The organism is Rugamonas sp. FW305-51, from assembly GCF_058786935.1.
On the sequence record NZ_JBYSZG010000040.1, the window covers coordinates 1 to 53,182 of the forward strand.

The 53,182-nt window shown below is 65.1% G+C and carries 45 protein-coding genes and 2 tRNA genes; 26 read left to right on the forward strand and 21 right to left on the reverse strand.

Going from position 1 to position 53,182, the window contains the following annotated elements:
• Positions 1 to 184 precede the first annotated feature (184 nt).
• From nirK to AC3WOS_RS22120, 3 genes are read left to right on the forward strand one after another with little or no spacing between them, the layout of a single operon-like run.
• On the forward strand, positions 185 to 1,684 hold the full coding sequence (gene nirK, locus AC3WOS_RS22110; protein ID WP_492718588.1) for a copper-containing nitrite reductase: 1,500 nt from the start codon (positions 185 to 187) through the stop codon (positions 1,682 to 1,684).
• A gap of 13 nt (positions 1,685 to 1,697) precedes the next feature.
• On the forward strand, positions 1,698 to 2,504 hold the full coding sequence (locus AC3WOS_RS22115) for a formylglycine-generating enzyme family protein (RefSeq protein WP_492718590.1): 807 nt from the start codon (positions 1,698 to 1,700) through the stop codon (positions 2,502 to 2,504).
• Entirely contained in the window at positions 2,501 to 3,130 is a 630-nt protein-coding gene (locus AC3WOS_RS22120) for an SCO family protein (RefSeq protein WP_492718592.1), read from the forward strand. Before AC3WOS_RS22115 ends, AC3WOS_RS22120 begins: the two co-directional genes overlap by 4 nt.
• On the opposite strand, the gene AC3WOS_RS22125 is transcribed toward AC3WOS_RS22120, so the two are convergent.
• The 3 genes from AC3WOS_RS22125 to AC3WOS_RS22135 are packed head-to-tail and all read right to left on the reverse strand — an operon-like array spanning position 3,127 to position 7,033.
• Positions 3,127 to 4,746: a GMC family oxidoreductase gene (locus AC3WOS_RS22125; protein ID WP_492718594.1), complete on the reverse strand. Its 1,620-nt coding sequence runs from the start codon at positions 4,744 to 4,746 to the stop codon at positions 3,127 to 3,129. The genes AC3WOS_RS22120 and AC3WOS_RS22125 overlap by 4 nt on opposite strands.
• Before the next feature lie 27 nt (positions 4,747 to 4,773).
• Entirely contained in the window at positions 4,774 to 5,946 is a 1,173-nt protein-coding gene (locus AC3WOS_RS22130; RefSeq protein ID WP_492718595.1) for an alkane 1-monooxygenase, read from the reverse strand.
• Positions 5,947 to 5,998: 52 nt separating this feature from the next.
• A complete protein-coding gene (locus tag AC3WOS_RS22135) occupies positions 5,999 to 7,033 on the reverse strand; it encodes a 2Fe-2S iron-sulfur cluster-binding protein (RefSeq protein WP_492718596.1) in 1,035 nt (344 codons plus the stop codon).
• Positions 7,034 to 7,165: 132 nt separating this feature from the next.
• Here AC3WOS_RS22135 and AC3WOS_RS22140 point away from each other — a divergent pair, with 132 nt between their 5' ends.
• The 4 genes from AC3WOS_RS22140 to AC3WOS_RS22155 all read left to right on the forward strand — a co-directional run bounded on the left by AC3WOS_RS22140 (position 7,166) and on the right by AC3WOS_RS22155 (position 14,310).
• Positions 7,166 to 8,212 carry an AraC family transcriptional regulator gene (locus tag AC3WOS_RS22140; RefSeq protein ID WP_492718598.1) on the forward strand — a complete coding sequence of 349 codons (1,047 nt, stop codon included), beginning with the start codon at positions 7,166 to 7,168 and terminating at the stop codon, positions 8,210 to 8,212.
• A 361-nt stretch (positions 8,213 to 8,573) separates the two neighbouring features.
• A complete protein-coding gene (locus tag AC3WOS_RS22145; protein ID WP_492718599.1) occupies positions 8,574 to 9,158 on the forward strand; it encodes a hypothetical protein in 585 nt (194 codons plus the stop codon).
• 754 nt (positions 9,159 to 9,912) lie between these two features.
• Positions 9,913 to 10,587: a methyl-accepting chemotaxis protein gene (locus tag AC3WOS_RS22150; protein ID WP_492718601.1), complete on the forward strand. Its 675-nt coding sequence runs from the start codon at positions 9,913 to 9,915 to the stop codon at positions 10,585 to 10,587.
• Positions 10,588 to 10,596: 9 nt separating this feature from the next.
• Positions 10,597 to 14,310, forward strand: coding sequence for an EAL domain-containing protein (locus AC3WOS_RS22155; protein WP_492718602.1), 3,714 nt, complete (start codon positions 10,597 to 10,599; stop codon positions 14,308 to 14,310).
• Here the strand turns inward: AC3WOS_RS22155 and rsgA are convergent.
• Together rsgA and AC3WOS_RS22165 are read right to left on the reverse strand one after the other, a co-directional pair.
• Positions 14,291 to 15,340 (reverse strand): ribosome small subunit-dependent GTPase A, encoded by a 1,050-nt coding sequence (rsgA, locus tag AC3WOS_RS22160; RefSeq protein WP_492718604.1) that lies wholly within the window; start codon positions 15,338 to 15,340, stop codon positions 14,291 to 14,293. The genes AC3WOS_RS22155 and rsgA overlap by 20 nt on opposite strands.
• Positions 15,341 to 15,660: 320 nt before the next feature.
• Positions 15,661 to 17,097 carry an SRPBCC family protein gene (locus AC3WOS_RS22165; protein WP_492718606.1) on the reverse strand — a complete coding sequence of 479 codons (1,437 nt, stop codon included), beginning with the start codon at positions 17,095 to 17,097 and terminating at the stop codon, positions 15,661 to 15,663.
• A 204-nt stretch (positions 17,098 to 17,301) separates the two neighbouring features.
• Here AC3WOS_RS22165 and AC3WOS_RS22170 point away from each other — a divergent pair, with 204 nt between their 5' ends.
• Positions 17,302 to 18,327, forward strand: a complete 1,026-nt coding sequence (locus AC3WOS_RS22170) for a helix-turn-helix transcriptional regulator (RefSeq protein ID WP_492718608.1) — start codon at positions 17,302 to 17,304, stop codon at positions 18,325 to 18,327.
• Positions 18,328 to 18,584: 257 nt separating this feature from the next.
• Positions 18,585 to 19,433: an SDR family NAD(P)-dependent oxidoreductase gene (locus tag AC3WOS_RS22175; protein ID WP_492718610.1), complete on the forward strand. Its 849-nt coding sequence runs from the start codon at positions 18,585 to 18,587 to the stop codon at positions 19,431 to 19,433.
• A gap of 88 nt (positions 19,434 to 19,521) precedes the next feature.
• Here AC3WOS_RS22175 and AC3WOS_RS22180 read toward each other — a convergent pair.
• The 6 genes from AC3WOS_RS22180 to AC3WOS_RS22205 form a co-directional block, all read right to left on the reverse strand.
• Positions 19,522 to 19,596 (reverse strand) — tRNA-Val (locus AC3WOS_RS22180).
• A gap of 83 nt (positions 19,597 to 19,679) precedes the next feature.
• Entirely contained in the window at positions 19,680 to 21,278 is a 1,599-nt protein-coding gene (locus tag AC3WOS_RS22185) for a hypothetical protein (RefSeq protein WP_492718612.1), read from the reverse strand.
• A 152-nt stretch (positions 21,279 to 21,430) separates the two neighbouring features.
• Positions 21,431 to 21,505 (reverse strand) — tRNA-Val (locus AC3WOS_RS22190).
• A 73-nt stretch (positions 21,506 to 21,578) separates the two neighbouring features.
• Positions 21,579 to 22,292, reverse strand: coding sequence for a DNA polymerase III subunit epsilon (gene dnaQ / locus AC3WOS_RS22195; protein WP_492718614.1), 714 nt, complete (start codon positions 22,290 to 22,292; stop codon positions 21,579 to 21,581).
• Positions 22,293 to 22,461: 169 nt separating this feature from the next.
• Positions 22,462 to 22,902, reverse strand: coding sequence for a ribonuclease HI (gene rnhA, locus AC3WOS_RS22200; RefSeq protein WP_182153623.1), 441 nt, complete (start codon positions 22,900 to 22,902; stop codon positions 22,462 to 22,464).
• A complete protein-coding gene (locus tag AC3WOS_RS22205; RefSeq protein WP_492718616.1) occupies positions 22,895 to 23,689 on the reverse strand; it encodes a class I SAM-dependent methyltransferase in 795 nt (264 codons plus the stop codon). The genes rnhA and AC3WOS_RS22205 overlap by 8 nt, the downstream gene beginning before the upstream one ends.
• A gap of 20 nt (positions 23,690 to 23,709) precedes the next feature.
• Here AC3WOS_RS22205 and gloB point away from each other — a divergent pair, with 20 nt between their 5' ends.
• Positions 23,710 to 24,516 carry a hydroxyacylglutathione hydrolase gene (gene gloB / locus AC3WOS_RS22210; protein WP_492718618.1) on the forward strand — a complete coding sequence of 269 codons (807 nt, stop codon included), beginning with the start codon at positions 23,710 to 23,712 and terminating at the stop codon, positions 24,514 to 24,516.
• 252 nt (positions 24,517 to 24,768) lie between these two features.
• Here gloB and aceB read toward each other — a convergent pair whose 3' ends face one another.
• Positions 24,769 to 26,367 (reverse strand): malate synthase A, encoded by a 1,599-nt coding sequence (gene aceB / locus AC3WOS_RS22215; protein WP_492718620.1) that lies wholly within the window; start codon positions 26,365 to 26,367, stop codon positions 24,769 to 24,771.
• A gap of 204 nt (positions 26,368 to 26,571) precedes the next feature.
• On the opposite strand from aceB, the gene AC3WOS_RS22220 reads away from it, so the two are divergent.
• Positions 26,572 to 27,483, forward strand: a complete 912-nt coding sequence (locus AC3WOS_RS22220) for a LysR family transcriptional regulator (protein WP_492718622.1) — start codon at positions 26,572 to 26,574, stop codon at positions 27,481 to 27,483.
• Between the two features lie 121 nt (positions 27,484 to 27,604).
• Here AC3WOS_RS22220 and AC3WOS_RS22225 read toward each other — a convergent pair whose 3' ends face one another.
• The 5 genes from AC3WOS_RS22225 to AC3WOS_RS22245 all read right to left on the reverse strand — a co-directional run bounded on the left by AC3WOS_RS22225 (position 27,605) and on the right by AC3WOS_RS22245 (position 31,101).
• Positions 27,605 to 27,808 carry a cold-shock protein gene (locus AC3WOS_RS22225; RefSeq protein WP_134383344.1) on the reverse strand — a complete coding sequence of 68 codons (204 nt, stop codon included), beginning with the start codon at positions 27,806 to 27,808 and terminating at the stop codon, positions 27,605 to 27,607.
• A 298-nt stretch (positions 27,809 to 28,106) separates the two neighbouring features.
• Positions 28,107 to 28,460 carry an Hpt domain-containing protein gene (locus tag AC3WOS_RS22230; protein ID WP_492718624.1) on the reverse strand — a complete coding sequence of 118 codons (354 nt, stop codon included), beginning with the start codon at positions 28,458 to 28,460 and terminating at the stop codon, positions 28,107 to 28,109.
• Positions 28,461 to 28,472: 12 nt separating this feature from the next.
• Positions 28,473 to 29,126 (reverse strand): uracil phosphoribosyltransferase, encoded by a 654-nt coding sequence (gene upp / locus AC3WOS_RS22235; RefSeq protein ID WP_492718626.1) that lies wholly within the window; start codon positions 29,124 to 29,126, stop codon positions 28,473 to 28,475.
• A gap of 164 nt (positions 29,127 to 29,290) precedes the next feature.
• The gene (locus AC3WOS_RS22240) at positions 29,291 to 29,419 is read right to left on the reverse strand and encodes a hypothetical protein (RefSeq protein WP_492718628.1); all 129 of its coding nucleotides are present in this window, start codon (positions 29,417 to 29,419) and stop codon (positions 29,291 to 29,293) included.
• Complete coding sequence (locus tag AC3WOS_RS22245; protein WP_492718630.1) at positions 29,416 to 31,101, reverse strand: isovaleryl-CoA dehydrogenase; 1,686 nt, start codon at positions 31,099 to 31,101, stop codon at positions 29,416 to 29,418. The genes AC3WOS_RS22240 and AC3WOS_RS22245 overlap by 4 nt, the downstream gene beginning before the upstream one ends.
• 469 nt (positions 31,102 to 31,570) lie before the next feature.
• Between AC3WOS_RS22245 and AC3WOS_RS22250 the strand changes: the two genes are divergently transcribed.
• Both AC3WOS_RS22250 and AC3WOS_RS22255 read left to right on the forward strand, forming a co-directional pair.
• Positions 31,571 to 33,244, forward strand: coding sequence for a putative bifunctional diguanylate cyclase/phosphodiesterase (locus AC3WOS_RS22250; RefSeq protein WP_492718632.1), 1,674 nt, complete (start codon positions 31,571 to 31,573; stop codon positions 33,242 to 33,244).
• The gene (locus AC3WOS_RS22255) at positions 33,241 to 34,743 is read left to right on the forward strand and encodes an HDOD domain-containing protein (RefSeq protein WP_492718634.1); all 1,503 of its coding nucleotides are present in this window, start codon (positions 33,241 to 33,243) and stop codon (positions 34,741 to 34,743) included. Before AC3WOS_RS22250 ends, AC3WOS_RS22255 begins: the two co-directional genes overlap by 4 nt.
• 29 nt (positions 34,744 to 34,772) lie before the next feature.
• Here the strand turns inward: AC3WOS_RS22255 and AC3WOS_RS22260 are convergent, their stop codons facing one another.
• Together AC3WOS_RS22260 and aroC are read right to left on the reverse strand one after the other, a co-directional pair.
• Positions 34,773 to 35,927 carry an MFS transporter gene (locus tag AC3WOS_RS22260; RefSeq protein ID WP_492718636.1) on the reverse strand — a complete coding sequence of 385 codons (1,155 nt, stop codon included), beginning with the start codon at positions 35,925 to 35,927 and terminating at the stop codon, positions 34,773 to 34,775.
• Positions 35,928 to 36,005: 78 nt separating this feature from the next.
• Positions 36,006 to 37,133 (reverse strand): chorismate synthase, encoded by a 1,128-nt coding sequence (gene aroC / locus AC3WOS_RS22265; protein ID WP_492718638.1) that lies wholly within the window; start codon positions 37,131 to 37,133, stop codon positions 36,006 to 36,008.
• 252 nt (positions 37,134 to 37,385) lie between these two features.
• Here aroC and AC3WOS_RS22270 point away from each other — a divergent pair, with 252 nt between their 5' ends.
• From AC3WOS_RS22270 to AC3WOS_RS22295, 6 genes are all read left to right on the forward strand, one after another.
• A complete protein-coding gene (locus tag AC3WOS_RS22270) occupies positions 37,386 to 39,647 on the forward strand; it encodes a putative bifunctional diguanylate cyclase/phosphodiesterase (protein ID WP_492718640.1) in 2,262 nt (753 codons plus the stop codon).
• Positions 39,648 to 39,792: 145 nt separating this feature from the next.
• Positions 39,793 to 40,347: an iron transporter gene (locus AC3WOS_RS22275; RefSeq protein WP_492718642.1), complete on the forward strand. Its 555-nt coding sequence runs from the start codon at positions 39,793 to 39,795 to the stop codon at positions 40,345 to 40,347.
• Between the two features lie 3 nt (positions 40,348 to 40,350).
• Positions 40,351 to 41,838, forward strand: coding sequence for a carbohydrate porin (locus AC3WOS_RS22280; RefSeq protein WP_492718644.1), 1,488 nt, complete (start codon positions 40,351 to 40,353; stop codon positions 41,836 to 41,838).
• Positions 41,839 to 41,846: 8 nt separating this feature from the next.
• The gene (locus AC3WOS_RS22285) at positions 41,847 to 42,212 is read left to right on the forward strand and encodes a cupredoxin domain-containing protein (protein WP_492718646.1); all 366 of its coding nucleotides are present in this window, start codon (positions 41,847 to 41,849) and stop codon (positions 42,210 to 42,212) included.
• Between the two features lie 12 nt (positions 42,213 to 42,224).
• Positions 42,225 to 43,025 (forward strand): FTR1 family iron permease, encoded by an 801-nt coding sequence (locus tag AC3WOS_RS22290; protein ID WP_492718648.1) that lies wholly within the window; start codon positions 42,225 to 42,227, stop codon positions 43,023 to 43,025.
• A 157-nt stretch (positions 43,026 to 43,182) separates the two neighbouring features.
• On the forward strand, positions 43,183 to 44,487 hold the full coding sequence (locus AC3WOS_RS22295; RefSeq protein WP_492718664.1) for a 4Fe-4S binding protein: 1,305 nt from the start codon (positions 43,183 to 43,185) through the stop codon (positions 44,485 to 44,487).
• 114 nt (positions 44,488 to 44,601) lie between these two features.
• Here AC3WOS_RS22295 and AC3WOS_RS22300 read toward each other — a convergent pair whose 3' ends face one another.
• On the reverse strand, positions 44,602 to 45,048 hold the full coding sequence (locus AC3WOS_RS22300; RefSeq protein WP_492718650.1) for a CBS domain-containing protein: 447 nt from the start codon (positions 45,046 to 45,048) through the stop codon (positions 44,602 to 44,604).
• A 203-nt stretch (positions 45,049 to 45,251) separates the two neighbouring features.
• Here AC3WOS_RS22300 and AC3WOS_RS22305 point away from each other — a divergent pair, with 203 nt between their 5' ends.
• Together AC3WOS_RS22305 and AC3WOS_RS22310 are read left to right on the forward strand one after the other, a co-directional pair.
• The gene (locus AC3WOS_RS22305) at positions 45,252 to 46,562 is read left to right on the forward strand and encodes an O-acetylhomoserine aminocarboxypropyltransferase (protein ID WP_492718652.1); all 1,311 of its coding nucleotides are present in this window, start codon (positions 45,252 to 45,254) and stop codon (positions 46,560 to 46,562) included.
• Position 46,563: 1 nt separating this feature from the next.
• The gene (locus AC3WOS_RS22310; RefSeq protein WP_492718654.1) at positions 46,564 to 47,367 is read left to right on the forward strand and encodes an alpha/beta fold hydrolase; all 804 of its coding nucleotides are present in this window, start codon (positions 46,564 to 46,566) and stop codon (positions 47,365 to 47,367) included.
• Positions 47,368 to 47,402: 35 nt separating this feature from the next.
• On the opposite strand, the gene AC3WOS_RS22315 is transcribed toward AC3WOS_RS22310, so the two are convergent.
• On the reverse strand, positions 47,403 to 48,779 hold the full coding sequence (locus AC3WOS_RS22315; protein WP_492718656.1) for a YihY family inner membrane protein: 1,377 nt from the start codon (positions 48,777 to 48,779) through the stop codon (positions 47,403 to 47,405).
• Positions 48,780 to 48,845: 66 nt separating this feature from the next.
• Between AC3WOS_RS22315 and wrbA the strand changes: the two genes are divergently transcribed.
• The 5 genes from wrbA to AC3WOS_RS22340 form a co-directional block, all read left to right on the forward strand.
• Positions 48,846 to 49,454: an NAD(P)H:quinone oxidoreductase gene (gene wrbA, locus AC3WOS_RS22320; RefSeq protein WP_492718657.1), complete on the forward strand. Its 609-nt coding sequence runs from the start codon at positions 48,846 to 48,848 to the stop codon at positions 49,452 to 49,454.
• Positions 49,451 to 49,858, forward strand: a complete 408-nt coding sequence (locus AC3WOS_RS22325) for a DUF2069 domain-containing protein (RefSeq protein ID WP_492718659.1) — start codon at positions 49,451 to 49,453, stop codon at positions 49,856 to 49,858. Before wrbA ends, AC3WOS_RS22325 begins: the two co-directional genes overlap by 4 nt.
• Complete coding sequence (locus tag AC3WOS_RS22330; RefSeq protein WP_492718660.1) at positions 49,855 to 51,279, forward strand: FAD-binding oxidoreductase; 1,425 nt, start codon at positions 49,855 to 49,857, stop codon at positions 51,277 to 51,279. The genes AC3WOS_RS22325 and AC3WOS_RS22330 overlap by 4 nt, the downstream gene beginning before the upstream one ends.
• Positions 51,276 to 51,761, forward strand: coding sequence for a DUF4124 domain-containing protein (locus AC3WOS_RS22335; protein WP_492718661.1), 486 nt, complete (start codon positions 51,276 to 51,278; stop codon positions 51,759 to 51,761). Before AC3WOS_RS22330 ends, AC3WOS_RS22335 begins: the two co-directional genes overlap by 4 nt.
• Positions 51,746 to 53,182: ABC transporter permease (locus AC3WOS_RS22340; protein WP_492718662.1), on the forward strand; the 1,437-nt coding region annotated here is incomplete at its 3' end. The genes AC3WOS_RS22335 and AC3WOS_RS22340, both read left to right, overlap by 16 nt.

Here is a 53,182-nt window from a genome sequence, read left to right on the forward strand (position 1 = left end):
CGTCCGTATCGCGCAAACTGAACCCGATTTGATCTGGGTCAACTTTTTTTCACATGCTCTGCGGTATACCTGTTGCAGTCTTTGATACGCATCAAGACCCGTGTTGTCGTATTGTCATAAGAACGTTTCCCCGTCAAAGCCGGCGCCGTCAGGCAGGCCATATAAAAAAGAAAAGGGTACCGCCATGCATACTTCCACCTTGAACATTTCCACCCTGCTACGTGCCGCCGGACTGGCCTGCGCCCTGCTGGCAGGCCTGCCCCCGGCCCACGCGGCCGACGCCAAGAGCAAGGCCACGGGCGACTTCGGCCCGCCGCAAGGGGCGCCCATCAACGCTGTGCTGACCAGCCCGCCCATGGTGCCGCCGCCCACCAACCGCAACTATCCGGCCAAGGTGATCGTCAGCCTGGAAGTGGTGGAAAAGCAGATGCCCATCTCGGAAGGGGTCAGCTACACGTTCTGGACGTTCGGCGGCACCGTTCCCGGCAGCTTCATCCGCGTGCGCCAGGGCGACACGGTGGAATTCCACCTGAAGAACCATCCCGACAGCAAGATGCCGCACAATATAGACCTGCACGGGGTGACGGGTCCGGGCGGCGGCGCCGCCTCCAGCTTCACGGCGCCCGGCCATGAATCGCAATTCACCTTCAAGGCGCTCAACGAAGGCATCTACGTCTACCACTGCGCCACGGCGCCGGTCGGCATGCACGTGGCCAACGGCATGTACGGCCTGATCCTGGTGGAACCCCCTGAAGGCTTGCCGCCCGTGGACCACGAATACTACGTGATGCAGGGTGACTTCTACACGGCCGGCAAGTACCGCGAAAAAGGCTTGCAAGCGTTCGACATGGAAAAGGCCATCGAAGAGAAGCCCACCTATGTGCTGTTCAACGGCGCCGAAGGCGCGCTCACGGGCGACAACGCCATCAAGGCCAAGACCAACGAATCGGTGCGCCTGTTCATCGGCAACGGCGGTCCCAACCTCGTATCGAGCTTCCACGTGATCGGCGCCATCTTCGACCGGGTGCGTTTCGAAGGCGGCACCAACAGCCAGACCAACGTCCAGACCACCCTGATTCCGGCCGGCGGCGCCGCCATCGCGGAATTCAACACCAAGGTGCCGGGCAGCTACATCATGGTGGACCACTCCATCTTCCGCGCCTTCAACAAAGGCGCGCTGGCCATCCTCAAGGTGGACGGGCCGGAAGACAAGACCATCTATTCCGGCAAGGAAGTCGATTCCGTCTACCTGGGCGACCGCGCCGCGCCGGACATGAAGTCCGTCACCAAGGCCACGGCGGCCGCCGCCAGCGGCAACCTGACCGTGCAGGACCAGATCAACGCCGGCAAATCGCTGTTCGCCGGCACCTGCTCGGTCTGCCACCAGGCCAACGGCGCCGGCCTGGCCGGCGTGTTCCCGCCGCTGGCCAAGTCCGACTTCCTGAACGCCGATCCCAAGCGCGCCATCGGCGTCGTGCTGCACGGCCTGACGGGCAAGGTACAGGTCAATGGCAAGCCCTACGACTCCGTCATGCCGCCGATGAACCAGCTGAACGACGACGAAGTGGCCAACATCCTCACCTATGTGCTCAACAGCTGGGATAACAAGGGCGGCCAGGTCAAAGCCAGCGACGTCAAGGCCATCCGGGCCAAGCCGGTAGCCAAGGCCCCGGCCGCGCACTGATGCGGATGGCGCCGTGAACCTGCGATCGACCTGGACCCTGCCCCTGCCGCTGGCGCTGGCGGCCCTGCTGCTGGCGCCGGGCAGCTGGTGCGCCGCGGCCGACTATGTGGCCGTGCCGGCCGGCCGCCTGGTCACCGTACTCTCGGGCGGCAACGCGGGCAACCCGCCCGTCAAGGTGGGGCGCTTCGCCATGCGCAGGGAACCGGTGACCAACCGCGAGTTCCAGGCCTTCGTCGCCAGCCACCCGGAGTGGCAACGGGGCGCGGCGCCGCCCATCTTCGTCGATGCGAACTACCTGCGCCAGTACGACCAGGCCGACGTCGCCGCCGGCCTGGACCAACAGCCCATCACCAACGTCAGCTGGTTCGCGGCCCAGGCCTATTGCGAGAGCGAGCAGGCCCGCCTGCCCAGCTGGTACGAATGGGAATACGTGGCGGCGGCCGACGAGCACCGCCGCGACGCCCGCAAGGATCCGGCCTGGCGGGCTCGCATCCTGGCCTGGTACTCGCAGGCGTCGAACGGCAGCCATGCTGCCATCGGCGGCGCACCGAACTTTTACGGCGTGCGCGACATGCATGGCCTGATCTGGGAGTGGGTGGACGATTTCAACGCGCTGCTGGTGAGCGCCGACAGCCGCGACCAGGGCGATCCGGAAAAGCTGCAGTATTGCGGCGCGGGCGCCATCAGCCTGCAGGACCGCGACAATTTCGCCATCCTGATGCGGGTGGCCCTGCTGTCCTCGCTCAAAGGCGCCGACAGCACCAACGACCTGGGTTTCCGCTGCGCGCGCAGCCTGACCAAGAACAAGGACAAGAAATGAAGCCCTCCTTCCTCACCGGCCTGTCCGCCCTGCTGCTGTCGTCCCTGTGCGCGCTGGCCCTGCCCACCGCGGCCACGGAGACGCCGGCCGCGCCGGCAACGGCCCTGCCATCGACCTCGCTCTACCAGCTGCCCGCCGCGCTGAGCAACCAGGACGGCAAGGCATTCAAGCTGCGCGAACTGCGGGGCCGTCCTGTCCTGGTGAGCATGTTCTACAACTCCTGCGAATTCGTCTGCCCCATGCTGATCGACACCATGCGGCTGACGCAGCAAGCGCTGGACCAGGACAGCCGCGAGCGCCTGTCCATGCTGCTGATCACCTTCGACCCCGCGCGCGACGACATCAAGACCCTGAAGACAGTGGCCCGCCAGCGCGAGCTGGACCCGGCCCGCTGGACCCTGGCCCGCACGGATGCGGCCAGCGTGCGCAAGATCGCCGCCACGCTCGACATCCAGTACCGCCGGCTCGAGAGCGGCGAATACAACCACACCACGGTGCTGGTGCTGCTCGATGCGGATGGCCGCGTGCTGGGCCGCACCCGCAAGATGGGCGCCGTCGATCCCGAGTTCGTCAAACTGGTCCACGACACCATCGCCGCCACGCCGGCCGGTCCGGCGTCACGCTAGACAGGGGTCCGGCACGTGCCCCGCAGCCATTCCGCCGCCCGCTCGGCGAGCATGATGGTCGGTGCGTTCGTATTACCGCTAATGAGCGTCGGGAAGACGGAGGCATCGACCACCCGCAGGCCAGTCAGCCCATGCACGCGCAATTGCGGGTCGACCACGGCCATGGCGTCCGTCCCCATCTTGCAGGTGCCCACCGGATGGTAAATGGTGTCCGCCCTGGCCCGTATGCTCTCGATCAGTTTGCCGTCGTCGTCCGTATGTAGGGGATGTACTTCGCGCGGAGCATATTTCGCCAGCGACGGCGCATTCATGATCGCGTGCGTCTGTCTGATGCCCTGTGTCAGCAATGCAAGGTCGTCCGGGTGGGACAGAAAGCGGGGATCGATGCGCGGAGCCGATAGCGGATCGGCGTCCAGCAACCCCACCTCCCCGCGCGACTTGGGCCGCAGCACGCAGACGTGGCACGAATAGCCGTACCCAAATCGCAGCTTGCGGGCGTGGTCCTCGACGATGCTGATGACGAAGTGCAGCTGCAGGTCCGGGCGCTCCAGCTCCGGATGGGATTTAATGAAGCCCGCCCCTTCGGCAAACGGCGTCGCAATCATGCCCGTGCCGGAGTGCCGCCATTGCGCCATCGCCTTGAGAGCGCGTACCGCGCCGACGGCACCGATGCCGACCAGATCGGTCTCGTCGCATCGGTACGACAGGATGAAGTCCAGATGATCCTGCAGGTTCTTGCCCACGCCCGGCAGCGCATGGCGCACTGGAATGCCGTGCCGCGCGAGCTCCTGCGGATCGCCGACCCCGGACAACATCAGCAGTTGCGGCGAGTTGAACGCGCCGCCGGCCAGGATCACCTCGCGCCGCGCACGAATGACGGAAGTGGCGCGGCCCCGCAGGACCTCGACGCCCACGGCGCGTTTGCCATCGAACACGAGCCTCAGTGCGCGCGTATGGGTCAGCACCGCCAGGTTGGCACGGTGCATGGCCGGGTGCAGGTAAGCGGCGGCCGCCGAGCAGCGCTCGCCGTTGCGGGCGCCGCCATAAAACTGCGTCACCTGGTAGTAGCCAACGCCCTCCTGCTCCGGGCCGTTGAAATCGGCGTTCAGGCGGTAGCCGCATTCGAGGCCGGCCTGGATGAAGTCGCCCGTGATGCCGCGCGGCGACTGCTGGTTCGCCACCTGGAGCGGGCCGTCCGCGCCGTGCCATGCGTTCGCACCGCGCTGATTGCCTTCGGCCCGCTTAAAATACGGCAGCACGTCGTCATAAGACCATCCGGCGCAGCCCAGCCGCTGCCAGTCGTCGTAATCCTGGCGCTGGCCGCGCACATACAGCATCGCGTTGATGGCGCTGGATCCGCCCAGGCACTTGCCGCGCGGTTGATAGCCGCGCCGGCCATTCAACTCCGCTTGCGGCACGGTCTCGTAGGCGTAGTTGTTGATCCGGGGCCGGCCGGGCACCATCGCGATCACCCCGGCCGGAGCGCGCACCAGCAGGCCGCGACCGTCGCCGCCCGCCTCCAGCAGGCATATCGTGCATTGCGGATCTTCGCTCAGGCGGCCAGCCAGCGCGGCGCCGCCGGAACCACCGCCGACGATGACGTAATCAAATTCCATACTTTTTCCTTTGTTGGCAAGGCGGGTTCAAGAGGCACGATTGGCCTGGACAAAGGCGGCAATGCCGCTGCGCGCGTTGGCCTGCGCGGCCAGCTTGCGTTCGTCCGGCACGGCGTGGTCGCGGTCCCAGGCCAACACCTTGGGTATCATCAGCTTGTGCCACAGCGGCGGTATCAAGGCCACGACGATGGTGGTGAGGTAGCCGCTGATCATCATCGGCGCGCCGGGGAAGGGCTTGAGATCCTGGTATGGCACTTCGCCCTGGGCGTGGTGATGGGAGTGGCGGGTCAGGTTGAACATGGTCCAGGAGCTGATGCGCTTGTTGGTGTTCCACGAATGGCGCGGCTGCACCGGCGTTGCCGGGTCGCGCACGATGCCGTAATGCTCCATGTAGTTGACGATCTCCAGCAGCGCCTTGCCCCACAGCGCGCACAGCGTGAAATAGCCGGCCGCTTGCCAGCCACCCGCCAGCCACGCCAATGCCACCAGCGTTGCACTCATCAGGTGGCCGCGGATGACGGCGTTGTGCAGCGACAGCGCGCCATGCCCTTCCCGCTTCAAGCGCTTTTTCTCGATATGCCAGGCGCTGACATTGCCCTTGATGGTGGAGATAACAACGTGGGCATACACGTTGCGGCCACGCGGCGCCGTTGCCGGGTCTTCCACCGTGGAGACGTAGCGGTGGTGGCCGTACACGTGCTCGATGGCGAACACGGTGTCGAAACTGAAGGCCAGCAGCCAGCGGCCGATCAGCATGGAGACCGGGTCCCACGTACGGTGCGTCAGTTCATGGCCGGTGATGGTGCCTATCATGCCGATCATGAGGCCCGTCAGCACGATGCCGGAAACATGATGGCCGGGTGCCGTGGCATCGCGCGCCGCCAGCAGGTCTATTCCCGTCCAGCGTGCCAGCCATGCGCCCAGGCCAAGCACGTCGCCTGGGCTCACGCTCCAGACGGCGGCGAACACGATGGCCGCCAGCAGCGGCAATGCCAGCCACAATTGGAACGTCAGGATGCCGGGATGGCCAAAGGCGGGCACGCTCGTATCGTCGCCGCAAACGCCGTCACCGACGATGTAAATGGCCAGCACCAGCGCGAGGCCAGCCGTAATGTAGCCGCCGCCGGCCAGGATCGCCGCCAGCGCGATCAGGCCGATGACGTGAAACAGAAAGTACTTCAGGTAATGCAGTGTCTTCATCTTGTCTCCTTCTTTTTTATTGAAATGGGTGTAATTCTTATCGCGCGGGGGCTTACGCCGAGGCGCGTTGCGGCTCGCGCAAAGTGGTGAACCGGTCGGCGTGGATGTGTTCGGGCGCGATGCCGCACCGTTCAAGCGTGGCGGCGCAGGCATCCACCATGGGCGGCGGCCCGCACAGATAAGCGTGCGATCCATGCTCAAGGACGCCGGCGATCCGGTCGGCGACCATGCCCCGTTTCCCCGGCCACGGCGCACCGTCCGGGACGGCGGACAATACGGGGATGAAGGTGAACTTGCCGCGCCAGCGTTGCGCCAGCGCCGCGATTTCGTCCAACGCGTAGAGGTCGGCCTCCCGCTGCGCGCCGAACAGCAGCGTAACGGCGCGCTCGACGCCCTTGTCCGCCGCATCCATGAGCAAGGCCAGCACGGGCGCCAGGCCGCTGCCGCCGGCGACCAGGATCATGGGCGCATAGTCCGGCCGCAGCCAGAAGTCGCCGAGGGGACCGTCGATAGTCACCTGCTCGCCCACCAGGGTTTGCTCGTTGAGCAGCGTGGACAGCGCGCCGCCCGGCACCTTCTTGACGAAAAAGCGCAGCTGCGAGTCCGGCTGGACCGGCGAGGCAAAGGAATAGCTGCGCGACAGCTGGCCCAGGCGCGCCACGCTGACATTGGCGAACTGCCCTGCCTTGTAGTCCAGCGATGCATCGAGCTGGATGCGCACCATGGCGATATCGTGCGTGAGCCGCTCCTGCGCCACGATGCGTCCCGTGACCTGCTTGCGGGCCTGCTGGCCGGCCATGTCCACCTCGACGGCGATGTCCGTCTGCGGCACGGCCTGGCAAGCCAGGATGTAGCCCCGGTCCAGGTCCTGGTCCGACAGTACATAGCCGGTCCTGGTCAGTTCCTTGACGCGCCCTTCCAGCAGCCGGCATTTACAGGTGGCGCAGCCGCCCACCCGGCAGCTGTGAGGGAAGTCGATTCCCTGCCGCAGCGCGGCCTGCAACAGCGTTTCCCTGGGGCTGACGGTAATCGGCACGCCATTGATGCGGGCCGTTGTTGCGTGTTTTTTGGACAGGAATGAGAACATATTTTTGCACCGATGTAGCCGTTCAAGAGGACTTCATCGTAAGGGGAGCGTCGTTTTGTTGCGAGGTTGGCCATTGACATTCATGGGTCATTTTTTGACAATGTGTGCATCTCAGCCGCCGGATCCACCCACATGAACTCACCAGAATTCGCACTGCCAGTCCAATATGTACGCCAGATCGCGGACCAGGTGAGCCGGATGGGGGCGCCCATGCCCGCCTCGTTCGCGCGCCACAAGTGGACGGAAATTGACGTCAACGACCTCTCCTACACCCTGTCGTTCGCCGACTTTCAGCAGATGCTGCTCGATGCGATGGCGGCGACGGGGGAGCCGGCGTTCGGGCTGCTGGTGGGGGAACGCATGCTGGTCAGCAGCCACGGCATCCTGGGTTATGCCGTCATGAACAGCGGCACGCTGCGCCAGGCCATCGCGGTGATGACGGACTATCTGCAGATCCGCACTCGCCTGGTCTATGCGCGGCAGACCGTCGTGGGCGACGAAGTCCGTTTCATGCTGGAGGAATCATTCGCGCTGGGCGCAGTGGAGCGCCCCGTGCTGGAAACGATAGTCCTGACGATCAAGAACCTGTTCGACTACGTCACGACGGGGCCCTCACCGGTCAAATACGTGTCGTTCCCGTTCACGGCCCCTGACTACCAGGACCTGGTGCAGGACGTGTTCCACTGCGATGTGCGCTATGCCGAACCTTGGACCGGCTTCGCTTTCCCGCAAAGCATTGTGGACGCCCCGCTGGCCATGGCCAATCCGACTACCCTGCGCGAAACCATCCTGATCTGCCAGAAGGAACTGGAGAAGATCGCGCAGCAGCAATCCTGGCAGATGAAGCTGCGGCGCGCGCTGTTGGAGCAGCAGAGCGGCTTTCCATCGCTGAACGTGGCGGCACGCCTGTTCAACCTGACACCCCGCACCTTGCACCGGCGCCTGACTGTAGAGGGCACTTCATACAGCGCGGTGGTGGACGAGGTGCGCCACCAGCTGGCCATCGAACACCTGAAGGCGGACAAGCTTTCGTTCCAGGAGATCGCCTATGCGCTGGGCTACACGGACCTGTCCAATTTCCGCCGCGCGTTCAAGCGCTGGGAGTCCGTGTCGCCATCGGCCTTTCAGGCCAGTCGCAAGGTGGCGGGGCATGGCGCTCGCGCGCATATCGACGAGTAGATGGTGCTTCCGCCAACGGTTCTCCGCTGCCAGACGTAAAGCACCAGGCGGCGGTCAAGTTTCGATACGCTGAACGGAATGCGCGACACCTCCATGGTCAGCAGGTCGATCAGGTCGGCCGCTTCCGCTTGCGGCAGAAAGCCGGCCGGTGTCGCGTCGCGGCAGGCCCGCCAGGCGGCCCAGGCGTTCTCGCATTGACGCCTTGTTCGGGCGCGATGCCAGACGATGCTGGTTTTACGCTTACTATTCGCCTGGCGTCTTGCAACCACATTCAGTAGCTCTTGCAATAAGCTTAACAGACGTGTACCTTTCCAAAGAGGCGTTTGATCGCACCGACGCTATCGTCCATTGGGAGTACGCCATGACCACCTTGCAATTCGCCACGCTCGACTCTTCCGGGGTAAAAAACTTGCCTGTTCCGGTCTCGGATGTAGATATAGACCAATGGGTTTTTGCGCAAGGCTCGACACTGTACACGTGGGGCGCCGGTCCTTGCATGAACGTCGTGATTCACGATGCCGAGCATAACCGTGGTTGTCTGGCTCACATCTCAAATATAGTCGACATTGGCGACATGGGTAACGACTCATTCGTAAGGAGTAGTCTTTATCACAAAGCCTGTTTCTCGATCTGGTCAATGATTCGTAAGGCCATGCCGGGCACCACATCGTTTGAAATCTGGCTGGGTGGAGGACAGGCGTTTAGTCCCGGAAGCAAGTTTGTCAAGACTGACGATGTCAACTACGACTTCCCGGAATACCTGATTAAATTTATGGGTGAGGCAGGGGTGAGCGTCAAAGTACTCGATAAAAGGCTGCAAGGTAGCGACATCGCTTATGTTCCCGCCTGCAACCAAGTCTACGATATCAGCAAGGTCCTTATGGACGTTCATGATGTGAAAACAAAGGAAGCTTTATCAGCTCGCATCGAGGGGAAGTGTCTCTAACATTTCCGCATGGGCAAGCAGTCAGGTTGAGGCACGCGGTTGTTCGATACTTGGTCAACACGCGGTGAGCTGCACAAGCTTGCTTGCCCGGATCGCTACAGGTAAGTGTAGCGCAGCACAGTGCACACCCGATGACGCAGCGTTTGCGAGACCTCGACCTGCATAACGCCTAGGCTATGTTGGCATTTCACAGCCATACCTTGCAGCTCCGTTCCAACGTCGGTGCAATCGTGCGCCAATGGCCAGACCTGCCGCACCCCGGTTGGACGGGATGAGCGCGCCATACCCGAAGCTGATCGCCACCATGCCGCCGACACGACAACTGGCCGTTGCCAACCGGCTTGCCGTCGCGCGCACGCCTGATGCGGTGCGGTGCCAGCCGCGCCCGTTCATGGTGCAGCGCCCGCCCACGGATCACCGTGCAGGCCACTATTGGGCAAAAATGGTGCGGTGCCACATTTCCCGCGACGCAATAATCAGGCACGAGTCTTGCTTGATATGTAAATTGGAATCAATGGCGATTCCATCATTTACGCGCCGGTCTAACGATGGACCGGCAGGACAACGGCGTCCACTCAGCATGGTCGAGCGCCAGGCGGGGTGGACGCTTTTTTGTTTTCTGAAGGCACATAGACATGACACTCCAGCTAACTCGCGTCAAGCTCTACTCCAACTGCACGCCTGCGACCATCATGCAGCCGCCATCGGCGCAAGCGGCGCGGCAATCGTCCATGTTCGTCCCGGGAGAGCGCGCATGCTGACTTCAGAAATGGTGACCACCAAGGCACGAACGGACGACGCGTCTACCCCGCTGTCGGGCGAAGTATTTGGCGCGCTGATTAATCTGTCCGGACGGCGTCGTTTCACCTCGCAGCGCCTGGCATTGTTCGCAATGCTGGCGGCGCAAGGCGACCAGCAGGCCGCCCCCATCGCGCGCGAGGCGCTGACGCTGTTCCGCAACGCCCACACGGTGTTGGTGCAAGGCGACCAGAAACTGCCGGGGATATTTTGTCCTGAGCTGCACGAGGCCTACTTCGGCCGGCTGGCCGGCGATCGCAAGATCCTGCAATTCATCGACCTGGCCGAGCGCACGCTGCACGCGATCGAGCAAGGCAAAGCGGACGCGCCGGCCCTGCTGCAGCAGCTGACGCGCGACGTCACACCGATCCTTGATGTGCTGAACCAGATCACCACGGTCTATGAGGAACAGGCGAAGCGCCACGCGCTGCTGATGCGCAAGCAGCTGCGCGGCATCATCACCGATATCGAATCGTTCGCCAAGCAGGCGAAGATGGTGGCCTTCAATGCGCGCGTGGTGGCGGCGCGCGCCGGCCATGCCGGCAAGGAGTTCGCGGTCGTGGCCGGCGTACTGTCGTCGATCACCACCGAGATCGACGATATGGTGAGAATGGCGCTCAACGCTGCCTGAGAGATGCCTATGCCTTCCTTACCCGACACCGGCACCGCGCCGGCGCCCACAACCAACACGCCGCCTCCGGCGCCCGCCCTGCACGCGGTGCTGTCGGCCGCCGCGCGGGCCGGCGACCTGGAACAGCTTGCCGGATACGGCCGCTGGTGGTTCGATCCGGCCAGCGCACGGGTGGCGCTGTCGCCTGCGGCCGCGCAACTGCTCGAAGTCGAATCCGGCATCTATGCCGCCCTCGAGGACGCGCTGGTCCACGTGGTGCCGGACGACGTGCTGACGCTGATGGCGCACCTGACGCAAGGCGCCGGCCAGGGCGCCGACTGCGAATTCCGGCTGGTCCATGCCCTGACGGGCTTGCGCTGGCTACGCTTGCGCATGCCACCGGTAGCGGCCGACGGCGCCGGCCTGCGCTCGGGCGTACTGCTCGACATTACCGCCGCCAAGCACGCAGCCCTGCGCGAGCGCCTCGGTGTCGAATCGACCCGCATCCTGATCGGCACCCGGACCCTGGACACTGCCCTGGTCAACCTGATCGCCCTCGTGTGCGAACACCTGGGCTGGGAATGGGGCGCGCTGTGGGCCGTCGACGCGCAAGCCGGGCACGCGCCCACCCTGATGTGCCGCCATCACTGGCACGTGCCGCACACCCAGCTGGCCGCCTTCACCACCGACAGCGAGACGGTGCGCATGGGCGCCGGCGAGGGCCTGGTCGGACAGGTGTGGGCCAGCGGGCGGGCCGCGTGGGTGGAGGATATCGCGGCCGACATGGGCTTCCTGCGCCGCGCCAGCGCCATCGAGTGCGGCCTGCGCTCCGGCTATGCCTTTCCCGTCGCGCTGCTGGGCGCCGACGGCCAGCGCCACTGTCTCGGGGTGCTGGAGTTCTTCAGCCCCCTGTCGCGCCAGCGCGAAGCCCAACTGCCCAACATGGCCGAGGGCATCGGCAGCGCCGTCGCGCACACCCTCGAGCGTTTCAGGCAACAGGAACACCTGCTGCAGCTGGCCCGCATCGACACCCTCAAGGAGCTGACCCACCATGGCCAGATCGACGCGCTGCGGCGCGCGGCGACCACTCGCCCGACAACGGCGCCCGGCGGCGACGCCCCCGCCGCGGGCCGCAATTCGCCACTGGCCGACCTGATCGCCTCGATCGACGAAGTCTTGTGGACGCTCGACGTGGGCGACTGGTCGGTGGTCTATGTCAGTCCGGTGGTGGAGCGGGTGTATGGCGTTGCCCGCCATGCTTTCTATGCCGACCCCAATCTCTGGCTCAAGTGCGTGCACCGGGCCGACCGCAGGCATGTCCTGACCCAGGCGCGCCGCGTGGTCGCCGAAGGGCGCGCCGCCTTTGTCTACCGCATCCTGCGGCCGGACCAGGAAGTGCGCTGGATGCGCTACGAAGCGAACTTCGTGGCCGGCAACGGCGCGGGCGGCCGCATCGAACTGGTCGGCATGGACGTTACCGAGCAATACCGTTTGCAGCAATCGCTGCATCGCTGCCACCACGCCTTACGCATCATCAACGATTGCGAAACGCTGATCGCGCGCAGCAACGACGAGCGCGCCCTGCTGCGCGGCGTGTGCGACGTGCTGGCGCAGACCTACCGCATGGCCTGGGTCGGCGTGCTGCACGGGGACGGCAGCCTGGCGCTGGCCGCCGCCACCGGCGCCCACCAGGATTATCTCGACCAGCTGGGCTCCTCGCTGGCGGCCGGCGCCGCCGGCCTGGGCACGGTCGGCGCCGCCTTGCGCAGCAATGCACCCGTGGTGGCCAACCGGATCGACAGCGACCGGCTGCTGGCGCCATGGTCGGTCGCGGCCATGCGGCGCGGGCTGCACGCCAAGCTGGCCTTGCCGCTGCATTGGCAGAACGACGTACTCGGTGTAATGAACATCTATTCCCAGGACCGCGACGCCTTCGACGTCGATGAAGTGCGCCTGCTGGCCGGCCTGGCCGGCCGGGTCAGCGCCACCATGCAATCGTACCGCCACCGCCAGGCGCAACAGGAGGCTGAATCGGCCTTGCGCCTGCGCGAACGCGCGCTCGAAGCGAGCGCCAATCCGATCCTGATTTCGAGCGCGGTGGCGCCGCGTTACGCGATCGAGTACGTCAACCCCGCCTTCGAGCGCGTGACCGGCTATGCGCGCGCCGAAGTGGTGGGCCGCCACCCCGATTTCCTGCTCGGCGCGGACCGCGAACAGGACGGGCTGGCGGAGGTGCTGGCCGCGTTTCGCGACAAGCGCGAGGGGCGCGCCATGTTGCGCAACTACCGCAAGGATGGCGACTTGTACTGGAACGACGTGCATATCGCACCGGTCAAGGACGACGACGGCGAGGTGCGCCACTTCGTCCTGATCCAGTACGATGTCACGGCGATGAAACGCTCGGAGTCGGCCCTGCACCGGCTGGCCCATTACGACGCGCTGACCGGGCTGCCCAACCGCGTGCTGCTGCATGAGCGCCTGCTGACGGCGATCGGCGCCGCGGACAGCGGCTTGTGGCTGGTCTACCTCGACCTGGACCGCTTCAAGCTGGTCAACGACACCCTGGGCCACCGCGCCGGCGACGTCCTGCTCAAGGAGATCGCGCGGCGCCTGCGGCGCGCCGTGCGGCCGACCGACACCGTAGCCCGGCTGGGCGGCGATGAATTCGTGCTGATGTTCCCCGACATGCCCGACGAAGCGCACATGGTGCAGGCGACGCAACGGGTGCTCGACGTGATCGCGCAGCCGCTGCTGATCGATGGCCACGAGTTCTTCCCCACCTGTAGCATGGGCGCGGCCAGCTACCCGCAGGACGGCGCCGATCAGGATGCCCTGATGCGGCACGCCGACATCGCCATGTACCGGGCCAAGGAGGCCGGGCGCAACAACTGCCAGTTCTACGCCAGCTCCATGAACCAGCGCATGCTCGAGCGCCTGCACCTGGAAGGCGAGCTGCGTCACGCCCTCGAACGCGACGAATTCGTGCTGCACTACCAGCCCCAGGTGGAACTGGCCAGCGGCCGGACGGTGGGACTGGAAGCGCTGATACGCTGGAACCACCCCAAGCTGGGCATGGTGCCGCCGGACCGCTTCATCGGCCTGGCCGAAGAGACGGGATTGATCGTCGCCATCGGCGCCTGGGTCATGCGCAGCGCCTGCGCGCAGAACATGGCATGGCAGCGGGCCGGCCTGCCGCGGCTGCGGGTGGCCGTCAACCTGTCGGCGCGCCAGTTCAACGACCGGCAGTTGATCGACACCGTCAAGGCGGTGCTGGCCGAAACCGGCCTGCCGGCCGGCGACCTCGATATCGAACTGACCGAGAGTTCGCTGATGGCCGACGTCGACGGCGCCGTCGCCACCATGCATGAACTGAAGGCGCTGGGCGTGCAGCTGTCGATCGACGACTTCGGCACCGGCTATTCCAGCCTCGCCTACCTGAAGCGCTTTCCGATCGACGTGCTCAAGATCGACAAATCCTTCGTGCGCGACATCGTCGCCAGCCCGGACGACGCCGCCATTGCCGTCTCCATCATCCTGCTGGCCCATACGCTGAAGCTGCACGTGATCGCGGAAGGGGTTGAAACCGCCGAGCAGCTGGACTTCCTGCGCGAACATGGCTGCGACGATGTGCAGGGCTATTATTTGAGCCGGCCGCTGCCGGCCGGAGCGGTCGAGGCGCTGCTCGGCGCCACGGCTGCAACACCAGCGCCCGCCGTCCGCCGCGCTACCACTGATCCTTGTTAGCGCTATGGATCTTCTTGAAATAGTCGCGGTAGTAATGCTTGACCGCGTGGGCCCCTTCGGCGCGCCGTTGCTGCGACGCCTCCTCTTTCAATAGCTTGCGGTAATTATCGAAGTGGGCCTGCGTGATGCGCTCGCCGGCAATCGCGGCCTGGATCGCACAACCCGGCTCGTCGGCATGGGTGCAATTGTGGTAGCGGCATTGCCCGCTCAATTCCACGATGGAATGGAACGCCCGCTCCAGGCCCTGCCCGGCATCGTAGAGCTGCAGCTCGCGCATGCCGGGGGTGTCGATGATCGCCACGCCGTTGTCGCAGAAGAACAGCTCGCGGTGGGTGGTGGTGTGCTTGCCGTGGGCATCGTCGGCGCGGATTTCCCGGGTCGCCAGAACGGTGTGGAACATGGCGTTGATCAGGGTCGACTTGCCCACGCCGGAAGAGCCCATCAGCGCGATGGTACTGCCTTCGCTCATATAGGCCGACAGCGCATCCAGCGAACCGGGCGTGTTGACGCTGATCGGATGCACATGGTCCGCGTCCAGGCCGTCGAGCTGGCTCAGGTAGTATTCGGGATCGTCGCAGATATCGGTCTTGGTCAGGAGCACCACCGGGGTGATGTCGAACTCGTAGGCCAGCGCCAGGTAGCGCTCCAGCCGCTTCGCATTGAATTCCTCGTTGGCGCTGGTAACGATCCACAGATAGTCCAGATTGGCCGCGATCACCTGCGGCAAGCCGTTCGAGATGCGCCGCACCCGGTTCTGCGGTTCGAAGATGCGCAGCAGGCGGTGGTGCTCATTGGCCGCTTCGGCCATGACCCAGTCACCGACCGCCAGATGCTGGCTCAGCGGCTGGAATTCCGGGCCACAGATGATCGAGCTTTCGCCACGGGCGCCCATGGCCACCACACGGCTGCGGTGGATCGCCGTGATGCGGAAGATCTGCTCCAGCGTCTCCTCGGCGCAGATTTCGTCGAACGACAGCTGCTGGAAGAAAATGTTGGACCAGCCGAATTTCTGCAATGATGAATACGCCATATGCACTCCATGATTAAATCGGCCTGGGCCACTCCGCCAGTTCCGCTCGATAGCGTGGCCCTCTTTGTCAACGCTCGGCTGAGCGGCCTTCGCACAGGTTACCGATCCGCCGGGAGGCATGAGATGGTGATCAAGGTGGCGGTGCCGTGCTGGCTAGACACGGAGATGTGGCTAAATGGATAATTTTACAATTATAGCCATTTTTAGCCGATGGACTAATGTAATTAGTCCATCGGCCAAAAGCAAAAAGGGATTTGCGCTCTCTCGCAAATCCTTTTTCTGCCATTCTTAAAGCGCGGCGCCACACGACCAGGCGGTACTCAGGCCATCTGGGTGGCTGACTTCAAACGGCAAATATAGGGGCCAAGTGCGCCTTCCATCATCGATACCAGCTTGGCGGCCATGATGCGCCGGAGTAACCATCCGGTGCCCGGCAGCTTGGGGCGGAACCGGATCGTCCAGGTCAGTTCCGTCTGCGCGCCCCGTGGACGCAGCTGCATCTCGCCCTGGTGACAAACGAAGGGCGAGCCGCCAATCACCCGGTAGCGCAGGTTCTCCAGCGGCCGCCAGCCCGTCACCTGTTCCCGTACCAGGCCAACGCCAGGCGGACCCTGCAAGTCACGCTCGGCGCCCAGGCCGTTGGCATCGCCCATCCCCGGGCGGGTCAGGCGCACCGGACTGAAGCCGCTCCAGTGCGCCATCCCCTCGTGGTCGGCGATCACCCGCCACACCTGCTCCGGCGTGGCGTTGATTTGGACCGTATGGCTTACCGAGTGCGTGTCCGCAGGTGGCCGCTTCGCCAAGTTAGCAGGCAGGAAGCCCCACATGCGGTCGCCGAGCGTCGGGGTGGTCCACAGTATTTCGAACGAAAAGTCCTGGGCGTCGTTGACGTAGACGACGCCGGCGCCCAGCGGCGGCAAATGGACAGGCCGGCAATTCGGCCGGCCGCCGGCCGCGACGGCACGACGGTAGACCTCCATGTGGTCGCGCTTGTTATGCGCGCCAAACGCGATGTTCAGGATGCCCTGGTCGCAAATGCGGTAGTCGGACGGGCGCGGCTGGCCCACAGGGTCCAGGTACTGCACCACCTCCACCAGCACATCGCCGGCCAGGAACACCTTGCCGCGCGTGCACGCGCCAGGCAGCCCCCAGATCGCCTCATGTTCGGGCGCATGCAACGGCGCGGAAAATTCAGCCAGTCCCAGGCCGTCGCGCAGGAAGTCTGCCGTCTTGTCCAGCTCAGGCACCGACAGCGTGACCGACCGCACCGCGGCGGGGCAATCCGCCCTTGCGGCATCGCCGGACAAGTTCAGGGGATCATCCTCCATCAATTCCACATACACGCCGTCCGGGCTGCGCACGCAGGCGCGCCGCGCGCCGGGTGCGCCGACGGCGGCACTGAGTGCGGGCGACTCGAGTGCCGCCAGGCGCGCCAGGGTCGCGTCGAAATCGCGGACCCAGATACCGATCCGCGTATAGCCGATGTCACATGGCCGGAAGTCCACCGGCATCAGTTTGGCGAGCGGGCGTTCGAACTGGAACAGCTCGAACTGGAACCAGGGATTGCGGGCCATCATCCACCAGCAGGTCGATGCGGCGCCGGGCAGGCCTTGTATTGCCGCCGCCAGCGGGCCCCGCATCATGTGACGTCCGCCGCCGGAAGGCAACAGCCCTATCCCTGCGCGGAACCATCGCTCGGTACGCGGCAAGTCGACAACGGATAAAGCAATCTGATTGAGCGGTGGAATATAGGGCATGTAAAAACTCGACGAAAAAGACTACGATGGAAAATTTAATTCAGGCCTGACCCGGCCGACGCCAGCACATTCATGCAGGCGTTGCTGTACGATTCGGACGCACCGCCCATCCGGAACGGCGGCGCCAATGCGTTCATTGTGGGTTGATGCCAAGATGATCCTGTTATCATATGTCGCCAACCCGTTGAACCTCGACACCCACCCATGCCCCTATATGAAGCGCTAATCCCGTCCCGCTACGCGCAACCGCTGCTGGCGCTGATAACGGAAGCGAGCCCGGAAGCGCTGCGCGACATCCTGACCGAGACCGGGCTGCACGACCTGGTGCAGCCGGGCGCCGCCACCTGGACGGAAGAGACGGCATTGTCCATCCGGCAGTTTGGCGACTTGCTGATTGCCGCTGCCCGGTATTTGCAGCGCAGCGACCTCGGCTTTGAGCTGGGCAAGCGCATCACGATTGAGCACCACGGCTCGCTCGGGACCGTATTGGCAGGCTGCGCCACGATGGAACAATTGCTGATGGTCGCGGAGCGTTACTACAATCTGATCACACCGTGCTTCCGCGCACACTATGTGCATGGCAAGGCGCTTAGCCAGTTCGTTATCCGCGTCATGGCGCCGCTGGAACAGGAAGTCCTGCACATGCTGCTGGAGCTGCATGCCGTTTCCACGCACTGCGACTTGCAACGTCTGCTGGGCAGCACAGCCGGCGTCACGATCGAGTTGTCATGCCCCGCCCCGGCCCATATAGAACGCTACGCGGCGTTGCGGGCGACGCGCTTCCAGTTTTCTTCAGGCGCGCTGCCCGAAGTGCACACACTGCTGCCGGCCAGCCTGGTCCACAAGGCGCTGCCGCGCAGCGGCGGCGAACAGGCCCCGGCCGAGGCTTTGCCCAGGGCCACATTGCGTGAAGCGAAGGACTATGGACGCTGGGTCGAATTGATGTTGCGCGAAGCAGAAGCGGTGCAGCCCACGCTGGAGCAACTGGCCGCGCTGCTGTCGATCTCGCCGCGCAGCTTGACGCGCAAGCTGGGCAACGAGGGCATCGACTTGCGCCAGCTGGCGATGCGCGTGCGGCACGAACGGGCTTGCCGCATGCTCTCCGGTACGACGCAGACCCAGTCGCACATCGCGTACCGGCTCGGCTACGCGGACGAATCAGGCTTCGTGCGGGCATTCCAGAAAATGGAAGGCATCCCGCCCGGCAAATGGCGCAGCGAACGGCGATAGTGCCGGGCCACCTTGGCCTTCGCCTCCTCCAGTCTGTCATGTTGACGCTGGTGTCCTGCAGCCATACTCCCTCCGGCGCGATGACGACGGGGACCACGGCGGCGCGCTGTACACCCAATGCCAGCCGTTGGGAACGACTTCGCGCGACGCGATGCGATCCACCCCGAATTGGCTACAAATGGTAAGTTGAATATGACTTTATCCATCGACAATCAGGACCATTTCCACGTCGATGCGAAGCGTAAGGGTTGTTTGACATGAATACATTCGACGGCAATACCATCTTTGTCACGGGCGGCACCAGCGGCCTCGGGCTGGCGTCAGCGATCGCCCTTGCCGCACGCGGCGCGCATCTCGCCATTTTCAGCAGCAGTGAAAAACTGGCGGAAGCGGCGCTGGAAGCGGTGCGCGGCGCGTGCAAGCATGGCGGACAGCGTGTCGCCTGGTTGCGCGTCGACGTCGCTCAGCGCGACCAGGTGCTGGCCGCGTTCGCCGCCGCGCGCCGGCAAGTGGGCGAGCCCGATATCGTGCTGCACATGGCGGGCATCGGCGGCTTGGCGCCCATGGCGGAAATGCCGCTCGCCACCTTCGACCGCATCATGCAGATCAACGTCTATGGCACGCGGCACGTGGCGGAAGCGGCGTTGATGTCGATGCGCCCGCGCGGTCGCGGAAAGATCGTGCTGGCCGGATCGCTGGGCGGCCTGGTGCCCGTGTTCGGCTATACCGCCTACGGCACCTCGAAGTTCGCGGTGCTCGGCTTCGCCCAATGCCTGCGTTACGAATTGAAGCCGCTCGGCATCGACGTCGCCTGCTTCTGCCCAGGAGAGGTCGAGACACCCGGCCTGGCGGCCGAGCGCGAGCACACCCATCCCGCCGCAGTCGTACTCAAGCAGATTGGCGGGACGCTGCCACTGGAACGCGCGGTGCTGGGCCTGTTGCGCGGCATCGAAAAGAACCGCTTCCTGATCGTGCCGGGGCTGCGTCCCAAGCTGATCTGCCTGGCGTTGCGGCTGACGCCGCTGGCGCTGTGGCAAGCCATTACCGACCGACTTGTCGGCTACGCGCTGCGCAAACCCCGACCGTTGACCATCCGGAGTGAATAATGACCGATCGCACCACAGAGCGGGTCCATGCTGGACGCACAAAGCAAAATGGCCCGCGATTACACGCAGGCCATTTTGCCGATATTCTTGGTGGGAAGTGCAAGTTTCGAACTTGCGACCCCTGCAGTGTGAATGCAGTGCTCTACCCCTGAGCTAACCTCCCGAAGCGGGCCGAATTATGGCATAAAACCCGGCCGGATGGGAAGAGGCTTTTTACTGCCGCGCCGAAAAATATTAACAGTATGGTTAATTTCCCCCTCCGGCGCGATAAGCCTGCAGCGGCACCAGATCGCTCACCTCGCGCAACGCCTGCTGGCGCTGATAGATCTCGTCCAGCGAGCGCTGGCGTTCGCCCTTCAAATCGGGCGCCAGCGCTGCCACCAGGTCGCGCTGCAGCGAGCTGTGGCCGGGCGTCGTGAGGTCCGATTTCAGGTGGCCGAACGCATACTTCATCTCGCGCGACGATTGCGTGGACGACTGCCTGAGCGACGCCTTCGTCAGCCGCCCCTGGTCGTAGGCCATGAGGGCGTCGCTGCTGGCGCTGTCTTCGATCTGATAATAGCTGTAGTTCTGATCTTCCGGCCCGCCATCGAGGCGCAGCGGCGCGCCGGCCACGGCCGGCATGTGGTAGCTGGCCGTCAGCTGCAATTTCTGATGCTGGGTAATGGAGCGGTCGCCCTGGTAGTGGCCATTGATGCTGGTGCTTTGCGAGGCCCGGTAGGAGAACGCATCCTTTTCGTTCGGCCGCATGTGGTTGACCGCCTTGGCCGTCTGCGTGATGGCGGCGTCGAAGTCGGCCAGCCCGGTCAGCAAGGCATGGTCTTCCCCGCTCAGCGTCAACCGGCCGGGCTGCTCGCCGGTAGCCGCCGGCAGGTTGGCCGCGTCGTTGTTGCCGTTCAGTTCGGCGAACGCATCCTTGAACAAGGTGACGAGGGCGGCATCGCCATGCCCGCGCGTGGCGGCCAGGTCGAACTGGTTCAGGTAGCTGGCCACGGCCTTGGCCTGCTGCGCCTTGGTGCCCAGGCCGGCAAGCTGGCTCAGGTCGACGCTCACATCCAATTTGCCGGTGGCGCCGCTCAGGCTGACCTTTCTCTGCGTGGCATCGGCATGCAAGTCCAGCGTTTGCGTACTGTCCGGGTCCATCGGCGATTTGACGACGGTGTGCAGATCCACCGATGCCAGCAAGGACGGATCGAACTGCATCAGGCCGGCCAGCTTGAGCTGCGGCGGCTCGTGCGTCATGCCGTCGATGGCTTCCTGGAACGCGGTGGCAAGCTTGGCCACGGCACCGCGCTCGGCCTCGTTCAACGTGCCGCTGGTCTTCAGTTGCACGCCCAGGCCGTCCTCGGTACTGTCGAACACCAGTTTGACTTCCGCCCCGCCCTTGGTGCTGATGGTCAGGGCAACCTGGTTGTCGCCCTGTCCGTGCAGCACCGGCTTGGACATGGTGAGCACCGGCGCGGACGAATACAGCTGAATGCCGGCCGGCAGCTGCCGCACGGACTGGGATACATCGGCGCCGTCGCTCTGGAATTTTTCCAGCATGGCACTGCCCAGGCCGTGGAAGCGCCCGGCGACGGAAGGCGCGAAAAAATTGCGGGCAACGAGCGAGGTGATCTTGTCGCGCACGGGCGACTCCCACAACAGGGGCGAGCCGGCGATCGCTTCCACGCCCTGCCCGTCCTGCGTGGCCGCCGCCACACTGGCCGGGCTCAACGTTACGATGGTCGATGGCATGGCCACCGGAGCGACGGGGGCAGCGGCCGCGTCCTCCCGGGATGCCGGCGCGCCGGACGAAGTCGTTGGCCGCAGGCCGGCTGCAGGCAGGGATGAGATGGTGGTCATGGTGGCGATGCCGTGCGGCGAGGCACGGCGCAATGGCAAAATGTGCAATCTTTAAATTATAGCCATTATTAAGCCATGCGCCAGCGCAATTTTTCCTGCGCCCAATGCAAAAAAGGATTTGCGATCTCTCGCAAATCCTTTTTCTGTATTCTTGGTGGGAAGTGCAAGTTTCGAACTTGCGACCCCTGCAGTGTGAATGCAGTGCTCTACCCCTGAGCTAACCTCCCGAAGCGGGGCGAATTATCGCATACAACTTTATGAAAATGGAAGGGCTGCGGCGAAAATTCTCCCAAATTTCCCTTAGCCGCCCTGCGGCGCGGCCAGGGCACGCCAGATGCAGCTGCCCTTGACGGCCTTGTCCAGCCCGTTCAAGGTGTCTTCGTGGGCCGCCAGCTCAGCGTCCGAGGCGGGCATGACGATGATGTCGGCCAGCGGCACCGGCTCCAGGCTGGCGCCGCCTTCGTTCACCTCCTCTTCCACGTCCATGCCCAGGCTGTTCTGGCCGCGCGTCATGGCCAGGTAGACATCGGCCAGCAGTTCCGCGTCCAGCAGCGCGCCGTGCAGCTTGCGGTGCGAGTTCGACACGCCATAGCGGTCGCACAGCGCATCGAGTGAATTGCGCTTGCCCGGGTGTAGCTCCTTGGCCTGTACCAGGGTGTCGATCACCTTGCCGATGTGGTCGGAAAAATCGGGCAGGTTCAGCCGTTTGAATTCATGGTTCAGGAAACCGAGGTCGAACGGCGCGTTATGGATGATCACTTCCGCACCGCTGATATAGGCGCGCAGTTCCTCGACGATTTCATGGAACTTGGGCTTGTCGCTCAAAAATTCCGTCGTCAGGCCGTGGACGTTCAGCGCGCCCTCTTCCGATTCGCGCTCCGGGTTGATGTAGACGTGAAAATTATTGCCCGTCAACATGCGGTTGTGCAGTTCGACACAGCCGATTTCGATGATGCGGTTGCCCAGTTTGGGGTTGATACCGGTAGTTTCGGTATCGAGTACGATTTGGCGCATGGTGTCTGTCTGAATGGTCGGTTGCTGAAGCGAGCCGCGCAGTATAACAAAGCGCGGCGCCGGGCTGCGTGATTACGCCTGGCCGCGGCCGGGCGTGGCGGGCGTGGCGGGCGCGCCATGCGCCGGCACCACGCGCCGCTCCACCGCCGGGCTCGGTTGCCCAGGGGGTCTAGCGTTTGCGGACGGAATCCACGCCGCGGTTGGCCAGCATGTCGGCCCGCTCGTTGCCGGGGTGGCCGTTGTGGCCACGCACCCAGCGCCATTCAACCTGGTGCACGGCCTGGGCCGCGTCCAGCGCCTTCCACAAGTCCTCGTTCTTGACCGGCTCCTTGGCCGCCGTCTTCCAGCCGCGCGCCTTCCAGCCATGAATCCACTCGCTGATGCCCTTTTGCACGTACTGGCTGTCCGTGTACAGCGTCACGGCGCAGGGACGCTTGAGCGCGTTGAGGGCCTCGATCACGGCCTGCAATTCCATCCGGTTGTTGGTGGTGTTCAGTGCGCCGCCGAAAATTTCCTTTTCTGCCCCATCAGCCACCATCAGTGCTCCCCAGCCGCCCGTGCCGGGATTGCCCTTGCATGCGCCATCGGCAAAAATATCGACTTTATCCATCCTGCTGTTCCCGCCTCTTGTTAGTTGCCGGCACGGCCACCGGGGCCGCCGCCGTCCGTTTGGTCCATGCCGGACCGATTAAATGCATGCCCTTGACGCGCTTGATGGCATGCACGATATACACTCCGCCCAGATAAGGCCACCAGCGCGCGCCCGCATTATCCATGAAGGCGTAGCGGTGCAGCCACTTTTCTGTACGGCACGCGGGCGCGTAGCAGCCGAAATGGCTCTGGCTGGCGCCCAGGTTCAGCAATTTTAACCAGTCGCGCATGCGTGGCATAGAGATCAGTTCCTGGGCCCGCGGCAGGAAATAGGAACCCGTGACCCGCCCCATGGCCTGGCGCGCGCCCCACAGGCTGGCCGGATTGAAACCGCAGATGATCACCTGTCCCTCCGGGATCAGCACCCGCTCCACTTCGCGCAACACCTGGTGCGGCTCGGCGGAAAATTCCAGCACATGGGGCAGCACCACCAGGTCTATGCTTTGGGAAGCGAACGGCAGTTCCGTGTAGTCGAGTGTGACGGCCACCTGGCGCGCCGTCTCCGCCCCCTGCGGACCGGTGTTGCGGGGCCGCACGCGGTTGTCGGCCAGCCACTGGTAAGGCATGCGGTTGGCCGCCAGTGCATTAATTTGCGGCATGCCGATCTGCAAGGCATTGAAACCGAAGATATCGGCCGTCAGATTATCGAGGCAGGTTTGTTCCCACTCACACAAGTACCTGCCTGCCGGTGTTTGCAGCCAGCCGTCCAGCGCTATAATGGATTGGTCGGATGCAGCGTTATCCATGTCTAGCCTTTCGTGACCCAATGACCATCTCATCTCCCCACACTTTACACGTCCTCACGGTACCTGCTTTTCATGACAATTATCTGTGGCTGATACATGATGGCACGCATGCCGCCGTGGTCGATCCGGGTGACGCCAAGCCCATCATGGCGGCACTGAAGGAAAACGGCCTCAAGCTTACCGCCATTCTACTCACCCACCACCACGCTGACCATATCGGGGGCGTGCCTGCATTATTACAGCATTATCCGGTTCCTGTTTTCGGGCCGCGCAACGAACGCATCGCGGGCGTCACGCTGCCGGTGGGCGAAGGCAAGCGCATCGACGTGCCCGGCCTGCCGCTGCGCCTGTCGGTGCTGGACGTGCCGGGCCACACCATGGGCCACATCGCCTACGTGCGCGAAGCGGCCGATGGCGAACCCACGTGGCTGTTCTGCGGCGACACCTTGTTCGCCGGCGGCTGCGGCCGCCTGTTCGAAGGCACGCCGGCGCAGATGATCAGCTCGCTCGGCAAGCTGGCCGCCCTGCCCGACGACACCAAGGTCTATTGCGCCCACGAATACACGCTGTCCAACCTGCGTTTCGCGCGCGTGGTGGACCCGGACAACCAGGCCCTGCGCGAGCGCGTGGTGCTGGAGACGGACCGGCGCGAGCACAACATCGCCACCGTGCCAAGTACGATTGGTGTGGAAAAGGCCACCAACCCCTTCCTGCGCTACCGCGACCCGGCCATCGCCGCCCAGCTGGTCAAAGCCGACCGGCTGTCGCCGGGCGACACGCCGCTGGCCACCTTCACCGCCCTGCGCCTGTGGAAGAACGACTTCTGACACCTTCCAAAGAAAAATAGGGACGTACCCCATTTCCGCCCCCCCTGACGCCGGACAAAGGGGAAGAAAAAAGGGGTACGTCCCCATTTTTTCGGAAATAGGGACGTACCCCTTTTTTTCCACTCGGCTGTTACGCTGCGGCCCGTTCGAAAAGGGGAACGAAAACGGGGACGTAGCACGGTTTTTCGAAAACCGTGTTGCGTCCCCATTTTTTCATGCCACCCCGGCAAAGGGGCGGCATGTTCAGTTACATCAGATTTCTTCGTACAGCGGCAGGGTCAGGAACTCTGCGAACGACTCCGAAGTGGACATCTCTTCGAAGATCTGGCCGGCGCGCACGTAGGTCGGACCTTCGCCGCCTGGCGCATCGCGTTGTACCTTGGCCAACTCTTCCGGAATCATGGCGCGCACCATCTCGGCCGTGACCTTGCGGCCGTCTTCCAGCACGCCCTTGTCGGAACGGATCCACTGCCACACTTGCGAGCGGCTGATCTCTGCCGTGGCCGCATCTTCCATCAGGTTGTGGATGGGGACGCAACCGTTGCCGGCCAGCCAGCTGCCCAGGTAGTGGATGCCGACGTTGATGTTGTAACGCAGGCCCGCTTCCGTGATCGGCGCTTCCGGCTTGAAGTCCAGCAGTTCGGCACTGGTCACCTGCACGTCGGGACGCTGCTTGTCGATCTGGTTAGGCTTGTCGCCCAGTACTTTCTTGAACTCCGTCATGGCCAGCTCGACCAGGCCAGGGTGAGCCACCCAGCCGCCGTCGTAGCCGTCGGTGGCGTCGCGCGCCTTGTCGTTGCGCACGCCGCCCATGGCCACTTCGTTCTTTTCCGGATCATTCTTGATCGGGATCAGGGCCGCCATGCCGCCGATGGCCGGCGCGTTGCGCTTGTGGCACGTCTTCAGCAGCAGCAGGGCGTAGGCGCGCATGAACGGGGCCGTCATCGTCACCTTGGCGCGGTCGGCCAGGCAGAAGTCCTTGTCCAGCTTGAACTTCTTGATGCAGGAGAAGATGTAGTCCCAGCGGCCGGCGTTCAGGCCCGAGCTGTGCTCGCGCAGTTCGTACAGGATCTCGTCCATCTCGAAGGCGGCCAGGATGGTCTCGATCAGCACGGTGGCCTTGATGGTGCCTTGCGCCAGGCCCAGTTCGTTCTGGGTCATGACAAAGATGTCGTTCCACAGGCGCGCTTCCAGGTGCGATTCCATCTTCGGCAGGTAGAAGTAAGGACCGGCGCCGCGGGCCAGCTGTTCCTTGGCGTTGTGCACCATGAACAGGGCGAAGTCGAAGATGCCGCCCGAGATGCGCTTGCCGTCGACCAGCACGTGCTTCTCATCGAGGTGCCAGCCGCGCGGACGCACGACCAGGGTGGCGATCTTGTCGTTCAGTTTGTACGACTTGCCGTTCTGCTCCATCGAAATGGTGCGGCGCACGGCGTCGAACATATTGATCTGGCCGGTGATCTGGTTGTCCCAGTTCGGGGTGTTCGAATCCTCGAAGTCCGTCATGTAGCTGTCGGCGCCCGAGTTGAAGGCGTTGATCACCATCTTGCGCTCGACCGGACCGGTGATTTCCACGCGGCGGCATTCCAGCGCCTTGGGGATAGGCGCGATCTTCCAGTCGCCGTTGCGGATGTGGGCCGTCTCGGGCAGGAAGTCGGGACGTTCGCCGGCGTCCAGGCGCTTGGCGCGCTCCACGCGCACGGCCAGCAGTTCCTGGCGGCGTGGTTCGAAGGCGCGGGTCAGCTTGACCACCAGGGCAAGCGCTTCCGGCGTCAAAATCTGTTCAAAGCCGGGCTTGATCTCGCCCGTAATTTCCATACCTGCCGGCACGTTGATGGTGGACTGCGTCATGGATGTCTCTCCGTATAAGGTAAAGTGAACTGCTATCCCAAAGTATAAGCACTGCTAATCTTGTTGCCACCTGAATCTTTTAGTATGACGACTCAGTTACACCGCGATCTGTTTTCAAGTATATTCACTATTTAGTTATGCAAACAAGACTAAAAATCACTTCATCTTTGCGTTTTACACACAAGTGACAGGCAACCGGTATCCATGGGTCAGTTCAGGCAAATTTCCACCTTCGTCGAAGTCGTTTCCAAGGGCAGCCTGTCGGCCGCCGCCCGCGCCGAGGGCATCGCCCCGGCCATGATAGGGCGACGGCTCGACGCGCTGGAAGCACGCCTGGGCGTCAAGCTGCTGCAACGCACCACACGCAAGCTGGCCCTGACCAATGAAGGCGCCGCCTTCCTGGAAGATTGCCAGCGCATCCTGGCCGAGCTCGAGGATGCGGAATCGGCCGTGGCCGAGCGCAGCGCCCGCGCCAGCGGCCACCTGATGATCTCCGCCCCGGCCGGCTTCGGCCGGCAACACGTGGCGCCGCTGCTGCCCTCCTTCCTGGCCGAGCACCGCGACGTGCAATGCACGCTGAACCTGAATGACCGCGTGGTGGACCTGATCGGCGAAGGGGTGGACGTGGCGATCCGCATCGCCAGCCTGTCCGATTCCAACCTGGTCAGCGTCAAGCTGGCCGACAACGAACGGGTACTGGTGGCCGCGCCCGCCTACCTGAAGCGCTACGGCGAACCGAAGACCTTGGCCGAACTGTCCAAGCACAACTGCCTGGCCATCAGCAGCGAAGGCAGCCAGCGCGGCTGGACCTTTCGCGACGGCGGCAAGATCGTCACGCTGAAGGTAACGGGCAATATGGGCTGCAACGACGGCCAGGTGCTGCACGACTGGGCGCTGGCCGGCAAGGGCCTGGCCTGGCGTTCGATGTGGGAAGTGGGCAGCGAGATCGAGGAAGGCAAGCTGCAGACGGTGCTGGAACAATACTCCGCCCCGGGCAACGACATCTACGCCGTGTTCGCCCAGCGCCGCCATTTGCCGCTGCGCATACGGGCCTTTGTGGACTTCCTGCGCCACACCTATGCCCAACCCGATTATTGGCGCAAGGCTTGGAAATAAATACCGGAAAATAACTTGCCTAGAAGCATTCAAATACATGCTTTAAAGGCAAGTAAAAACCATCAGACGAAAAAAAATCCCCGGATACCGAGGATTTCTTTATGTCGTTTGACTCAGCGTATTACAGTGGCTGAATGTTCGAAGCTTGCTTGCCCTTAGGGCCAGCGGTCACTTCAAAAGAAACACGTTGGTTCTCTTGCAGCGACTTGAAGCCGGTCGACTGAATCGCCGAGAAGTGAGCGAACAGATCTTCGCCGCCTTCGTCAGGGGTGATAAAGCCGAAACCCTTCGAGTCATTGAACCATTTTACGATACCAGTTGCCATTACAATTCCTATTTCAGTTAAGTTGGGCTTGCGCCCGTGATATCGTTTGAGGCAAGAAAGAAATGACAGACAAACTGCACTACTCTTGAATCTAAACGATGCCGCATTATACCCAATTACCAGAGAAAAGCACGTTTTCGCAAAAATAAATGCGAAGGCCTGAAAACAGTAGAAGAAACCGCCACTTACCGGCCTCAGCATTGCTCTTTTAACAGGGTAGTAGTGCCACTATAGCTCGAAAATCAGCATCAGGTTTGCGCTGTATCAAAAAGAAATGCGTCCCACGCCACACCTGAGCTCACCAGGACGGTGCGCGCGGGTCGCGGGCGGCCCATTGCAGCAGCGCTTCCACCTGCGCCGCGACGCCGTCCCACTCGGCCTGCCCCGCCATCACGGCCCGCATCTGCTGCTCCACGCTGCGGCAGTACTGGCCCAGCGTGCCGTAGCCGAAAGTGCCGGCGGAACCGGCCACGCCGTGCAGCAGTTCGTGCAGCTGGTGCATGTGCTCGGCGCCGGGCGTGCCGCCGTCGTCGGCCCGGCAGGCGGCCAGCGCTTGCGTGATCTTGTCCATCGTCACGGGCACGGTGGCGGCGAACTTGTCGCTCAGCGCCTGCAGCCTGGCACGGAATTCCTGGTCGACGAGGGTAGCCATGGCGCGTTCCGCTTAACCTTTGGTGCCGAAGATGCGGTCGCCCGCGTCGCCCAGGCCGGGCACGATGTAGGCATGGTCGTTCAGGTGCGAATCGAGCGAAGCGCAGTAGATCTTCACGCCGGGATGGGCGTTCTGGAACACGGTGATGCCTTCCGGCGCCGCCACCAGGGCCAGGAAGATGATCTGGTCGTCCTTCACGCCGCGCGACTTGAGCACGTCCACCGCATGCACGGCCGAATTGCCGGTCGCCACCATCGGGTCGCACAGGATGAAGGTGCGCTCGGCCAGGTCGGGCAGGCGCACCAGGTATTCCACCGGCTGGTGGGTTTCCGGGTCGCGGTAGACGCCGATGTGGCCCACGCGGGCCGACGGGATCAGGTTCAGCAAGCCGTCGCTCATGCCGATGCCGGCGCGCAGCACGGGCACGATGGCCAGCTTCTTGCCGGCGATGACAGGGGCGTCCAGCGTCATCAGCGGCGTTTCGATGGTGCGGGTGGTCAGCGGCAGGTCGCGCGTGATTTCATAACCCATCAACAGCGTGATTTCCTTCAACAGCTCACGGAAGGTGCGCGTGGACGTATCCTTGGCGCGCATGTGGCTCAGTTTGTGCTGGATCAGGGGATGGTTGGTGATATACAGGTTGGGGAAACGCGGATCTTGTTTCATTATGGTGGGCTCTTAGTCTCTCGACGGGTGCCGCCCATCCCCGGGTACGGGACGGGGCGCGGTGCCGTCATCGGTTGGTATGGCGCATTATCCCAGCCATCGAGGCACGATGGAACTGTTTCACGAAAATTAATTCGGCGCATATATGAACCGGTCAGGACCGATCAAATGCTGCAACAGGACGCCGTCAACCCCTCTTCCATAACGAAGCCGCGCTCGCGGAACAGCCGCGCCGACACCCGTATCAGTTCCGCGCGCCGGTTGCCATCGGCCGCCGGCGGCGCCTGGCTCATGCCGGCTCCACCAGCGCCCGCGCCAGGATGGCGGTGCAGTCAACGCCATCCGGCAGGCGGCCGTATGCCCCGCCCACGTCGCGCGCCAGGCGCGAGGCGACGAAAGCCTGCGACACATAAGCGGGCGCGTGCCGCAGCAGCAGCCCGGCCTGCACCGCCAGCACGATCCGCTCGGCCAGCCGGCGGGCGCCGTATTCATCCGTTTGCGGCTGCTCCAGGTCGGCCAGCAGGGCCTGCGTGTAGCGCACATAATCGGCGTGGGCGTCGCCGGCCAGGGCCAGTTCAGCCGCCAGCGCATCGCGCGCGGCCGGTGTCTTGCCCAGCGCCCGCAGCAGATCGAGGCACATCACGTTGCCCGAGCCTTCCCAGATCGAGTTGACGGGCAGTTCACGGTACAGCCGCGCCAGCGGACTGTCTTCTACATAGCCGCTGCCGCCTATCACTTCCATCGCCTCCGCCCCGAAGGCGGGGCCGCGCTTGCAGATCCAGTATTTGCCGGCCGGCGTCAGCACCCGCGCCAGCAGCGCCTGGACCGGATCGGTGCCTTCGTCATAGCAGCGCGCCAGGCGCAGCGCGAAGGCGGTGGCAGCCTCCGATTCCAGCGCCAGGTCGGCCAGCACGTTCTGCATCAGCGGCTGCTCGGCCAGCGCCTTGCCGAAGGCGTGGCGGCGGCGCGCGTGGTGCAGCGCGTGGGTCAGCGCGGCGCGCATGGTGCCGGCGCTGCCCAGCACGCAGTCGAGCCGGGTGTGGCTGCCCATTTCCAGGATGGTGGGAATGCCGCGCCCCAGCTTGCCTACCAGCCAGCCGTAGGCGCCCGTGAATTCCACCTCGGACGAGGCGTTGGAGCGGTTGCCCAGCTTGTCCTTCAGGCGCTGCACGCGGATGGCATTGCGCTGCCCGTCGGGCAGGAAACGGGGCACGAAGAAGCAGCTCAGGCCCGCGCTGCCCTGCGCCTCCGTCTGCGCCAGGATCAGGTGGGCATCGCTTTGCGGCGCCGAGAAGAACCATTTGTGGCCAACGATGCGCCACACATCCTCGCCCTCGTCGCCGAACAGGCGCCGGCCTTCTTCGGGCGCCAGGGCCTCGGCCATCGTGGTGTTGGCGCGCACGTCCGAGCCGCCCTGCTTTTCCGTCATCCCCATGCCCACCAGGGCGCCCCGCTTCTGCTCGATGGGCAGCGAGCGGGGATCGTACTCGCGCGACAGGATCTTGGGCAACCATTTGGCGGCGATCTTCGGCGCCTGGCGCAGGGCCGGCACGGACGCGTAGGTCATCGTCACGGGGCACTGGGAACCGTTTTCCAGCTGGCCGAACAGCATGTAGCGGGCCGCCCGCGCCACCTGGCCGCCCGCACCCTGCCCTTCCCACGGCGAGGCATGGGCGCCGTTCTCGATCAGCAGCGCCATCAGGCTGTGCCAGGACGGGTGAAATTCCACTTCGTCGATGCGGTGGCCGCCGCGGTCGAAATTGTGCAGCCGCGGCGTGTGCAGGTTGGCCAGCCGGGCCAGGTCCAGCACTTCGGCACGCCCCAGGCGCTCGCCCAGCGCATGCAGCGAGGCGGCCTGGGCGGCGCCCCCTTCGCGCTCCAGCGCTTCCTGCAAGGCCAGGTCGCAGGCGTACAGGTTGACGTTTTCGAACGGGGGGACAGTGTTGCTGACGGCATGGGTGTCGAATGGGTTCATCGGAGTTCCTGATAACGGTTCAAAGTGCGGTGCCGGGCGGCCATGGCTACAGCCTAGCCCAGCGCCAATTACGAAGCAAGCGGTTGCTTGCTTAAATGCCACGCGCACCAATTCCCGCACTGCCATCGCGCATGGCCGCATGGCCTCCAATACCGAGCATTTGCTCGTTAAATGGTTAGGATTTTAAGAAATATTCCGTTCTTTACCCTCTGGCGCCTGATTTTTCTCCATATCTGATGAGATTTCATCAAAACATGCGCAGATGTTGTCTTTTTTCATGTAAAAGCGCTGCCATCAGTGATACATTTCGTTCTGGTTTTACAAGCTGGCAGCAGTCGCGCACCGTATGGGCCTGCTTCAAACGTTGTAAAATTTGTTACGCGACAAAATGAGAGATTAGATCGTCATAATGCTTTCCAGTTCCCCATCCCTGCCCCAGCGCGATATGCGCCATGAATTAGATCACCTCATGGAAGAGGCAGGCGATGTTGTTTTCCGACTCAATCAGCCAGGCCAGGTCCTGTTTGCCAGCAAACGGGCCGTCGCCCTGATCGCCAGCCCCCACGACCTGCATGGCGATTTGCTGGCGGCCCACGTGGCCACGGCCGACCAGCCGGTCCTGAAGACGGCGCTGGCCGAGGTGCAGCAGTCGCTCGCGCCCAGCGTGGTCGAGCTGCGGCTCAAGACGCCGGAACAGGAAGTGTGGTTCGAACTGCGCATCTCCGGCTTCCTGAACCAGCAGGACGTGCTGGAACTGCTGGTGGTGGGCCGCGACATGTCGGTCCAGCACGCGACCGAAGAGCGGCTGCGCCACATGGCCACCCACGACGCCCTGACGGAACTGCCCAACCGCCTGCTGCTGTCGGACCGCATCCGCATGGTGATCGCCAACGCCCGCCGCTCGGGCCAGGGCTTTGCCGTGGCCACCGTGGGCCTGGACGGCTTCAAGAAAGTCAACGATGGCCTCGGCCATCCCGTGGGCGACGCCGTGCTGCGCATGGCCGCCGCCCGCCTGCGCAAGACGCTGCGCGACAGCGACACCCTGGCCCGCGTGGGCGGCGACGAATTCGTGGCCGTGCTGCCGGGCACCAGCACGGAAGCCCAGATCAAGCTGGTCACGGGGCGTCTGATCGCCACCTTGCAGTCGCCGTTCGAGGTCGACAGCCATACCATCTACGTGGGCGCCTCGGTCGGCGTGTCGGTCTACCCCCACCACGCCGAGGACGAAGTGCGGCTGGTGGCCCTGGCCGACGCGGCCATGTCGCGCGCCAAGGAAACGGGCAAGGCCCGCTGCGTGGTCTACAGTCCCAAGCACAGCGGCCCGCCCGAACACGACATTTCGCTGGAAGCGGCCATGTTCCAGGCCGTGCGCGAAGGCGAATTCCTGCTCTACTACCAGCCCATCGTGGACGCCCGCACGCGCGAAATCCAGGGTTTCGAAACCCTGATGCGCTGGAAGCACCCCACGCTGGGCATGGTGCCGCCGGCCCGCTTCATCCCGATCGCCGAAACCAACGGCCTGATCAACCTGCTGGGCGCCTGGGCCCTGAAAGCGGCCAGCGTGCAGCTCAAGCAGTTCGAGGAAGTGGCCAAGCGGCGCCTGTATATCTCCGTTAACATTAGCCCGCGCCAATTCCGCAACGACAAGTTCCTTGACGTGCTCGATGACGCGCTCGCTTTCTCTGGCCTCTCTGGTGAGCAATTGGTGTTAGAAATTACTGAAGGCACGTTGATGATAGACCCGGTCCATGCCGAGGCCATCCTGTCCAAAATGGCCCTGCGCAAGGCCCGCATCGCCATCGACGATTTCGGCACCGGCTATTCGTCGCTGGCCTACCTCAAGCGCTTCCCCATCTCCGTGCTCAAGATCGACCGCACCTTCATCCGCGACCTGCCCGGCTCGCAGAAGGATGGCGCCATCTGCAACGCCGTGCTGGACCTGGCCAAGCACCTGGACCTGTCCGTGGTGGCCGAAGGGGTGGAGACGGAAGAACAACTGCACTACCTCGACGAGCGCGGCTGCCAGTACATCCAGGGTTACCTGACGGGCAAGCCGATGCCGGCCAACGTGGCGATGACCGCTCTCAAGGAGAGCACCTACGCCAACCTGCTGCCGGAAGAACTGCGCCAGGTGCACCAATGAGCGCCGGGTTCAAGGCCGCCACCGCGCTGGGCGACAAGACCCTGGCCGAGATGTGGGACTGCACCCGCCGCCAGGGCGACATGCCCGGCTTCGCCAAGGCCATCACGGCCATCCTGGGCGCCATGCGTGGCGAGGACGAGCAGGAATTCAACATGGCGCGCACCGTGCTGTCGGACCCCGTGCTGACCCAGAAGGTGCTGCGACTGGCCAACAGCGGCATGTATTCGGCCTTCGGCCAGCATGTCAACACGGTCTCCAAGGCGGTGCTGGTGCTGGGCACGGAGGCCATCGGCCACCTGGCGCTGGGCTTGAAGCTGATCGAGGAACTGTCGGCCTCCTCGCCCGATTCGGGCATCGCCCACATCGAGATGGAAAAGGCGGTGCTGGCCGGCATCGTGGCGCAGCAGATCGCCACCAGCGCCGACAGCCGCCACGCGGAGGAAGCGGTGGTGTGCTCGATGCTGCACACGCTGGGCCGCATGATGCTGACCTTCTACATGCCCGAACGCTGGCACGACCTGCAGCAGCGGGCCGACGCCGAGGGCGTGACGGTGGACGCGGTCGCACCGGCCGTGCTGGGCCTGACCCTGGAAGACATCGGCCACGCGGCCGCCCGCCACTGGGGCCTGCCGCAAAGCCTGATCAACGGCATGCGCAAGCTGGAGCCGGCCGAAGAAGGCGCCGACGTGAGCCCGTCGGACTGGATCGCCGCGCTGTCGACCATGTCGGCCCTGTGCGCCGACTCGCTGTGGCATGACGACGCGGCCGGCGCCGCCGCCGTGCAGCAACTGACCGAACGCTATGCCGGCATGTTGGGCGTGGAGCCCGACAACCTGATGGCGGCCATCGAACAAGCCAAGATCGTGGCGGCCGAAGACCTGTCCATCGCCCCCCTGTCGCGCCCGGCCGAACGGCGCGCCCGGGCGCTGGCCAGCACCCGCCAGCGCGCCGAGGGCAACAAGATCCTGCTGTCCGGCCTGGCCGACATGCGCGACGTGCTCGACACGGCCAGCCCCGGCCAGATGGTGTCGATCGCGCTCGAGACGGTGTTCAAGGGCCTGGACTTCTCGCGCGCCGTCGCCTTCGTGCGCAACCGCAGGGAGGCCCAGTACGCGGCCAAGATCTGCTTCGGCGAAGGGGTCAAGGAACTGCTGCCCGGGATGGTATTTGCCGACAGCTACGAACCGAACGTGTTCCACGCCGCCCTCAACAGCGACCGCGTGATCTTCATCGAAAACGCCAAGGATGCCAAGTTCGCCGCCAAGCTGCCGCAATGGTGGAAGAACAGCCTGTCCGATGCCCGCAGCTTCGTCATCCTGCCGCTGGCCTCCAACGGCCAGCCGGCCGGTTTCCTGTACGGCGACTGGGACGAGACCTTCCCGCCCATCCAGCTGAGCCAGACGGAATTCTCGCTGCTCAACGACATGCGGGCGCTGGTGGTCAAGGCCGTGGAACGACGCCACAAGCTGGAAGCGGTGGTTATCAACCGCGGCGCCTGACAACTGCCAGGTGACAGCTGACCGGCTGGCTAGCGCTGGCCGTCCAGGCGCTGCCAGCGGAACGACAGGCCGGCCGCCAGCGCGGCGCCCAGCACCATGAGCGAGGCCACGTAGTACACCGACGACGGCCCCAGATGCTGCCAGCACTGGGCCAGGAACAGGCCGCCCAGCGATCCGCCGATACCGTATGACAGGCTGATAAAGAGCGCCTGTCCGCGCGCCTGCAAGGGTCCCGAGAACCAGCGCTGCAAGGTCGTCACCGAGGCCGAATGGTGCAGCGCGAAGGTGGCCGCGTGCAGCAGCTGGGCCGCCGCCAGCAATCCCACCTGGTCCGGCACGGCGCCGATCAGCGCAAACCGCAGCACGCCCACGCCCAGCGCCGCATACATCAGGCGCATGGCGCCCCAGCGCCGGAACAGGGGCGCCTGGAAATAGAACAGCAGCACTTCGGCCGTCACGCCCAGCGACCACATGGTGCCAATGAAGGCCTTGCTGTAACCATGGCGCTCCAGGTACAGCGAATAGAAGGTGTACAGCGCCGTGTGGGCCGACACCATCAGCGCCGTCGAGCAGAAGAAGGCGATCACCTCGCGCTTGCGCAGCAGCGTGCGCAACGGCGGCGGCGCCGTCTTGTGCTGCAGGCGCGGCACTTCCTTCAGGCGCAGGCTGGCCAGGAACACGCACACCAGCAGCGCGCCGGCGATCCACGGCAGGGCCATGATGCCGTAGGCGTCGAGCGCATAGGCGGCCGCCATCACGCTGGCGATGAAGCCGATCGAGCCCCATAGCCGGATGCGGCCGTAGTAAGTCAGGTCGCCCCGCATTTCCGACAGCATCAGCGCTTCGCACAAGGGCCCCTGGGCGCTGGTGAACAGGTTAAGCAGCACCATCGCCAGCAGGAACTGGACGAAGGTCTGGCCGAAGAAGAAGCCGGAAAACGCCGTCAGCGCCGCCCCCCCCGTCATGCGCAGCACCCACACCCGCCGCTCGCTGTGATCGGCCACATAGCCCCACACGTTGGGGCCGACGATGCGCAGCACCTGGATCATCGACATCAGCACGCCGATCTGGCCCACGCTCATGCCCTTGCCGGCGAAGAACAGGGTGGCGTAGGTGGAAAAGGTGCCCGCGTGCGCATAGTAGGCGCACAGGAACAGGGCAAAGCTGATGGCTTGGGCGGGCATGGACAGGACTCTGCGGCGTGGAGAAAAGTACTGGCAGGATGGGGCGCCGCCGCCCCGCCCTGCCCGTGCTGCCGGCGCTTAGCGCGCGGCGGTCAGTGCGGCCTGCGCGGCCAGGGCGATGTCGGGCGTGGCCACCTGCACGTCGCCGCACTGGGCGCGGTGCATCAGGGCGTGGTCGATCAGCACCAGGGCCAGCATGGCTTCGGCGATCGGGGTGGCGCGGATGCCCACGCAGGGATCGTGGCGGCCGAACGTTTCCACCATCACGGGATTGCCGTCCTTGTCGATCGAGCGGCGCGGGGTGCGGATCGACGAGGTGGGCTTGATGGCGATCGAGACGGTGATGTCCTGGCCGGTGGAGATACCCCCCAGCACGCCGCCCGCGTTGTTGCCGACAAAGCCTTCCGGGGTCAGCTCGTCGCCGTGCTCGGAACCCTTCTGCGCCACCGATTTGAAGCCGGCGCCGATCTCCACGCCCTTGACGGCGTTGATGCCCATCATGGCGTAGGCGATGTCGGCGTCCAGCTTGTCGTAGATGGGCTGGCCCAGGCCGACGGGCACGTTCTGTGCGATCACGTCGATGCGGGCCCCGATCGAGTCGCCGGCCCGGCGCAGCTCATCCATGGCTTCTTCCATGCGGGCGATCAGGGCGGCGTCGCCGCTGGCGGCGAAGAACGGGTTGTTGGGCACGTGTTCCCAGCCCTGGAACGGCACTTCGATATCGCCCAGCTGGCTCATGCAGCCCTTGAACACGGTGCCGTACTGCTGGTGCAGCCACTTCTTGGCGATGGCGGCCGCACCCACCACGGGCGCCGTCAGGCGGGCCGACGAACGGCCGCCGCCGCGCGGATCGCGTACGCCATATTTGTGCCAGTAGGTGTAGTCTGCATGACCAGGACGGAAGCTTTCCGCGATGTTGCCGTAATCCTTGCTGCGCTGGTCTTCATTGCGGATCAGCAAGGCGATCGGGGTGCCGGTGGTCACGCCCTGGTAGACGCCCGACAGGATTTCCACCGTGTCCGACTCCTGGCGCTGGGTCACATGGCGCGACGTGCCCGGCTTGCGGCGGTCCAGTTCAGGCTGGATGTCGGCCTCGGACAGGGGCAGGCCCGGCGGGCAGCCATCGATCACGCAACCGATCGCGGGACCGTGGGATTCGCCAAAAGTGCTTACGGAGAACAACTTGCCAAATGTATTGCCGGACATAGGTATCGTCATGGTGGAAGGTAGGAAGGGTCAATTTTACCAGCCCGCAGCCGCCGGCGTGGCCGCGGGCGGCATTTTGGCAACATGGTACGCATTAGGACGAATCTGGCAGGCACGTTTTTTGACATGGGTAAGACAAAACTTGCATATTGCGACTCGCCAATGTTCGGAAAATGCTGAAAACGTCGTTCTCAGGAACAATTAGCTATATACTTAATCCGAGAACACCGAGATACCCTGGAGAAGCGACACATGCCCCCATCGATCACCCCCCTTGAGCATTCCAAGGACGATCACGACGATCTGGTATTCTTAGAAGAGCACCCGGCGCCGGTGGATGCGACAGGTGCGCGCAGCGTGTGGCGGGTCATGATCATCGACGACGACGAAGACGTCCACTCGACCACCACCTTCGCCCTGGGCAACCTGGACATGCAGCACCGGCCGCTGGAATTCGTCCACGCCTATTCGGCCAGCCAGGCGCGCGACATGCTCCAGCATGAACCGGAAATCGCCGTCATCCTGCTCGACGTGGTGATGGAGCAGGACGACGCCGGCCTGCACCTGGTGCGCTACATCCGCGAAACGCTCAAGCTGACGGACGTGCGCATCATCCTGCGCACGGGCCAGCCCGGCTACGCGCCGGAAATCGACGCCATCCGCGATTTCGACATCAACGACTACAAGACCAAGTCCGAGCTGACCCGCATCAAGCTCTACACGACGGTGACGGCGGCCATCCGCTCCTACGAACAGATCCGCAAGATCAACGACAGCCGGCGCGGCCTGAACCAGATCGTGCTGGCCAGCACCGAACTGATGACACTGCATGGCGTGCACAATTTCGCCGCCGGCGTGCTGCACCAGTTTGCCGACCTGATGGGCCAGCAACCGAGCGGCGTGCTGTGCGTGCAGAACTGCCCCGAGGATGGTTGCGAGGAGCTGGTGGTGATGGCCACGGCCGGCGCCTACAGCCACCTGGAAGGCTTGCAGCTGACCACCAAGGCCGACGCGCGCATGCACGAGGCGATGGAGCAAACGCTGGCCGAGCGGCGCAACCTGTACGGGCCCGACTACATCACCCTGTATTTCGCCGGCAAGGCCAGCCGCGACTTCGTCGCCTTCCTCGACGTGCAGCGCGCCATCACCGAAATCGACGAGCGGCTGCTGGAAGTATTTTGCAGCAACGTCGCCGTCGGCCTGGACAATGTGGAACTGGTGTCGCACCTGCACAATGCGGCCTTCTACGACCAGCTGTCCAAGCTGCCCAACCGCACCCGCCTGGTCGAGATCCTGGACGCCACCCTGGCCGGTCCGGGGCGCGACACGTGCACCCTGTCGCTGGTGGACCTGGACCATTTCGCCGAAACCAACGACGCCCTGGGCCACCAGTTCGGCGACACGCTGCTGGTGGCCGTGGCCCAGCGCCTGCAGTCGCGCCTGGGCGAGCAGCTGACGGTGGCCCGCATCGGCGGCGACATCTTCTGCGTGCTGGGCGATTCGGCCCAGGTCAATCCGGCCAGCATCCTGGCCCTGTTCCAGACCCCGTACAGCATCGACGGCCAGGACGTGCAGCTGTCGGCCACGCTGGGCCTGGTGCGCCTGAACGAACATGACGGCAGCGGCGCCGACGCCCTGAAGGACGCCGACATTGCCCTCAAGCGCGCCAAGCTGCAGCAGCGGGCCGGCCACTTCTACTTCTCGCGCAGCATGGGCGTCGAGATCCGCGAGCGGGTGCGCATGATGCACGCGCTGCGCACGGCCTTCGGCCAGGACCAGCTGTTCGTCGTCTACCAGCCCCAGATCGACCTCGTCACGCGCCGCCCGGTGGGCGCCGAAGCCCTGCTGCGCTGGCAGACGCCGGACGGCAAGTTCATCTCGCCGGACCGCTTCATCCCCATCGCCGAGTATTCGGGCCTGATCATCGACCTGGGCGAATGGGTGATGCGCACCGCCTGCCGCGAACTGGTGGCCCTGCGCGCGGCCGGCCACGACAACTTCATGATGTCGATCAACGTATCGCAAGTCCAGTTCCGCCACCCCTACTTCCTGGAGATGCTGCGTTCGGCGCTGGAAGACACCAAGGCCCCGCCCGAATTCGTGGAACTGGAAATCACGGAATCGATGGCCATGGAAGAGCCGGACCTGCTCATCAAGATGCTGGGCCAGATCAAGCAGACGGGGGTGAGCATCGCCATCGACGACTTCGGCACGGGCTTCTCGTCGCTGTCCTACCTGCAGCGTTTGCAGATCGACCGGCTCAAGATCGACCGCGCCTTCGTCACCGAGATCACCGGTTCCGCGCGCGGCAGCAGCATTGCCGAGATGGTGATCCAGCTGGGCCGCAACCTGGGCCTGGCCGTGATTGCGGAAGGCGTGGAAGACGAACGCCAGGCTGGCATCCTGCAAACGCTGGGCTGCCCGCTGGCGCAAGGCTTCCTGTTCGCGCGTCCCATGACGGCCCCCGCCCTGGCCAGCTGGCTCAACAACGACGCCCTGGAAGGCGCCGCCTGAACGCCCTGCGGGGGGCCTCCCTGGCCTCCTGCCCCACTCTCCCGGCTTTTCTCCTTCTTGTCCGAATTTCTTAACCTGCATCAATTACAGGTGTAAATGCGAACGCTTATCATTTGCACTCAATTTGTGTTGATGAAGGAGAAGTATGCGTTCCCCCCTTGCCAGTCTGTCCGGCCGCCTTGCCCTGGCCGCTTTTGCCGCTGCCGCCCTGCCGGCCAGCGCCGTCGAATACCCGATCGGCGCGCCGCAGCAGCGCGCCGGCATGGAAATCGGCGCCGTCTATCTGCAACCGGTGGTCATGGAACCGGACGGGATGATGAAGCGCCCGGAAGAGACGGACATCCACATCGAGGCCGACATCCATGCCCTGGGCGGCAACCCCAACGGCTTCGAGGAAGGCGCGTGGATCCCCTACCTGATGGTGAAATTTGAAGTGAGCAAGGAAGGCAGCGGCCAGAAGGTCAGCGGCGAGTTCATGCCCATGGTGGCCAACGACGGCCCCCACTACGGCGAGAACATCAAGCTGTTCGGCCCGGGCAAATACCACGTCCGCTACACCATCCTGCCGCCGTCCGAAAACAAGCACGCCCATTTCGGCCGCCACACGGACCGCCTGACGGGCGTGCGGCCCTGGTTCAAGCCGTTCGACGTGGAATATGACTTCACCTACGTCGGCATCGGCAAGAAAGGCGGGTACTGAACCATGCGCAGTACCCTGCCCCGGCAACTGTGCGGCGCTGTCCTGCTGGCCGGCCTGACGCAGGCGGCCGTTGCCGCCACGCCCGACGTGGCCGCCTTGCAGCAACTGGTGGCCAGGCTGGGCGAGCGCATGGAGCGGCTGGAGCGGCGCAACGCCGAACTGGAACGGGCGCTGCAGGCCAGCCAGCCCGCCGTCGCCACGCCGGCCGCGCCCATCGAACAGCGGGTGGCCGCGCTCGAGGCGCAACAGAGCCGCACCGACGCCAGCCTGGAAAGTGAGCGCATCAGCGAGAACGAACCCGAGCTGACCTCGCGCCTGAAGGCGGTGGAGATGCAGGCCGAAGGTTCGCGCAGCGCGCTGCGCAAGCTCAAGGCCTTCGACGGCCTCAACGCCGGCTTCAACCTGACCACCATGGCGCAAAAGCCCAACGCCGCCACCGGCGCCAACGGCCAGCTCAATTACCGGGCCGACGCCTTCGTCACGCTGCCGCTGGCCAACGTGGGCGCGGTCGAACAGCGCCTCTTTGCCCAGTTCCGCATCGGCCAGGGTGACGGCCTCAATACCCTGCCCACCTTCTCCAAGCCCAACGCCACCGCCTTCCGCGTGCTGGGCGGCGTGCGGCCGGACGATGCCGTGGCCGTGCTGGCCCAGGCGTGGTACCAGGCCAGCCTGCCGCTGCCGCTGGGCGGCCACGCGCCGCGCTCGCGCGAGACGCTGGAAGTCGGCTTCGGCAAGATGGACCCGTTTGCCTTCTTCGACCAGAACGCCGCCGCCGGCGACGAAACGCGCCAGTTCGCCAACACCATCTTCGTCCACAATCCCCTGCTCGATGCGGGCGGCGATATCGGGGTCGACGCCAACGGCTTTGCGCCCGGCTTCCGCCTGTCCTACCACAACACGACCGGCAAACCAGAAAGCTGGCGCCTGTCGCTGGGCGTGTTCGGCGCCGGGGCCACGGGCGCCAACTACCAGCACACCCTGCGCTCGCCCATGCTGCTGGCCCAAGCGGAAACGGAACAGCGCCTGTTCGGCGGCCTGGCCGGCAACTACCGCCTCTACGCCTGGCGCAACAGCCAGGCCAGCCACCTGGACGACACCATCGAAGCGCCGGACCGGCACAGCGGCTGGGGCGCTTCCGTGGACCAGCGCGTGAGCGACGGCGTCACCGTGTTCACCCGTTACGGCAGCCAATGGCACGGCGAGGTGCGCTTCGACCGCGCGCTGACGGCCGGCGCCGAGATCAACGGCAGCGACTGGGGCCGCGGCGGCGACAGCGTGGGCCTGGCCCTGGGCCGGCTGCGCAGCAGCGCCGCCTACCGCGCCATGAGCGGGGCCAGCGGCGCCGAGCGGGTGGCCGAGCTGTACTACCGCTACCGCATCAGCCGCCAGTTCGAACTGTCGCCCAACCTGCAATACATCGGCCACCGGGCCGCCGTCCCTGGCGCCGCGGCCATCACCATCGTCGGCCTGCGCGCCCAACTAAGTTATTGAGAACTGCCATGACCACACTGCCGCACACCCCACCCACACGGCGGCCCCTGCGCCGCTGGCTTGCTGTCGCCGGCCTGGCGGCGGCCAGCATGGCCGCGACGGCCGCCGACCTGCCGACCCTGAACCTGGTGATACGGAGCGGGCGCTTCATCCCGGCCGTCATCGAAGTGCCGGCCAACACCAGGTTCCGCCTGCTGATCAAGAACGAAGGGCCGGGCGCCGAGGAATTCGAAAGCACGGAGCTGCGCAAGGAGAAGGTACTGGCGCCCGGCGCGTCCAGCTTCCTGATCTTCATGCCGCTCCAGCCGGGCAGCTACAAGTTCTTCGGCGACTTCCACCCGGAGACGGCCCAGGGCCGCATCGTGGCCAAATGAGGGAGATCGCCCATGGGTAATGCCTTGTTCATCGTCTGGCGCGAAAGCGTGGAGGCGATGCTGGTGATCGGCGTGCTGTACGCCTGGGTCCAGCGCAACGGGGGACGCGGCCTGGGCGCCCTGTGGAGCGGCACGGCAGCAGGCGCAGGACTGGCCGTGCTGCTGGGCTGGGCCATGGTGGCCACCCAGGACGAACTGTCCGGCGCCGCGCTCGAGTGGTTCCAGCTGGCCATGCTGCTGGCCGCCGCCGGCCTGATCGTGCAGATGGTGCTGTGGATGCAGCGCCATGGCCGCCACATGAAACGGGAACTGGAAAGCGGCCTGGAAAAGGCTGCCGCCCGCGCCGGGTCGGCCGGTATCGCCGTCATCGCCGCCCTGGCCATCGCGCGCGAGGGGGCGGAAACGGCCATCTTCCTGTACGGCCTGGGGCTGGCCGACGGCGGCGGCCGCATGGCGCTGGGCGCGGCGATCGGCCTGGGACTGGCCCTGCTCACGGCCTGGATCGTCAGCCGCGGCCTGGGCCTGCTCGACTACCGGAAGTTCTTCCGCGTCAGCGGCGCGCTGCTGTTGCTGTTCGCGGCGGCACTGCTGAGCAGCGCGGTCGACCGCCTGATCGGCGGCGGCTGGCTGCCTGCGCTGGTCGACCCGTTGTGGAACAGCGCCGCCGTACTCGATGACGGCAGCCCGGCCGGGGCCCTGTTCGCCGCGTTCACCGGCTACCGCGCACGGCCATCGCTGATGCTGGCTGCGATTTACGCGCTGTACTGGCTCGCGGTGCTGCTGACCCAGCGCCGCCTCGCCCGCCATGCGTAGCATTCCCATCGTGCCGGCAGCGCGGCCACGTACGCCGCCGACGCCCACCCCGGCTCAAGCGGCGGACCTGGCGGCGGCCACCACCGGCGCCGAAGCCGCGGCCCCCGCCGAGGGTTCGGCTTCGACGCCGGGCCGGCTGGTCGCGATCGGCCATGCCATGCGGCGTCACCGGCGCGTCATCGTCGGGCTGCAGTGGCTGGTGGTGCTGTTTTACGCGGTACTGCTGGTGGTGCCGGCCTGCATGCCGATCCCGCCCGAGGACGCCCACCTGTACGACAATCTGCGCCTGTTCGCCCAGTTCCTGTTCTGGGGTATCTGGTGGCCCTTCGTCATGCTGGGCACCATGCTGCTGGGCCGGGTGTGGTGCGGCGTGTTCTGCCCCGAGGGTTCGCTGTCCGAGTTCGCCAGCCGCCACGGCCTGGGGCACCCCATCCCGCGCTGGATGCGCTGGAGCGGCTGGCCGCTGACGGCCTTCGTCTGCACCACCGTCTACGGCCAGCTGGTCAGCGTGTACGAATATCCGCAGGCCGCGCTGCTGGTGCTGGGCGGGTCGACGGCAGTAGCAGTGGCCGTCGGCTTCGTGTACGGCAAGGGCAAACGCGTGTGGTGCCGCTACCTGTGCCCGGCCAACGGCGTGTTCGGGTTGCTGGCGAAGATCGCGCCGTTGCACTTTCGCGTCGATCCGCAGGCGTGGCAGCGCGACACGGCACGCGCGCCCATGGTCAACTGCGCGCCGCTGATCGACATCCGCCACATGAAAAGCGCGTCGGCCTGCCACGCCTGCGGGCGCTGCAGCGGCTACAAGGGCGCCGTCAGCCTGTCGGTGCGCGCGCCGGCCAGCGAAATCCTCGCCACCGGCAACAAGGACGCCAGCACGGCCGAAGCGCTGATGCTGTGCCTCGGCATCATCGGTATCGCCACGGCCGCCTTTCAATGGTCGGCCAGCGCCCGTTACGTCCAGTTGAAAACGCTGCTGGCCGACTGGCTGATCGCGCGCGACAGTTTCGTCCTGTTGCAGGACAACGCGCCGTGGTGGCTGCTGACCCACTACCCGGCCGTCAACGACGTATTCACCTGGCTGGACGGGATCTGCGTGCTGCTGTTTATCCTGGGCGGCGGCGTGGCGCTGGGCGGCGCCGTGCTGCTCGCGCTGCGGCTGGCGGCGCGGCTGGCCAGGCTGCCGGAGGTGTCGTGGCAGCGCCTGGCGCTGGTGCTGGTGCCGCTGGCCGGCGCCGGAATTTTCACCGGCCTGTTCATGCTGACGGCCGGCCACCTGAAAGCAGAGCGCATCAACCTGGACTGGCTGCCGGCCGCGCGCACCGCATGGCTACTGGGCGGCGGCGGTTTTTCCGCCTTCCTCGCCTGGCGTATGCTGCTGGCCCGCGTCACGCCGCGCCGCCTGCTGGCGTTCGCCGTCACGCTGCTGCCGGTGGTGCTGGTCAACGCCGTCTGGGCCGGCTAATCCGGCAGCCGGCAGCCGGCGCTCAATCGGGCGCGCAAAAAACAATGCCACCCGCAGGTGGCATAGTCTTGAACAGGACGGACCGCCGTGGCGCCGCGCCCTTATTCCGTCCGCTTATTCCGTCGTCTCGGCCGGCCAGTCGCGGATGTAGGCCTTGAGCATGCGGTTCTCGAAGCTCTGCGCTTCCAGCACGGCGCGCGCCACATCGTAGAACGAGATCACGCCCAGCAGCGTCTTGGCGTTCATCACGGGCAGGTAGCGCGCATGCTTTTCCAGCATGATGCGGCGCACTTCGTTTACTTCCGTGTCGGGCGTGACGGTGATCGGATGGTCGTCCATGTGCTTGCGCACGGTGCCGGCGCCCACGGCACCGGCATTGCTGTGCACTGCCTTGAGTACTTCGCGGAAGGTCAACATGCCGACCAGATCGCCAAACTCCATCACGACCAGCGAACCAATGTCCTTTTCAGCCATCGTGTTGGCGGCTTCAACCAGTGGCTGGTCGGGGGAAATGGTGTAAAGAATATTGCCTTTAACCTGGAGAATTTCGGAAACTTTCATTTTGGGCCGTCCTATCCGCTTGTGATGGGCTATATGAATGAGATTTCTACTTGTCGTAGCCTTATAGCGAATGTAGCCTAAGCCCGGCAAAAAATCCAGCCTTGCGAATAATCAAATCGCAACATTTTTTGCCGTTGTTGCTACAACGGGTTTCGGTTTCGCGGTAGGATGCCCACCATTCCAACCAGATAAGCTGAGACAATATGAGCGGCCCACAATACCCCGGCTTCGATACCTTGTCGCTGCACGCCGGCGCGACACCCGACCCGGCCACCGGCGCACGCGCCACCCCGATCTACTTCACCTCCGCCTTTGCCTTCCCGGATGCCGACCACGCGGCCTCGCTGTTCAATATGGAGCGCTCCGGCCACGTCTACTCGCGCATCTCCAACCCCACCAACGCGGTGCTGGAAGAACGCATCGCCGCGCTGGAAGGCGGCGTGGCCGGCATTGCCACGGCCAGCGGCCAGGCCGCCATGCACCTGGGGCTGGCCACCATCGCCGGCGCCGGTTCGCACATCGTGGCCTCGCGCGCGCTGTATGGCGGCTCGCACAACATGCTGGCCTACACGCTCAAGCGCTTCGGCATCGAGACCACCTTCGTCGATCCGCGCGACCTGGACGCCTGGCGCGCCGCCATCCGCCCCAACACCAAGGTGCTGTTCGCCGAAACGCTGGGCAATCCGGGACTGGACGTGCTCAATGTGCCGCAAGTGGCCGCGCTGGCCCATGAACACCACCTGCCGCTGATGCTCGATTCCACCTTTACCACGCCTTACCTGCTGCGCCCCCTGGAGCACGGCGCCGACCTCGTGTTCCACTCGGCCACCAAGTTCCTGTGCGGTCACGGCACGGCCATGGGCGGGCTGCTGGTGGATGGCGGCACCTTCGACTGGCAGGCAGCCTACGAAAAAACGGGCCATTTCGCCGAACTGTGCGAACCGTACGACGGCTTCCACGGCATGGTGTTCGCGGAGGAATCGACCGTGGGCGCCTTCGCCCTGCGCGCGCGGCGCGAGGGCTTGCGCGACTTCGGCGCCGTCATGAGCCCGCACAACGCCTTCGCCATCCTGCAGGGCGTGGAAACGCTGGGCCTGCGCATGGAGCGCCATGTGGCCAACACGCGCAAGGTGGTGGAATTCCTGCAGTCCAATCCGGCCGTGGAATCGGTGTCCTATCCCGAACTGCCCAGCCATCCGGACTACGAACTTGCCAAGACCCTGCTGCCCAAGGGCTGCGGCGCCGTGCTCTCGTTCAGCCTCAAGGGCGACCGCGCGGCCGGCAAGCGCTTCGTGGAAGGCTTGAAGCTGTTCTCCCACCTGGCCAACGTGGGCGACGCCAAGTCGCTGGTGATCCACCCCGCCTCGACCACGCACTTCCGCGTGCCGGCCGACCAGCTGGCCGCTGCCGGCATCACGGAAAGCACGATGCGCCTGTCCGTCGGCCTGGAGGATGCGGACGACCTGATCGAAGACCTGGCCCGCGGCCTCAAACTGTCCCAGAAAGGAGCCTGACATGCTGCTCAACGTTGAAGGCGTGGACGCCTATTGCTACACGGGCGGCAAGCCGTTCGACCCGGCCCTGCCCACCGTCGTGTTCATCCACGGCGCCCAGAACGACCATAGCGTGTGGGCCCTGCAATCGCGCTATTTCGCCCATCACGGCTACGGCGTGCTGGCACTGGATTTGCCCGGCCATGGCCGCAGCAAGGGCCAGGCCAAGGGCAGCGTGGAAGCGCTGGCCGACTGGCTGCTGGCCGTGCTGGACGCGGCCGGGGTGCGCCAGGCCGCCCTGTTCGGGCACAGCATGGGATCGCTGATCGCGCTGGAGGCATCATTCAAGGCGCCGGAACGGGTCACGCATCTGGGCATGCTCGGCTCCACTTATCCGATGAAGGTGTCGGACGCGCTGCTGGAAACGGCGCGCACGGACGAGCAGGCAGCCATCGACATGGTCAACATCTGGTCCCATTCGTCGATCGCGCACAAGCCGTCCAGCCCCGCGCCCGGCTTCTATGTGATGAACGGCGCCCGTCGGCTGATGCAGCGCATCTCGGCCATCAACCCGGCGCTCGTGTTCCATACCGATTTTGCGGCCTGTAACAGCTACGCCAACGGCGAGGCGGCGGCCAAGGCCGTGCGCTGCCCTACCCTGTTCGTGTTCGGCCAGCGCGACATGATGACGCCGCCCCGCTCGACCAAACTGCTCACCTCCACCATCGCCCACGGCAAGGTGGTGCAGGTCGACAGCGGCCACTCGCTGATGACCGAGCAGCCCGACGCGGTGCTGGACGCCCTGTCCGGCTTCGTCGGCCGGTAAGAAGAAAGCGAAAAAAGGCGGGGAAAGGCAGCCGCTCAGCGGCAGGCCGGCTGGCCGAACTGTTCGGCCAGCGTGTGGCCCAGGCCTTGCTCGACGGCCGTTTCCACCGAGCGCGCCAGTGCAGCGGCCTCGCTCGCGGCCCGCACGTCGCGCTCATCGTCGCCGTCGGCCACCACGCCGGCGTTGACCGGCATGCCGCCGAACACGAACAGGCGGTAGACGTCGGCCAGCGTCAGGCGGTGCACATTGGCCAGCAACACCCAGTGGTCGCCGCCCTCGCTGACCCGCTTGCCCCACTGGACCCGGCGCGGCGCCTCGGTCTGCACCCGTCCAACCCAGCCTTCGGCCGCCATTTTTTCCAGCAGCACGTCCATTTCATCGAAACCGAGCCGGGTGGCACGGCGGATGGTACCCGCGCTCACCAGGGCCGTATCGCTGCAGTGGCAGGCCGTGTACAGCACTTTCAGGATCGCCATGGCGTCGACGAACTCGCCGCCGGGCACGGCCTCGTGCCACCAGCGCTCGTATTTCACCACCGGCAGCGCCGCCACCAGCAACGCGCCCGACAGCGTGATCAGCCACGATACGTAGACCCACAGCAGGAACAGCGGCAAGGCCGCCAGCGCACCGTAGATCTTCGAATAAGCGGGAGACTGGATAATGAAGATGGCAAAGCCGCGCTTGGCCACCTCGAATGCGAGGCCGGCCACCAGGCCACCCCAAGCCGCGTCGCGCCAGTCCACGTCGCGGTTGGGCACGGAGACGTACAGCAAAGTGAAGCCGGCCGTGGTCAGGGCGATCGACAACAGGGTGTAGATCAGGGCGCCAAGCACGGGAATGCCGCCGACCAGGTCGCTGGTGGCCATGAAGAAGTGCGACGACAGCGTGAGCGAGGCGCCGATCAACAGTGGTCCCAGCGTGATCAGGGCCCAGTAGACGAGGATGCGCTTGGTCCAGCCCCGCTCCTGCCGTACCTGCCAGATGCGGTTGAAGACGCGCTCTATCATGCCCATCATGGCGACCGACGTCACCACCAGCGCCACCGCGCCCACCGCCGACAGCCGCGTGGCCTTGGCCGCGAAGCCCGTCAGGTAGCTCATGATGGTGTTGGAGATCGCCTTCGGCATCACGCTTTGGATAAAATACGCTTCCAGCGCGTTGCGGAAGGCGTTAAACATCGGGAAGGTGGTGAAGATGGCCAGCGCGATGGTCAGCAGCGGCACCAGCGCGAACACGGAGGTGAACGTGAGGCTGCCGGCCACCTGGGTCAGGCTCACCTCGCGCAGGCGGCGCTGCGCGAACAGCAGCAGGTCGCGGATTTCCTGCCACGACAGCGAGCGGACCGCCTCGGCGCTGCCATCGACGCGCTGTTTGAAGAAATGCCAGATCGGATAAACGTATTTTGAAAACATGGACTCAATAATCAGGATGCAAGAGTAGCAGTCATGCCACTCCCTAAAGCGCCATATAATACCAACATGAACCGATCCAATCTGATTATTCTCGTATTGTTTTACTCGCGTCATGGCGCCACGCGCAAACTGGCCGAGCTCATTTCCCAAGGCATAGAGAGCGTGCCGGGCTGCGACGCCCGGTTGCGCACGGTACCGGCCGTGTCCACGGTGACCGTGGCGACGGCGCCTGAAGTGCCGGACGAAGGCGCGCCCTACGTGGAACTGGCCGACCTGCAGGAATGCGCCGGCCTGGCGCTCGGTTCGCCCACCCGCTTCGGCAACATGGCCTCGGCCATGAAGTATTTCTGGGACGGTACCTCAACCGACTGGCTGTCGGGCACCCTGGCGGGCAAGCCGGGTTGCGTGTTCACCTCCACCGGCAGCCTGCACGGCGGCCAGGAGGCGACGCTGCTGTCGATGATGATACCGCTGTTCCACCACGGGATGATGGTGCTGGGCCTGCCCTACACCGAACCCGAACTGATGACCACCGCCAGCGGTGGCACGCCCTACGGGGCCAGCCACTGGGCCGGCCTGGACGGCAAGCTGGCCATCACGGAAGACGAAAAACGGCTGGCCATCGCACAAGGCCGGCGCCTGGCCGAGACGGCCGTCAAACTGCAGGGGCAATGATGGTCAACGACAAACTGCATCGCTATTTCCACCGGGGCGCCATCGCCAGCCTGGTGCTGCTGATTATCTGGTGCGTGCTGTGGGAGATGGTGCTGGCGCCGCTCCATCCGGGCGGCTCGTGGGTGGTGCTCAAGGCCGTGCCGCTGCTGATTCCCCTGTACGGCGTGTTCCGGCGCGACATCTATACGCTGCAATGGTCGTCCATGATGATACTGCTGTACTTCACCGAAGGCGTGGTGCGCGGCTACAGCGACAAGGGCAGCCTGTCGGCCTGGCTGGGCTGGGGCGAGGCGGCCATCGTGTGCGTCTACTTCGTGTGCGCCGTGATGTACCTGCGCCCGTACAAGAAGGCGGCCAAGCGCATGGCCAAGGAACTGCTGGACAAGGTCAATCCCGCCAAATGAGCACGCCCGCCTACCTGCATGACTTCCTGGCCCGCTGCCGCGAACTGGTGGGCGCCGATTTCGTCGTCTGCGACGAAGCCGGCATGGCGCCCTACCTGACCGACTGGCGCGGACGCTTCACCGGCAAGGCGGCCGCCGTGCTGCGCCCGGCCGATGTGGAACAGGTGCGCCAACTGGTGACCGCCTGCGCCCAGTGGCGCGTGCCCATCGTGCCCCAGGGCGGCCGCACCGGCCTGGTGCTGGGCAGCGTGCCCGACGCCAGCGGCACTGCCGTGGTGCTGTCGCTGGCGCGCCTGAACCGCATCCGCGCCGTCGATCCCGTCAACCGCACCATCACGGTCGATGCGGGCTGCATCCTGCAGCAGGTGCAGGAGGCGGCGGCGGCCGAAGGCTGCCTGTTCCCGCTGTCGCTGGCGGCCGAAGGCAGCTGCAGCATAGGCGGCAACCTGTCCACCAACGCGGGCGGCACGGCCGTCCTGCGCTACGGGAACACGCGCGAACTGTGCCTGGGACTGGAAGTGGTGACCGCGCAGGGTCAGTTGTGGGACGGCCTGCGCGGCCTGCGCAAGGACAATACCGGCTACGACCTGCGCGACCTGTACATCGGCGCGGAAGGCACGCTGGGCGTGATCACGGGCGCCGTGCTCAAGCTCTATCCGCAGCCCAAGGCCTGCATCACGGCGCTGGCCGCCATGCCCACGCCCGAACACGCGCTGCGCCTGCTGACCTTGATGCAGGAGCGCTGCGGCGCCAGCCTGACGGGCTTCGAGCTGATGTCGCAGTTCTGCCTGGCGCTGGTGGCGCGGCATTTCCCCCAGCTGCCCAAGCCGTTCGCCGCCGCCCACGGCCAGTATGTATTACTTGAGCTGTCAAGTAACGAGTCCGAACAGCACGCCGTGGAACTGCTGGAAAGCGCCATCGGCGCGGCGCTGGAACAGGGCGTCATCGACGACGCCGTGGTGGCCAGTTCGATCGCGCAGTCGGCCGGCCTGTGGCAGCTGCGCGAACACATCCCGCTGGCCCAGGCGGCGGCCGGCAAGAACATCAAGCACGACATCTCCTTGCCCGTGTCGCGCATCGCCGAATTCATCGCGGCCACCGGACCGTTGCTGGAACAGGCTTTCCCTGGCTGCCAGCTGGTGTGCTTCGGCCACCTGGGCGACGGCAACCTGCATTACAACGTGGCGCCGCCGGACGGCATCGCCAACGAAGCCTTCCTGTCCAACCAGGACGCCGTCAACCGCGTGGTGCACGACAGCGTGGTCGGCTTTGGCGGCTCCATCTCGGCCGAACATGGCATAGGCGCGCTCAAACGCGACGAGCTGGCGCACTACAAGAGCGCCGTCGAGCTGGACCTGATGCGCGCCATCAAGGCCGCGCTGGACCCGCTGGGCATCATGAATCCGGGGAAGATACTGTGAACGCCGCGCCGCGCCTGCTGCGGACCGCCGGCCTGCCGATGGCGGCGGGCTTGTTGATGGCCGCGGGCCTGCTGTGGTGCCCGCTGGCGGATGCGCAGCCCGTCTACAAATGCACGGCGGCCGACGGCAAGATCAGCTACGGCAGCGCACCGTGCCCGGATGGGCGCGGTGCCGTGCTCGATGCGCCCGCCGCGCCGCCACCGGAGGCCGCAAGCGCCGCCGCCGCCGAAACCGCCCGCGCCAAAGGACAGGCCGACACGCTGCAAAAGGAGCGCCAGCAACGGGACAAGGCCGACGAACGGGCGCAGGCCCGCGCCGACCGTGCCGCCGAAGCCAGGCGGCTGAAGTGCGGCCGCCTCAAGCTGTACCGGCAGTGGGCCGACGATACGGCCAGGAATGCGCGCGGCAAGGCCGCCGAACACGCCCAGCTGCGGGCCCGGTACGCGGCCGAAAAGCTGGCGCTCGAATGCCCGCAATCATAGCCGCACCCGATCGCCGCACGGTGCCCGCCGGCCTGCGCCAGTTGTCGCGCTGGCTGCTGCTCGGCGAGTGGCGTGCCCACCCGCTGCGCGCCGTCACGGCGATTGCCGCCATCGCCGTCGGCATCGCACTCGGCTTTGCCATCCACCTGATCAACGCCGCCGCCTTCAACGAATTCTCGTCCGCCATCAAGGGCCTGTCCGGCGTGGCCGACGTGCAGGTGCGGGGCACGGAAGCGTTTTTTGACGAAGCCATCTACCCCGACATGGCGCAGCGCGACGGCGTGGCGGTGGCATCGCCCGTGCTGGAATTCGACGCCTCGCTGCCCGGCCAGCGCAACGCCCTCAAGATCATCGGCATCGACGCCATGCGGGCCGCCTTCGTGGCGCCCGACCTGATGGGCATACCGGCCGAGGACCAGCCCTACGACACGATGGGCGACGATACCATCTTCCTGTCGCCGGCCGCGCTGGCCTGGCTCAAGCTGGAGCGCAATGCGCCCGTCGCCCTGCAAAGCGGCACCGACACGGTCAAGCTGCGCGTGGCCGGCCCGCTGCTGCATGCCCGCGCCGGCCAGCGCCTGGGCGTGATGGACGTGGGCGCAGCCCAGTGGCGCTTCAACAAGCTGGGGCAGCTGTCGCGCATCGACCTCAAATTGCGTGAGGGCGTCAACCGCGACGCCTTCAGGTCGCAGCTGGCGCAGGAGCTGGAGCGCCGCTATCCGGGCCGCTTCCACGTCAGCCAGCCCAACGACGAGGAGCAGAACAGCCGCAACGATGGCGTCAGCCGTGCCTACCGGGTCAACCTCACCGTGCTGGCGCTGGTGGCGCTGTTCACCGGGGCCTTCCTCGTGTTCTCGACCCAGGCCCTGTCCGTGATCCGCCGCCGCAGCCAGTTCGCGCTGCTGCGCGTGCTGGGCATGGACCGCCACCGCCTGCTGCGCCAGATCCTGCTGGAAGGCCTGTGCCTGGGCGTGGCCGGATCGGCCATCGGCATCGCCGCCGGCTACGGCATCGCGGCCGCCGCGCTGCGTTTCTTTGGCGGCGACCTGGGCGCGGGATTTTTCGCCGGGGTGCAACCGGAAGTGCAGTTCACGCCGGTGGCCGCGTTTGTGTATTTCGCGCTCGGCGTGGGTGTCGCGCTGCTGGGCTGCGCCGCGCCGGCGCTGGAGGCGGCCCGCGCCCGGCCCGCCGTCGCCCTCAAGTCCGGGACCGAGGAAGCGGCCATCTCGCGCCTGGCCACGATCTGGCCCGCCGTGGCCTGCCTCGCGCTGGCGGCCTTGCTCACGCGCGCGCCGCCCGTGTTCGAACTACCCATCTTCGGCTACCTGGCGGTGGCGCTGCTGCTGGTGGGGACCATTGCCCTGATGCCGCGCCTGGCCGCCGCCGTGTTCCGCGCCGCGCACGCGCGCTGGAGCGCCGCC

Bases quoted from the DNA above. Each gene is read 5' to 3' on its own strand.
- AC3WOS_RS22230 (WP_492718624.1), bottom strand. From the start codon at position 28,460: ATGGCTACCCTCGTCGACCAGGAATTCCGTGCCAGGCTGCAGGCGCTG.
- AC3WOS_RS22165 (WP_492718606.1), bottom strand. From the start codon at position 17,097: ATGCCCTATATTCCACCGCTCAATCAGATTGCTTTATCCGTTGTCGAC.
- gloB (WP_492718618.1), top strand. From the start codon at position 23,710: ATGACCATCTCATCTCCCCACACTTTACACGTCCTCACGGTACCTGCT.
- AC3WOS_RS22270 (WP_492718640.1), top strand. From the start codon at position 37,386: ATGCCCCCATCGATCACCCCCCTTGAGCATTCCAAGGACGATCACGAC.
- AC3WOS_RS22175 (WP_492718610.1), top strand. From the start codon at position 18,585: ATGAATACATTCGACGGCAATACCATCTTTGTCACGGGCGGCACCAGC.
- AC3WOS_RS22225 (WP_134383344.1), bottom strand. From the start codon at position 27,808: ATGGCAACTGGTATCGTAAAATGGTTCAATGACTCGAAGGGTTTCGGC.
- AC3WOS_RS22255 (WP_492718634.1), top strand. From the start codon at position 33,241: ATGAGCGCCGGGTTCAAGGCCGCCACCGCGCTGGGCGACAAGACCCTG.
- AC3WOS_RS22285 (WP_492718646.1), top strand. From the start codon at position 41,847: ATGACCACACTGCCGCACACCCCACCCACACGGCGGCCCCTGCGCCGC.
- rsgA (WP_492718604.1), bottom strand. From the start codon at position 15,340: ATGGCGTATTCATCATTGCAGAAATTCGGCTGGTCCAACATTTTCTTC.
- upp (WP_492718626.1), bottom strand. From the start codon at position 29,126: ATGAAACAAGATCCGCGTTTCCCCAACCTGTATATCACCAACCATCCC.
- AC3WOS_RS22155 (WP_492718602.1), top strand. From the start codon at position 10,597: ATGCCTTCCTTACCCGACACCGGCACCGCGCCGGCGCCCACAACCAAC.
- AC3WOS_RS22135 (WP_492718596.1), bottom strand. From the start codon at position 7,033: ATGTTCTCATTCCTGTCCAAAAAACACGCAACAACGGCCCGCATCAAT.
- AC3WOS_RS22260 (WP_492718636.1), bottom strand. From the start codon at position 35,927: ATGCCCGCCCAAGCCATCAGCTTTGCCCTGTTCCTGTGCGCCTACTAT.
- AC3WOS_RS22310 (WP_492718654.1), top strand. From the start codon at position 46,564: ATGCTGCTCAACGTTGAAGGCGTGGACGCCTATTGCTACACGGGCGGC.
- nirK (WP_492718588.1), top strand. From the start codon at position 185: ATGCATACTTCCACCTTGAACATTTCCACCCTGCTACGTGCCGCCGGA.
- AC3WOS_RS22205 (WP_492718616.1), bottom strand. From the start codon at position 23,689: ATGGATAACGCTGCATCCGACCAATCCATTATAGCGCTGGACGGCTGG.
- AC3WOS_RS22300 (WP_492718650.1), bottom strand. From the start codon at position 45,048: ATGAAAGTTTCCGAAATTCTCCAGGTTAAAGGCAATATTCTTTACACC.
- AC3WOS_RS22295 (WP_492718664.1), top strand. From the start codon at position 43,183: ATGCGGCGTCACCGGCGCGTCATCGTCGGGCTGCAGTGGCTGGTGGTG.
- AC3WOS_RS22240 (WP_492718628.1), bottom strand. From the start codon at position 29,419: ATGAGCCAGGCGCCGCCGGCGGCCGATGGCAACCGGCGCGCGGAACTG.
- AC3WOS_RS22250 (WP_492718632.1), top strand. From the start codon at position 31,571: ATGGAAGAGGCAGGCGATGTTGTTTTCCGACTCAATCAGCCAGGCCAG.
- AC3WOS_RS22325 (WP_492718659.1), top strand. From the start codon at position 49,451: ATGATGGTCAACGACAAACTGCATCGCTATTTCCACCGGGGCGCCATC.
- AC3WOS_RS22150 (WP_492718601.1), top strand. From the start codon at position 9,913: ATGCTGACTTCAGAAATGGTGACCACCAAGGCACGAACGGACGACGCG.
- AC3WOS_RS22290 (WP_492718648.1), top strand. From the start codon at position 42,225: ATGGGTAATGCCTTGTTCATCGTCTGGCGCGAAAGCGTGGAGGCGATG.
- wrbA (WP_492718657.1), top strand. From the start codon at position 48,846: ATGAACCGATCCAATCTGATTATTCTCGTATTGTTTTACTCGCGTCAT.
- AC3WOS_RS22315 (WP_492718656.1), bottom strand. From the start codon at position 48,779: ATGTTTTCAAAATACGTTTATCCGATCTGGCATTTCTTCAAACAGCGC.
- AC3WOS_RS22220 (WP_492718622.1), top strand. From the start codon at position 26,572: ATGGGTCAGTTCAGGCAAATTTCCACCTTCGTCGAAGTCGTTTCCAAG.
- AC3WOS_RS22185 (WP_492718612.1), bottom strand. From the start codon at position 21,278: ATGACCACCATCTCATCCCTGCCTGCAGCCGGCCTGCGGCCAACGACT.
- aceB (WP_492718620.1), bottom strand. From the start codon at position 26,367: ATGACGCAGTCCACCATCAACGTGCCGGCAGGTATGGAAATTACGGGC.
- AC3WOS_RS22125 (WP_492718594.1), bottom strand. From the start codon at position 4,746: ATGGAATTTGATTACGTCATCGTCGGCGGTGGTTCCGGCGGCGCCGCG.
- AC3WOS_RS22275 (WP_492718642.1), top strand. From the start codon at position 39,793: ATGCGTTCCCCCCTTGCCAGTCTGTCCGGCCGCCTTGCCCTGGCCGCT.
- AC3WOS_RS22145 (WP_492718599.1), top strand. From the start codon at position 8,574: ATGACCACCTTGCAATTCGCCACGCTCGACTCTTCCGGGGTAAAAAAC.
- AC3WOS_RS22130 (WP_492718595.1), bottom strand. From the start codon at position 5,946: ATGAAGACACTGCATTACCTGAAGTACTTTCTGTTTCACGTCATCGGC.
- dnaQ (WP_492718614.1), bottom strand. From the start codon at position 22,292: ATGCGCCAAATCGTACTCGATACCGAAACTACCGGTATCAACCCCAAA.
- AC3WOS_RS22120 (WP_492718592.1), top strand. From the start codon at position 2,501: ATGAAGCCCTCCTTCCTCACCGGCCTGTCCGCCCTGCTGCTGTCGTCC.
- AC3WOS_RS22140 (WP_492718598.1), top strand. From the start codon at position 7,166: ATGAACTCACCAGAATTCGCACTGCCAGTCCAATATGTACGCCAGATC.
- rnhA (WP_182153623.1), bottom strand. From the start codon at position 22,902: ATGGATAAAGTCGATATTTTTGCCGATGGCGCATGCAAGGGCAATCCC.
- aroC (WP_492718638.1), bottom strand. From the start codon at position 37,133: ATGTCCGGCAATACATTTGGCAAGTTGTTCTCCGTAAGCACTTTTGGC.
- AC3WOS_RS22245 (WP_492718630.1), bottom strand. From the start codon at position 31,101: ATGAACCCATTCGACACCCATGCCGTCAGCAACACTGTCCCCCCGTTC.
- AC3WOS_RS22330 (WP_492718660.1), top strand. From the start codon at position 49,855: ATGAGCACGCCCGCCTACCTGCATGACTTCCTGGCCCGCTGCCGCGAA.
- AC3WOS_RS22305 (WP_492718652.1), top strand. From the start codon at position 45,252: ATGAGCGGCCCACAATACCCCGGCTTCGATACCTTGTCGCTGCACGCC.
- AC3WOS_RS22280 (WP_492718644.1), top strand. From the start codon at position 40,351: ATGCGCAGTACCCTGCCCCGGCAACTGTGCGGCGCTGTCCTGCTGGCC.
- AC3WOS_RS22170 (WP_492718608.1), top strand. From the start codon at position 17,302: ATGCCCCTATATGAAGCGCTAATCCCGTCCCGCTACGCGCAACCGCTG.